Raw genomic sequence first — 44,056 nt, forward strand, 5'->3', positions numbered from 1 at the left:
CGCCGCGCGGCCGCGTGGAGGCTGCGGGGCGGCGGGCGCGACGACTATTTCTTATTTGTTATCCACTACTTCTTGAGCAGCCCCCGGGTGCTGCCACGCCTCACTTCCGTCCCCATAGCTCTCGCGCTTCCAGATCGGCACGCGCTCCTTGAGGGCGTCGATGATCCAGCGGCAGGCATCGAAGGCCGGGCCGCGGTGGGCGGCGATCACGCCGACCCAGACGGCGGGGTCGCCGATCGCCAGGTCGCCGGTGCGGTGCACCGCACGGGCGTCGAGGATGTCGAAGCGGCTGAGGGCTTCGGCGAGGATCGCCTCGCCCTCGGAGTCGGCGAGCGCCGGATAGGCCTGGTAGTGCAGCGCGCGCACGGTGCGGCCGGCATGGTGGTCGCGCACGCGGCCCTCGAAGCTGGCGAAGGCGCCTGCGGCCGGGGACTGCAGCGCCGCCTGCAGGGCGACGGTGTCCAGCGCGGTGTCGGTGAGGGCGAAGCGCTTCATCCGCCGGAGACCGGCGGAATGAAGGCGACCTCGGCGCCGTCGGCGAGCGGCGTGTCCCAGGCGACGAAAGCGCCGTCGACCGCGACACGCAGGCGTTCCGCCGGCAAGGCGAAGCCATGCCGCGCGCGGAGTCCAGCGTAGAGCGCGCGCAGGGACGCCGGCTGCGGCAGCGTTTCACTGTCGCGGCCGGCAGCGTCGCGCAGACTCGCGAAATACAGCACGGTGACCGCCATCAGCCGGCCTCGCCGAAATCGCGGCGGCCGCCGCGCTTGCCGAGCAGCTTCGCCGGGCCGATCACGATCGCGTGGCTCAGCGCCTTGCACATGTCGTAAACCGTCAGCGCGGCGACGGTGGCGCCGGTCAGCGCTTCCATTTCGACGCCTGTGCGATGCGTCGTGCGCACGCCGCATTCGATGCGCAGCGTGCGCTCGTCGTGCCAGCCGACATCGAAGCGGCAGCCGTCGATCGGCAGCGGATGGCAGAACGGGATCAACTCGTGGGTGCGTTTGACCGCCATCGTGCCGGCGACGATCGCGGTGTCGATCACCGCGCCCTTCTTCGTCGCCATCCCGCCGGCGCGCAGGCTCGCGGCCACGGCCGCCGGGAAGCGGAGCCGGCATTCGGCGGCCGCGGCGCGGGCGGTGACCGCCTTGTCGCCGACGTCGACCATCGAAGGCCGGCCACGGGCGTCGACATGGGTGAGTTTCTTCGCGGACATGCGGCCCTCAGCCACCGATGAAGTACATCTCGATGCGCCGGCCCTGCCCTGCCCGCCCGCGCGCCTCGCTGTAGCGGTCGGCGCGTGCCTGCCACAGCGCGGCGATGCGATCGGCCAGAGCTTCCTCGCCGGCGGCGATGAAGGGCCGCAGCGGCGCGCCGTCGGCGGCGAACAGGCAGGTGACCAGGCGGCCGTCGGCGGCCAGTCGCGCGCGATGGCAGTCACCGCAGAACGGCGCGGTGACCGAGCTGACGAAGCCCACCTCGCCGGCACCGTCGCACCAGGCGTGGCGCTCGGCGACCTCGCCGCGATAGGCCGGTTCCAGCGGCCGCAGGGGCCAGCGCGCGTGCAGGCGCTCGCGCAGTTCGGCGGAGGGAACGACACGCTCGCGCCGCCAGCCGTTGCAGTTGCCGACGTCCATGAACTCGATGAAGCGCACCACGTGGCCGCTGCCACGGAAGCGTTCGGCGATCGCCTCGACCTGGTGGTCGTTGATGCCACGCTGGACGACGCAGTTGAGCTTGATGCGGCGGAAACCGGCCGCCTCGGCGGCGGCGATGCCGGCGAGCACGTCGGCGATCTCGCCGCGCCCGCCCGAAAGCTGCCGGAACAGGTCCGCATCGACCGCGTCGAGGCTGACGGTCAGCCGGCGCAATCCGGCCTCGCGCAGCGCCCGCGCGTGGCCGGCGAGCAGGGAACCGTTCGTCGTCAGCGCCAGGTCTTCAATACCGGGAACCGCCGCCAGCCGCGCGACGAGCTCCGGAAGTCCGCGGCGCAGCAGCGGTTCGCCGCCGGTCAGCCGGACCTTGCGAACGCCGAGCCGGACGAAGGCGCGCACGGCGGTTTCGATCTCGGCGAACGACAGCCGGCCGGTGCTGCCCAGGCCGGCCTCGTCGGCGGCTTCCGCCGGCATGCAGTACGGGCAGCGGAAGTTGCAGGTCTCGATGACCGACACGCGCAGGTCGTGCAGGGGGCGGCCGAGGCGGTCGTGCGCCGGACCGATGGCCGGCGCCGCGGCGAAGCCTGCAGGTACGGCGTTCATGCCGATCCCGGCAGCGGCGCCGCCAGCGTGAGCCGCTCGCCGGCCCGCGCGACGCGGTGGCCGCGCGCGCGCAGCGCCTCGCCGTCGGCGTCGCTGGCGTAGTGGTAGAGCACGCAGCGCGCGAGCAGCTCCGCCGGGTACTCGCGCTCGAGATCGTCGACGCCGCTGTGCGAGGGATTGCCGTGCAGCGCGCAGTCGTGCGCGACCACTTCGCCGGCGCCGGCGTGGTGCGCGAGCATTTCCGGGATCGGCCGGGTGTCGCCGGTCCAGACGACGCTGCCGCGCAGGCGCAGTCCGAAGGCGGTGTCCGGCAGGTGGTGGCGCACCGGGAACACGTCGTACCACTGGCCGCGATGCCAGAAGCCGCGGCTCACCGGCACCAGCTGCCAGGCGTCCCACCAGTTCGCGTCGCCCTCGGCGACGACGCCGGGATAGTCGGCCAGCCGCGCCTGCAGGTGCGGCAGAACGGTGACCGGCACGTACAGGCGCACCTTGCCGCGTCGCGCCGGATCGAAATACGTCGCGAAGAACAGCCGCTCGAGGCCGGCGACGTGGTCCATGTGCACATGGGTCACGAACACCGCATCCGGCAACCTTCCGTAGGCGCGTTCGAAGCTGGTCAGCGCTTCCTGGCCGCAGTCGATCATCAGCTCGGGGGCGCCGTCGCGCTCGATCACCGCCGCTGCCGAGCCGAGCGTCATCGCCGCCTGCGCGTTGCCGACGCCGAGGAAATGCAGCGACCAGTTCATCGCGCCGGGCTCCGCAGGGCGCCGGCGTAGGCGGCATGCAGCAGCCGCCAGCCGTCGCGCCAGCCGCCGTCGTCACCGGCGATCTTGGCCAGCGAACGCTGCAGGCGCGCGAGATTGGCTTCGCGCCAGCCGCCGTCGCCACCGTCGCGACGAACGCCGCGGTCGAGGTCGATCAGCCAGACCTCGCCGCCGCCGTCGACCAGGATGTTGTGGGCATTGAGATCGGCGTGGTCGAGGCCGCGGCGCTGGAAGCGCGCCAGCGTGCGCCCGACCGCGGCCCAGGGCGCTGCGGCGACGCGGTCGGGCAACCATGCGGCGAGTGCCCGCGCGCCGTGGATGCGTTCGACCAGGATCGCCTGCCGGTAGAAGGCCCCGCGCCGCCACCAGCCCGCGACCAGCGGCGCCGGCACCGGCAGTCCCTCGGCCTTCAGGCTCGCGAGCAGGCGGAATTCGGCGACGCTGCGCACGCGCTCGCGGCCCAGCCAGACGTAGCGGTCGCGGCTCAGGTGGGCGGCGGCGCCACCACGGCGATAGCGGCGAAGCACGGCATCGCCGAAGCTGCCTCGCACGAACCACGCCGAACCGCGGCCGCCTTCACGCACCGGCTCGGCGGCATCCAGCCAGTACGCGGGATCGAGCCATTCCGGCGTCGCTTGCCGCAGTCGCGCGGCGTCGAACACAATCCCGCCGGTTCCGCGGGTGTCGCGGAACGGCTGTACGCGCTCGAGAGTGGCGGCGGTCGTTTCCATCCTCGGCAGTCTAACAATGCCCAGCAGTCCCGCGCCGCGTTCACTCTGCCTGTTGCGCCTGTCGGCGCTCGGCGATGCCACCCATGTCGTGCCGCTCGTGCGCGCGCTGCAGCGAGCGTTGCCGTCGGCCGCGCTCACGTGGGTGATCGGCCGCGGTGAGGCGAAACTGCTGGAAGGCCTCGACGGCGTCGAGTTCGTCGTCTACGACAAGAAGGCCGGCTTCGCCGGCTGGCAGGCGCTGCGGCGCGAGCTCGCAGGACGCCGCTTCGATGCCCTGCTGAACCTGCAACTGGCCCTGCGCGCCGGCCTGGTGTCCACCGCGGTGCAGGCAGACCGCCGGATCGGCTACGACCGCGGGCGCAGCCGCGAAGCTCACGGACTTTTCGTGAACGAGCGCATTCCCGCCGGCGGCCACCACGTCGTCGATGCTTTCCAGCAGTTCCTGATTCCGCTCGGCCTGCAACCGGGGGCGATCGAATGGCGGCTGCCGGTGCCGGAAGAAGCGCATGCCTGGGCCGCCGAAGCGATGCCCGGGGAACAGCCGACGCTGCTGGTGTCGCCCTGTTCCAGCCATCCGTTGCGCAACTGGCGCCCCGAACGTTACGCGGCGGTCGCCGACCACGCGGCTGCGGCCGGCTGGCGGGTGGTGATCGTCGGCGGCCGCAGCGCGCTGGAACGCGACACCGCCGATGCGATCCTCGCGGCGATGCGGGCGCCGGCAAGGGACCTCGTGGGCAAGGACACGCTGAAGCAGCTGCTGGCGCTGCTCGCCCGCGCCACGCTGGTGCTGACCCCGGACTCCGGACCGACCCACATGGCGAATGCGATGGGGACCGCGGTGCTCGGCCTGCACGCCTGTACCGATGCCGAGCGTTCCGGCCCCTATTCCGACCGGCGCTGGACGGTGAACCGTTTCGCCGAGGCCGCCGAGCGCTTCATGCACAAGCCGGCGTCGGCGCTGCGCTGGGGCCAGCGGATCGAGTTCCCGGGCGTGATGGATCTGGTGACCGTGGACGACGCGATCGCCCGCTTCGAGGCGTTCCGCGCCCACCGAGGGCTCTGAAACCGCCGGCGGCGCTCAGGGCGCGCGATAGTCCTGGTAGCTCTTCTCCTCGACGTAGGCCGAGCCCAGCGCGAGGTTGATCTCCTTCTTCACCCGCGCGCGCTCGTCGTTCTCGAAGTAGACCGAGCGGGCGAGGCGGATGAATTCGTCGTCGAAGGCCTGCGCCTTCTCCTTCAGGCGGATCTCGTCCTCGATCACCCACAGGCGTTCGTTGACCGCCTTCAGTTCGGCACGCAGGCGGCCGATGTCGGTGGCGGCGACCGGATGCGCCATCCAGGTGTTCTCCAGCGCCGCGAGTTCCCTGCGGACGTTGGCGAGTTTGGCCTCGTCGGTCATGCGCTCCGACTTGATCTGCAGGATCGCGATCTTGTCGAGCAGTTCGCCGAAGGAGACGGGGACGAGGATTTCGGACATGGCGGCCATCCAGGCGGGAAGGTGGCCATTCTAGCCGGCGCCCGGCGGCGGCCGAAAAAGAAAGCCCCCGAGGTCGTCGGGGGCTTTCGGGTCTGGCGGAGAGGGAGGGATTCGAACCCTCGGTGCGCTATAAACGCACGCCTGATTTCGAGTCAGGTACATTCAACCACTCTGCCACCTCTCCGGACCCCGGCGCGGTGGTCGCGCACCGGGGCCGCGAAGTATAGGGGGCCGCGAACGAGTTCGCCAGCCTCAGGGCGCCCCCGCCGTGCCGCCGGCGCCGCGCGGCATGAAGAAGAATTCGCCGCTTTCGTGGCCCGCATAGCGGATCGGCGCGTATTCGGGCACCTGCGGCACCGGCGAGTTCAGCGCGCTCAGCGCCAGCGAACTGGACACCTCGCGGAACAGCCGCTGCCCCTCGAGCAGGCGGTTGTTGTCCTGCAGGGTGTTCAGGAACGCCCGGGCGAAATAGCTGTGGCGGCCGCTGCCGGTGTCCGGCACCGGCATCACGCCGCCCGAGGTCAGCGCGGTGCGCGAGCGGCCGTCGACCATCGTCTTCACCCAGCCCGCCCACTTGTCCGCCGGCTGCGAGGCGTCGAAGACCGGCACCGCCGAACGCGTCATCGTGCCGGAGTAGCAGGAGTCGGCGACCACCATCACGTGTTTCGCCGCGATCGTGTTGAGGATGTCGCTGATCGCCGCGTTCGAGATCCAGCTGCGCTCGTTGCCGGCGACGCCATCGCTCGGCACCCAGTAGCCCTGCCCCTGCGCGTCGATCTCGCCGTGGCCCGCGTAATAGATCAGCAGGTTGTCCTCGGGCTTGAGCTTCTCGCGCATCGCATTGAGGGCCGTGAGGATCTCGAGCCGGCTGCCGTTGAGCACGAGGCTGGTCTCGTAGCCGTAGCGCGAACGCAGCAGTTGGGCGACCGCGTTGGCGTCGTTCGACGCGCTCGTCAGGGTCGCGTAGTTCGTATCGCGATAGGTGTTGTTGCCGATCACCACCGCGTAGTAACGGCCCAGGTTCACGCCGCGCGGCAGCGTGCCGTCCGACGCCGGCGCGCCGTTCGGGGTGGCGGGGCCGCTGCCGGCCTGCGGCAGCAGGGTGAAATCGAGGGCCGCCTCGCTGCCGTCCTTGCCGACCGCCGCGACTTGCACCTGGGCGCCGGCCGCCGGCACCTCGACCTCGGCGCTGAAACCGCCGCCGGAACTGAGCTCGGCCGGCTTGCCGTTCACGGTCACCGCCTGGATCAGCGACGGATTGGTGATGCGGCCGACGATCCGGCGCGTGCCCGGGCCGCCCCGGTAGACCGCGGTGTTGCGGCCGCGGGTGGCGACGAACACCGGATCGAGGATCTCCAGCGTCGGCACGCCGGCGTACATCGTTGCCGCGCCGGCGCTGCCGCCGGTCTGCCGTTCCAGCGCTGCCAGCTGCGCGCGCTGAGCGCCGATCTGTTCTTCCTGCGCGACCAGCTGGCTCTCCAGCAGTCGGGTCAGGCTGTCGTCCTGGGCGGCGCGCGCTTCGGCCAGCCGCTCGCGGGTCGCGGCGAGTTCGGCATTGGCGGCGTTGAGCGCGTTGCGTCGCTGCGCGAGTTCGCGCTGCAGCTGCTCGATGCGCTGCTGCAGGGCGGCGCGTTCCGCCTCGCCCTCGGCGACCTGGCCCTCGAGGGCGGTGATGGTGTCGTCCTTCGCCTTCAGCTGCACGGCGACGACCGAGGCGTACATCAGCTCGTCCTGGATACCGGCAGCCTCGCGGTAGAGGTTCAGCGCCATCGCCCCGTCCTGCTGCACGCCGAGGCCCTGCTCGTACAGGAAGCCGAGGTTGATCTTGGCGCGGCCATAGCCCTGGTCGGCCGCCTTGCGGAACCACTGGAAGGCCATCGCGTAGTCGGGCGCGGTGCCGAGCCCCTTCGCGTAGATCTCGCCGACGTTGTTCTGCGCTTCCGGATCCCCGGCCATCGCGCCCTCGAGCCAGACGCGCAGCGCGGTCTGGTAGTTGGCGCGGTCGTAGGCGACGTATTCACCGCCGCGGATCTCGCAGTCGGCCTGGGTCGTGCGGATCGGCCGACGCGCGGTCATGTAGGTCGCCTGGCGTCCGAGCCGGCGCAGCTGACCGGGCAGCAGGCAGTCGACGATCAGCAGATCCTCGGCATTCCTGACCGCCGCGTAGCTGGGCTGCACCGGCAGGCCGGCGACCAGCACGGTCAGGGCGGCGACGAGGGTGATGAAGGTTCGCGAAACGAGGTTCTTGGGGCGGACCGGACAAGCTTTTCGCACGCTCATGGGCATGGCTCCGTTGGAAGCGATGCGACCGCGCGCGGTGCTTGCAGCGGCGCGTCAGCCGCTAAATACTCGCGGCGGATTTATAGCCGCAATCCTGGGGAAAAGCGATGACGTTCATGAGCAGCGCGGCATTCGGCCGACGGGCGGCGATGGGTCGTGCGGCCACCTGGCGGTGGCTCGCGACTTTGATGCTCGCGTGCATCGCAGTCTTCTGGAGCGCGCCGGGTTCGGCGCAGTCCTGCAACCTGCAGAACACGGGTGTGTCCTGGGCCTCCGGCGCACCGGGCTCAACGGTGACCCTGAGCTTCGCCGTCGAGAACAGCCCCGCCTGCCCGGCCGGAGGCGTCGGCGGCAACATCTCGATCCCGATCGACACCACCGGCGGTGCCGTACTGACGTCCACCGGGATCATTTCCGGAACATTCGCCGGAGCCACCGCCGGTTCGACCGTCACCGTCCAGGTGAACCTGGGCACGAACTACAACGGCGCTGGCCAGGTCGTGGTCCAGTGTCTTTCGACCGCCTGTACCAACCAGGTCGTCCTGGACTTCGAAACCTATGCCGATTGGGTGCTGACCGCGATCGATCCGACGCGAGTGATCCATGAGGGCATGGCCACCACCCTCGAGGCAACGTTCCTGAAAAACGGCTTGCCGGCGGGCGACACCGTCGAATTCCACGATTCCGCCGGTACCCTCGTCGGCACGTCGACCGCGGGCCCCAGCGGCACCGTCGATGCCTTCGTCCAGCCGCTCGGTGCGACCACGCACGTCTATACGGGCGAGACGCTGTGCAACCTGGGCACTGCCGACGGTTGCGGTGCCTTGTTGCCGGTGCAGTGGTACGTCACCGTCGAGGCGACCGGTGTTGAACCGGCCTCGCCGCTGACCTTCGATGTCGAGACCGGGGAAACGGTGTCGATGGAGGTGTTCTACGGCAGCGCCTCGTTCCCCGGCGACGACGGCACCGACATCCGGTGGACCGATCCGGTCACTTCGGTGATCGTCGAGACGGACACCGGTCTGTCTGCCTACGACTACATCCCGGCCACTCCCGGCGTTCACCAGGTCACGGCCGAGGTGGTCACCGGCTTCGGCTGTACGAACACCAATTGCACCCTCGGCACGCAGGAAACGTTCACGATCACGGCCGTCGAGCGCGCGATCGCGGTCTTCTCCGGCCAGAACCAGGCGAGTACGCCCAACACGCCGTTCCCGCTCGAACTCGAAGTGGGCGTCTCGGACGACGACGGCACCGGCGCGACCCCGGCGGCCAATGTCCAGGTCGAATGGATCGTCGTGAACGGCACCGCCTCGCCGGCCATTTCGGTCTCGGACGGCGGCGGTGTGGCGCGCACCGTCGTCACTCCGACGGCAGTCGGTCCCGTGCAGGTCACGGCGCGCCGTCTTGACAGTGCCAAGCCCGGCGTCGCCTTCGCCAACCTGCAGGCCGATCCCATCCCGGCCGTGGTGACCTTCGTTTCCGGGCCGCTGACGCTCCAGCAGGGCACGCAGGGTCAGTACGTCGTCGAAGTCGCCGACGCCACCGGCGTGCCGATGACGTCCTTCCCGGTGACCTGGGCCGTCTCGCCTGCCACCGGCCTGAACCTGCTCAATCCGACCGGCACCGATACCGACGGCACCGGCCGCAGCACCGCGATCTTCGACGGCGTCGATGTCGACCAGTACCTGGTCGAAGCCAGCGTCGACCCCGACGGCATCCCGAACAACGGTGACGAGGGCACCGCCAGCTTCACCGTCGACGTCGTCCCGGTGCCGCTGTTCGACCACGAGCAAGGCGACGGTCAGACCACGATCGTCGGCGTCCCCTTCGCCGACGACCTGATGGTCTATGCCTACGACAGTGCAGGCGACCCGACCGCGAACCTGCAGATCGACTGGGAACTGGTGACGGGCAACGCCACCTTCCCGGCGAGTTCCCAGACCAGTGTGGATGGCTTCGCCAGCATCGCGGTCACCCCGACCCAGACCGGAACGCTGCAGATCCTCGCGCGGCGCAGCGACGAACCGAACCTGACGGTGCTGTTCACCCTGCAGGTGGATCCGCGGCCGGTGACGATGACGGCGGTGTCGCCGAACCCGAACCCGGGCTTCGTCGGGGTGCAGCAGCTCTATCGCGTCTACGTCGAGGAGGGCGGCGTCGCACGCCCGGCCACCACCGTTACCTGGACCGCGGCGACGCCCGACATCACCGTCCTGAGCCCGACCAGCCAGACCAATGGCGCGGGCGAAGCCGAAGTCGCCGTCGTGCCGAACACGCCCGGCCTCCTCGCCGGCGTGCTGACTGCCAGCGTCGACCCCGACGGCGTCCCGGCCAGCGGCGACGAAGCCTCGTACATCTTCGATGCCAATATCCTGGGCGCCCCGGTGCTGACCAAGGAGGCCGGCGACAACGGCCAGGCCCTGCCCGGCGATGACTTCCCGGAACTGCAGGTCAGGACCCAGACCGGCACCTCGAACTTCTCCGCCAACATCACCTGGACCGTCCTCAGCGGCGACGCGACCCTGTCCACGCCCGCGGTGGTCACCAGCAACCCGACCGACGGCCTCGCCCGCGCGACCATCACGGCCGGCACCAACGCCGGCCCGGTGCAGGTGGCCGCGACCTGGACCGACGTCGGCCTGCAGGTGGTCTTCGACCTCGAGGTGCGCGCCAACGCGACCACGATGAACGCGGTCAGCGACGACCCCGCCAACCTGCTGGTCGGCGTGCCGCGGATGTTCACGATCCACCTCGAGCAGAAGGGCCTGCCGGCGGCGCTGGTGCCGGTGACCTGGACGGCGGTGCCCGGCATCACGGTGACGGGCGGCGCGAGCGTCACCCTCGCGAGCGGCAATGCCAGCATGCAGATCCGCGGTGACATCGCCGGCGATTACCCGGACGGCGTCATCGCCAGCGTCGACCCCGACGGCAGGCCGGGCAGCGGCGACGAATCCGAGCACCGCTTCCACGTGATCGTCGACGTGCAGCGCGAACTCACCGTCGTTTCCGGCCAGAACCAGACCGGCATCGTCGGCGTCGCACTGGCATCGCCGCTGGTCGTGAATGCGGACGACAGCGGCACGCCGGCGGTGGGTCTCGCGATCGACTGGCAGGTTTCGCCGGCCGGTGCCGCCACGGTCAATCCGGGCGGCCCCACGGACGGCCTGGGCAATGCCCAGGCGAGCGTGGTACCGGGGGCGCCCGGCACGCTGACGATCGTCGCCAGCCGCAGCGATGACCCGTCGGTGCAGGTGGTCTTCACCGCCGACATCGTCGCGGCCGGCACCAGCCTGAGCGCGGTCACGCCGAATCCGGTGACGATCGGCGACGGCGTGGCCACCGTGTTCACGGTCGAGGCCACGCAGGGCGGCGCCCCGCTGGCCGGCGTGGTCGTCGACTGGAGTTCGGTGGCCGGGCTGACGATCGGCGGCGGCACCAGCCTCACCGGCGCCGATGGCCGCGCCAGCGCCACGGTCGCCGGCACGGCCCCCGGCAGCTATCCCGGCGGCGTGACCGCGGCGATCGACCCGGACGGCATCCCGGCTTCCGGCGACGAGTCCAGCGTGGCCTTCACCGTCGACGTCAGTTCGGCGCCGACGCTGCGCATCAACGGCGGCCAGGGCCAGACCGGCACGGTGGGCCAGACGCTGGCGCAGGTGCTTTCGGTGGTTGCCGAGGACAGCGGCGTGCCGGCCGCCAGCGAGCCGATCTCCTGGCAGGTGGTCACCGGCACCGCGACCCTCAATGCCAGCGGCGACACCGACGGCAACGGTGAGGCGCACGTCAGCGTGATCCCCACCTCGCCCGGCCCGCTGGTGATCACCGCCGAGCGTCTCCTGCATCCCGGGGTCATGGTCACCTTCAACCTCAATGCGACCGCGGAGGCGACCATCACCCGAGCATTGACACCGAACCCGGCGCAGCTCGAGGTCGGCGTGCCGACGACCTTCTCGGTCCAGGTCGAACAGGGTGGCGCCCCGCTGCCGGGCGTGACGGTCACCTGGAACGCCGCACCCGGCATCCTGATCCAGAAGCTCGATACCACGACCGATACCGACGGCGAGTCCTCGGTGACGGTCACCGCGACGACGGTCGGAAACATCGCCAATGCCCTGCAGGTCGAGGTCGATCCCGACGGCATTCCCGCGAGCGGCGACGAGTCGTCGCTGACCTTCTCGGTCACCGCGGCGACGGTGCCGACCCTGGCGATCGCCGGCGGCGACAACCAGGCGACGGTGGTGGGCAGCGCGTTCGCGGCGCCGCTCGAGGTGCTGGCCAGTGACAGCGGCACGCCGACGGCCGGCCTGGTGATCGACTGGACCTCCACCGGCAACGTCATCGTGACCGCCGGCGGCCCGACCGGGAGCGACGGCAAGGCGAGCGCCACGGTGGTCGCCGGTTCGACGCCGGGCACCGCGACGGTCACCGCGTCCCGCAGCGACGACCCGTCGGTATCGGTGACCTTCCAGCTGACGGTTTCGCAGTTCGGCACGCTGACCGTGACCGGCGGCGACGAACAGGTGCTGCAGCCGAACGAGCCGTCGGCCCCGCTCGAGGTCACCCTGCACGACGGCGGTGGCCTGCCGGTCGCGGGTGCGGTGATCCAGTGGTCGGCTTCGTCCGGCACGCTCGCGAGCGCGACCTCGACGACCAATGCCGCCGGCGTCGCCACCAACACGGTGACGGTGTCGGTCGCGGGTGCGATCGAGGTCACCGCGACCTCGCCGATCGCCGCCGCGCCGGCGGTGTTCTCGCTGAACGGCGCGCTGGCCGGGCTGCCGGGCCTCGACCCGATCCAGCAGCAGGTCGCCATCGCCATCGACAACGCCTGCCCCGCGCTGGCGGCACTCGCCGCACCGAGCGCGGAACAGGCCGACCTGCTGGCACGCTGCCGGGAGCTGCTCGACTCCGCCGGTGTCGATCCCGACGCGGTCGTCGGCGCGCTCGACGAGCTGATGACTCCGCTCGCCCTGGCCCAGGGTCAGGCGTCGCTGGCCGCGGTGCAGGCGCAGTTCCAGAACCTGAAGGCGCGCATCGCCGCGCTGCGCAGCGGCACGATGGGCACAAGCTTCGGTGGCCTGGCGCTCAACACGCGTTCCGGCCCGCTGTCGCTGGAGGCCCTGTCCAGCGCGTTCAGCCAGGCCGAGGATCCGGCCGCGGGCGGTGAGATCGGCAGCGATTTCAGCCGCTGGGGCTTCTTCGCCTCGGGCAACATCGGCCGCGGCGAGTTCGACGAGGGCAGCCTCGATCCGGCGTTCGACTTCGACATCGAGGGGCTGACCTTCGGCCTCGACTACCGCTACAGCGATTCGTGGATCTTCGGCGCCGCCCTCGGATACACGCGGCAGGACACCGAACTCGCCGACAACCGCGGCAGCGTCGACACCACGGGCTGGTCGGTCTCGGCCTACACCACCTACTACAAGTCCGACTCCTGGTATGTGGACGGCGTGCTCACCTTCGGCCAGAACGATTTCGGCCTGGTGCGCAGGATCGACTACTCGCTGCCGCTGCCCGGTGGCGGCATGAGTTCGATCTCGCAGGTGGCGAAGTCGGATTCCAGCGGCGACCTGCTCTCGGCCGCGTTCACCTTCGGCCGTGACTTCAATCGCGGCGCGTTCGGCATCGGTCCCTACGGCCGTCTGCTCTATACGCGCCTGGACTTCGACGCGATCGACGAACAGCTCGCGCCGGGCGCCGGCAGTGGCCTCGGCCTGCACATCGACGAGCGCACGATCACGTCGCTGGCCTCGACCGTCGGCGCCAAGCTGACCTATACCCACAGCGCCGAGTGGGGCGTGCTGATTCCGCACTTCCAGCTCGAATGGGAGCACGAGTTCCGCGACGACCCGCAGGCGCTGCAGGCGCGCTTCCTGCACGACCCGACCGCGACCCCGATCATCGTGAGCGGCGATGCGAGGGACAGCGACTACTTCCGGATCGGCGTCGGCCTGTCGCTGGTGCTCACCAAGGGCCGCTCGGGCTTCCTCTACTACGAACAGCTGCTCGGCCGGAACGGCGAGTCGCAGTACAACGTCGCACTCGGTCTGCGGATGGAGTTCTGACCGGTGCCAGTGCCGCGGCCGGCCCATGCCGGTCGCGGCTTGCGGCCCGAACCAGCACGGTCCCATGATGGGAAACCCATGAGTCGCACGACCTCCGCCCTGCAGGCCACGCAATGATCGAATTCGGGCACCTCAGCCATGTCGGCCTGCGCCGCGAGCTGAACGAGGACACCTACTTCGGCGATGCCGAACTCGGCCTGTGGCTCGTCGCCGACGGCATGGGCGGTCACGAGTTCGGCGAAGTCGCCAGCGCGCTGGCCCGCGACGCGGTCGTGCGCGAGGTGCGCGCCGGCCGGTCGCTGACCGATGCGATCCGCCGCGCCGACGAGGACATCATCCGGCACAGCCGGCAGCGCGCGGAAAGCCTGCCGATGGGCACGACCGTCGTCGCGCTGCGCATCCAGGACCACCGCTTCGAACTGGCCTGGGTCGGCGACAGCCGCGCCTACCTGTGGAACGGCCAGCTGCGCCAGCTGTCGTCGGACCACAGCTATGTGCAGGAACTGATCGACCAGGGCGCGATCACCGCCGAACAGGCGCGCGCACATCCGCACCGCAATGTCGTCACCCAGGCGCTCGGCGTCACCGATCCGCAGAACCTCAAGGTCGAGGCGCTGTCCGGCGAGCTGAAGCCGGGCCAGCAGCTGCTGCTGTGCAGCGACGGCCTCACCGAAGAAGTCGACGATGCCGGCATCGCCGCCCTGCTCGCCCGCACCGAACTGACCGCGCAGGAATGCGTCGACCACCTCGTGTCGGCCGCACTGGACGGCGGCGGCTCCGACAACGTCACGGTGCTGTTGCTGCGCCGCGTCTGAGCGGCGCCTGGGTCGACCGGATCGCTCAGGTGGCCGGCGGCGCCGGCGGCAGCGCCGGTGCTTCGCCACGATCACCCCGACCGGCGATGTCGACCAGCTGCAGCAGGTATTCGTCGGCAGCATCGATGTCCAGGCCCTTGCGCGCGAGCTGGCCACAGGCCGACCACAGGGTGCGCTCGCAGGCCTCGTAGGCGTTGCGGCGATAGAAGGCGACCAGGGCGGCGATGCCGGCGCGGGCACGCGCGTTCTCCGGATCGAGCACCAGCGCCTGGCGGAAATAGCCGAGCGCGCTGTCGTCCGGCGGCCAGTCGAGCTTGCGGCCGTAGTCGTTGTTGCTCTTGTCGGTGCCGTAGGCGAGCAGGGCTTCGCCGGCATTCAGCGCCTGGTCGATCTGCGCCTGCTTGTCGGCATCGACCGGCACCGGCATCTCGAAGCCTTCCGGCAGCCGGCCGTCGACCGGCGGCGGGGTCGGGTTCGTGACGACCGGGCGCGGCGGTTCGGGCGTCGGCACCGGTTGCGGCGAGGGGGACAGCAGCCACCAGGCGCCCAGGGCGATCACCAGCAGGCCGGCGGCGCCGGCCGCCGGAATCACCCAGCCCGGACGCTGCGTCTGACCGCCGCGGGCGCTGATGCGGGTGCGCTGCTGGGTCGCGGCGCCACCGGCGATGCGGTTGCCGCTGCCCGGCTTGCGCTGGGTGGTTTCCTGCAGCACGGCGCCCTGCGGCGCGGCGTCGACGAGCTTGTGCAGCGCGTCGATGAAGGCCTTGCCGTTGTTGTAGCGCTGCCCGGCTTCCTTGGCCATCAGGCCGTCGACCAGCGGCTGCAGCCAGGCGTAGCGGTCCGACAGTTTCGGCACCGGATGGGTCACGTGCATCAGCGCGACCGTGAACGGATCGCCCGACTGGTAGGGCGGATGGCCCTCGAGCATCTCGTAGAGCACGGTGCCGAGGCTGTAGAGGTCGGAGCGGCCATCGACCGGCTCGCCGCGCGCCTGCTCCGGACTCATGTAGTCAGGCGTGCCGATCGAGGCGCCGGCGACGGTGGAACTGTTGCTGCCGTCCATCGCCTTGGCGATGCCGAAGTCGGCGAGCACGACCCGGCCGTCGTTGCGGAACAGCACGTTGCCCGGCTTGACGTCGCGGTGCACGAAGCCCTTCTCGTGCGCGAAGTCGAGGCCATTGGCGATGTCGGAAACGATGTCGAGGATGTGCGCGACGCTGAGCCCGCCCTCGGTGATGCGGTCCTTCAGCGTGCCGCCGGGGATGTACTCGGCCGCGAGGTAGTAGACGCCGGCGTGGCTGCCGATGTCGTAGACCGTGACCAGGTTCGGGTGCTGCAGCTTCGCGGTGATCTTGCCTTCGATCAGGAAGCGGCTGGCGAACTCGGAATTGGCCGCGAGCGCCGGCGACATCACCTTCAGCGCGACCTCGCGCTCGAGCGATTCCTGCACCGCGAGGAAAACCGAGGCCATGCCGCCCTCGCCGATCGGGCGAAGGATCTTGTAGCCGGGGATGTTGATGTCGACCGAAGTCAGCAGGACGGTGGCGTTCAACGTGGCCTCGCCGGTCGGAACTCGCCCCGATTATCCACGATGGCCGCCACCTGCGCGCGCCTTCAGGCGGGCTCGGGCACGTCGGCCGCGACGGCCTCGGGCCAGAGCCGGCGGCCGGACTTCGCGGCGATCTTCGCGATCCGCGCCTCGTGTGCGGCGAGTTCCGCGGCGTTGGCGTGCAGCACCCGCGCCCGGGCCTGCACCGTCGGGTCGAAGTCGATCCGCACGCCGACCGCGGCGGGCTCGACCACCGCGAAGCCGAGGTCGCCCTGCCCCGAGGTCATGCCGAGGTAGACCTCGGCCAGCAGTTCGGCGTCGAGCAGGGCGCCGTGCAGCTTGCGGTGGCCGTTGTCGATGCCCAGGCGGCGGCACAGCGCGTCCAGGGAGTTGCGCTGGCCCGGCCAGCGCTCGCGCGCCATCGCCAGGGTGTCGAGCACGCTGGCGTGGTCGACGATGCGGCCGTAGTGCGGACCCGCCAGCGACAATTCGTAGTCGAGGAAGCCGACGTCGAAGCCGGCGTTGTGGATGACCAGCTCGGCGCCTTCGATGAACGCGAGGAACTCGTCGATCGCGCTCGCGAACGGCGGTTTGTCCTGCAGGAATTCCAGGGTCAGCCCGGTCACTTCCTGGGCGCCGGCTTCCATCTCGCGACCGGGATTGAAGTAGCGATGGAAGTGGCGGCCTGTCGGGCGCCGCTCGATCATTTCGATGCAGCCGATCTCGACGATGCGGTTGCCCTTCTCCCAGGCCAGGCCGGTGGTCTCGGTGTCGAGGACGATCTGCCGCATCTCAGTTCCTCAGCTTCTCGGCTTCGGCCCGGGCCAGACGGTCGACGCGCTCGTTCTCCGGGTGGCCGGCGTGGCCCTTCACCCAGTGCCAGCGGACCCGGTGCGGGGCGCAGGCGGCCTGTAGCCGCAGCCACAGGTCCTGGTTCTTCACGGCGCCGCCGCCGGCGGTCTTCCAGCCCCGGCGGATCCAGTTCGGCAGCCACTCGCCGATGCCCTTCTGCACGTACTGCGAGTCGGTCGAAAGATCGACATCGCAGGGCGTCTTCAGCGCCTCGAGTGCCATGATCGCCGCCAGCAGTTCCATCCGGTTGTTCGTGGTGTTGGCCTCGCCACCGGTGAGCTCGCGCTCGTGGCCGGAGTGGCGCAGCAGCGCCGCCCAGCCGCCGGGGCCGGGATTGCCGAGGCAGGCGCCGTCGGTATGGATCTCCACCTGTTTCCTGTTCGCTTCCATGCGTTGCCTTCAACCTGGGGAAATGCCCGGCCGCAGGGCGACCGCGGGGGCGCCGACACGCAGCGGGGTGATGCCGGGGTCGCGCTTGCGGGCGATCAGCAGATGCGCCATCCGGAACCCGGCGAACGGGCCGTCCGAGCCGGCCGGGGGGGCGGGATCGTAACGCGACGGCGGCGCCCAGTGGGGACCGACGTGACGCACGCGCTCGAGATCGAGCCCGGCCGCGGCCAGCAGCGCTGCCAGCCGGTGCCGCCCCGGCGGCGCCAGGCCACGGAAGGCCCAGCGCAGGCGCAGTGGCGCCAGCGGATTCAGGGTGACGAGCATCGCCACCCCGTCCGGCTTCAGCACGCGCGCGAGCTCAGCGACGAGTGCGGCCGGATCCGGCGAGGTCTCGCAGACGAACAGGGCGTAGGCGAGGGCCAGGCTGCCGCCGGCGATCGGCAGCGCGGTGTCGCGGCAGGCCAGGTCGCCGGCGAACCGGTCCTCGTGGCGGTGCAGGCTGACGACCTCGGCGAGCATGTTGCCCGACAGCGACGGCGGCACCGCATCGGACGGCCGCAGGTACAGGCCACTGTGACCGAAGACGCGGGTGAGTTCAGGCAGCACCTGCCGCTGCACCTCGTGCACCAGCGGCAGGTGGGAGGGGTTGCGGAACCAGGCGACGGCGGGGGAATCGGGTTGACGACGGGCGGGAGCCGCGGGCATGGTCGGGATTCTGCGTCATCCGCGTGCCCCAGGTCATCCTGTGCGGCGTCGCCGACACCTCGCCGCCGCTGATGAACTTCCGACGTCTCCGCCTGTCCGCCGCCGCCTGCCTGTCCGTCCTCATGGCGGCCTGCGCCGTGCCCGTGCGGCCGGTCGCCGACGAGGTGCCGGAGCCGGTCACCCCCGTCGTGGTGCGGCCGGAACCGCCGGTGCTTCCGCCGCCGCCACCGCCGCCGGAAGAACCGGCGCCTCCCGATCCGATCGACACCGGCGCCGAAGTCTTCGACCGCATGGTCGCGCGCTTCTCGCCGCCGGTCTGCGTGCGCGGCGAACACAACCGGGCCTGGCGGCGGCGCTATGCCGGCTACCCCGCCGGCTTCGCCCGCCACGTCGAGGAAATCCTGCCGCTGATGGCCTACGTGCTCGAGGAGGTCGAGCGCCGCGACCTGCCTGGCGAATACGTGCTGATCCCGATCATCGAAAGCTGGTATCGCCCGAATGCCGTCGGTCCCGGTGGGCCGGCCGGGATGTGGCAGATGATCGCCAGCACCGCCCGCCTGCACGGGATCAAGGTGCAGAACGGTTACGACGGCCGGCTGTCGCCGGTGGAAGGCACCCACGCCGCGCTCGACCACCTGCAGCGGCTCGGCGGGATGTTCGAGCACGAGTGGCGGGCGACGGCGATGGGTTACAACGCCGGCGAGTACCGCATCCTGCGCGCCTTCGCCGGCGGCGAGCAGCGGGTGTCGGGCGAGCGCCGGCTACCGCGCGGGCTTTCCGGCACGACCTACGACTACGTCGCGAAGATGCACGCCCTCGCCTGCCTGTTCGCGAAGCCGGAGCGGCACCGGCTCGAGCTGCCGCGCGACGCGACCTTCCTGCCGCTGACCGAGCTCGAACTGCCCCCGGGCATCCAGAGTCTGGATGTCGCCGCACGCACGCTCGGCATCGAACCAGCGACGCTGCGCAACCTGAATCCGGCCTACCGGCAGGGCCGCGTGGTGCCGGGCGTGCCGCGGGTGGTGCTGGCGCCGATGACGTCGCAGGTCGCGCTCGCGCGGTCGAATCCGGAGGCGGTGTGGTCCGCCGCCGACGCCAGCCCGTCGCGCGCCGAGGCCGCGCCGACCGGCAGTGGCGACGGCGCAGGTCGCGTGCACCGCATCGCCCGCGGCGACACGCTGTCGCGGATCGCCCAGCACTACGCCGTGCCCCTGCGCCAGCTGCTGGAACTCAATTCGCTCGAATTGCGCTCGGTCCTGCGCGTGGGCCAGCAACTGCGCATCGACCCCTGAGTCCCCATGCTTGGCCGTATGGCCACGCACGCGCCAAACTAACGGCTTCGCCGCCGCGTGGCGGCAAGCGGAGAACACCATGGGATTCCTCAGCGGCAAGCGCGCCCTCATCGTCGGCATCGCCAGCCAGCGCTCGATCGCCTCCGGCATCGCCGAGGCGATGCATCGCGAAGGCGCGGAACTGGCCTTCACCTACCAGAACGACAAACTGAAGTCGCGCGTGGAAGCGGCGGCCGCGGAGTGCGGCTCCGACATCGTGCTGCCGCTCGACGTCGCCGAGGATGCGCAGATCGACGCGCTGTTCGCAGCGCTCGGCGAGCGTTGGGGCGACGGCTTCGACGTGCTCGTGCACTCCGTCGGCTATGCGCCGCGCGAGGCGATCGAAGGCGAATTCCTCGACGGCCTGACCCGCGAGAACTTCCGCATCGCCCACGACATCTCCAGCTACAGCCTGGCGGCGCTGGCGAAGGCCGCGCGGCCGCTGATGCGGGGCCGCAACGGCAGCATCCTGACGCTGAGCTACCTCGGCGCCGAGCGGGCACTGGCGAACTACAACGTGATGGGACTGGCCAAGGCCAGCCTCGAAGCGAACGTGCGCTACCTGGCGATGAACCTCGGCCCGGAGGGCACGCGGGTTAACGCGATCTCGGCCGGTCCGATCAAGACGCTCGCCGCCGCCGGCATCGCCAACTTCCGGCGCATGCTCAACCACGTCGAGGAGACGGCGCCGCTGCGCCGCAGTGTGACCATCGAGGACGTCGGCAACGTCGCCGCGTTCCTGTGTTCCGACCTCGCCGCCGGTGTCACCGGCGAAGTCACCTACGTCGACGCCGGCTACAACATCCTCGGCATGACGGGCATCGGCGGCGAGTGATCGCCGCCGCACCGCGGGACCGGCCTTACAGCCGGTCTTCGGCGATCTTCACGGTGTAATAGCTGCGCAGCGCCCGCAGGTACTGGCGGTACTCGACATCGCCGCGGGCCTGCGCGAACTGCTCGACGAGCATGTCGAGCATCGGCGCGATCTCCTCGCTCACCTCGCCCGGCGTCACCTTGGTCACCGCGAACAGGATGTACTGGTCCGGCGAGGTGGCGGCGATGCCGTAGCTGCGGCCGTCCGCGGCCGGTACCGGCAGCGAGAACACCGCCTGCGCGATCGCCGGCGGCAGCATGCCGCGGCGCGTCACCCCGGTCTGGGCGATCGGCGTCTTGTTCAGCTCCTCGGCGACCGCTTCCAGGGTTTCGCCGGCCTGCAGACGGGCGAGCAGCGATTCGGCCTGGGCCTTCGCACCCTTGGCCAGGCGGTCGGCGTTGTAGTCGGCGAGCACGCGATCGCGCACATCGGCGAACGGGATCGGCGCCTCCGGTACGTGTTCGATCACGTGCAGCGCGACGACGGTGCCGGGGCCGACCTCGATCGTGTCGCTGACCTGGCGATCGAGACGCTGTTCGTCGCGGAAGGCCACGCGGCGCACGTCGTCGATCGCGGCGATGCCGTCGCCCTGCGCGCGGGTGAACAGCCCGGTGCGCTGCACCGGCAGGTTCACCGCTTCGGCGGCCGGGGCCAGCGCGGTCGGGGTCTTGTAGATCTGTTCGAGCAGGCGGTTGGCGAGTTCGGAGAACACGCGCTCCTGCTCGGTGGTCAGGTACTCGGCCTCGAGCTCGGCGCGCACTTCCTCGAACGGCTTGCTCTGGCCCGGCGTGTACTGGGTCAGCTTGAGCACGTGCCAGCCGGCCGAGGTCCGCACCGGATCGCTGATCTGGCCCACCTCGGTCAGCGCCTCGAGGGCTTCCGACGGGAACAGGCCGTCGCCGACGACACCGAGTTCGCCGCCGCTCGCCCTGGAACCGGCATCGTCCGAGCTCGCCGCGACCAGGGCCGCGAAATCGGCGCCCGGCGCACGCGCCTGCTCGGCCAGCGTCGCGGCCTTCTCGCGCGCGGCCGCATCGGCCGCGGCGTCGGCACCGGCCGGCACCTCGATCAGGAGATGGGCGACGCCGCGCACGGGTTCGCTGCCGAAGCGGGCCTTCTGCTCGGCGTAGCGCTGGCGCAGCGTTTCCTCGTCGGGCGCCGCCGGCGGCGGCAGCTTGCTGCTGTCGATTTCGACGTATTCGATCGCCACCTGTTCCGGCGTGCGGTAGAAGTCGGCGTGCGCCTCGTACCAGGCGAGAAGTTCGGCCTCCGCAGGTGCTTCCTCCGGCAACGACGGCGTCGACAGGTCGACGATCAGCAGGTCACGGCTCTGCTGGCCGAGTTCGATGACCTGCTCGACTTCCGCACGGCTGACGAAGGCCGTCTCGACGATCTGCGACGGCAGCACGGCCGACGACCACTGCGCGCGCATCGCCGCCATGTACTGGGCATGCGTGCGGCCGGTGGCGGCCAGTTCCAGACGGTACTGTTCCGGGCTGTAGACGCCATTGACCTGGAAGCGCGGGTCCTGCTTCAGGATCTCGGCGATCTGCTCGTCGACCAGCACCAGGCCGTCGCGCTCGGCCGCCATCGCGGCGATCTGCTCGTCGATCATCTCGTCGAGCACGCGGCGCTTGTTCTCGAGGTTGTCGAAGCCGGCACTGTCGAAGGACTCGCCCTCGGCCTGGCGGCGCTGCGCTCGATAGGCCTCGAAGCGCTGGCGGAAGGCGTCGACCTGGATCTCGCGGGCCTGGCCACCCCAGCCGAGGAACTTCGCCGGCCCCTCGATACGCGCGGCATAGGTGTCGATTTTCGGCGTGAAGTAGTCGCCGATACCGAAGAACGCCATCGTGATGATGACCAGCCCGAGGATGACGCCGGCAACCCAGCCGGACGACTTTTCGCGGATTTTCTGCAGCATTGGCTTCGCCGATCAGTGCGTGGCACCGCACAGGCGGTGCCGGAAAAAACGAAGGCGCCCTTGCGGGGCGCCCTCGGGAACGTGGCGGAGTGGACGGGACTCGAACCCGCGACCTCCGGCGTGACAGGCCAGCATTCTAACCAACTGAACTACCACTCCGCGTATCACTTACCTGGTGGGTGCTGAGGGTTTCGAACCCCCGACCCTCGCCTTGTAAGGGCGACGCTCTACCGCTGAGCTAAGCACCCTTCCCAAGGAAGACGCTTAGTTTACGGCATCCTTGAGCGCTTTACCAGCCTTGAAGGCAGGATTTTTCGAAGCCTTGATCTTGATGGTGTCACCGGTCTGCGGATTGCGGCCCTGACGGGCGGCGCGCTTGCGCACGGAGAACGTACCGAAGCCGACCAGCGTCACGGTGTCGCCCTTCTTCAGCGCCTTCTTGATGACTTCGATCATCGCGTCGACGGCGCGGCCGGCATCGGCCTTGGACAGCTCGGCCTCGTCGGCGACGGCACTCGTAAATTCGGCTTTGTTCATTCTTGACTCCCTGGGCGGGTCGCTGCCCGCGTGCTGAAAAACGGATCGACCCGGCGGCGTTCGCCCGGGCCTCGAATCCGATCCACCTGTACCGCGTGCGCGAGAATGACGAAGGGCGCATCGGCTGCCGGATTTATACCAGTGGCCCCGCACCCGCGCAATAAGAAAACCCGCGCGGAGCGCGGGTTTCCGAGGTTTTCCGACGCGCGAATCAGTGCCTGACCGAAGCGCCGCCGACCGTCTTCCCCGACTTCTCGCCGGTGTTCTCCGTGCCCTGCCCCGCCTCCGGCTCCGGCGCCAGTGCACGCACCAGGGCGACGTCCAGAACCTCGTCGATCCACTTCACCGGGATGATCTCCAGGCCCTGGGTGACGTTCTTCGGAATGTCGGCGAGATCCTTGCGGTTCTCCTCCGGGATGAGCACGGTGCGGATGCCACCACGCAGCGCCGCGAGCAGCTTCTCCTTCAGTCCGCCGATCGGCAGCACGCGCCCACGCAGCGTGATCTCGCCGGTCATCGCGACGTCGGCGCGCACCGGCACGCCCGACAGCACGGACACCAGCGCGGTCACCATCGCGATGCCCGCACTCGGACCGTCCTTCGGCGTGGCACCCTCGGGAACGTGCACGTGGGTGTCGAACTTCTGGTGGAACTCCGCGTCCAGACCCAGGCGCTCGGTGCGCGAGCGCACGACGCTGTAGGCGGCCTTGACCGACTCCTGCATCACCTCGCCGAGCTGGCCGGTGAGGATCAGCTGGCCCTTGCCCGGCAGCAGCGAGGCCTCGACCTGCAGCAGGTCGCCGCCCACCTCCGTCCAGGCGAGGCCGGTGACCAGGCCGACTTCCGGCTGCTGTTCGGCACGACCGAAGTCGTAGCGCTGCACGCCCAGGTACTTGTCGAGGTTCTTGGCCGACACGGTGATCGTCCGCGGCTTGCCCTTGCGCGGGCCCGCGAGCGCGATCTCGCGCACCACCTTGCGGCAGATCTTCGAGATCTCGCGCTCGAGGTTGCGCACGCCGGACTCGCGCGTGTAGTAGCGGACGATGTCGCGGATCGCCGATTCGGCGATCTTCAGTTCCTCCGGCTTCAGCCCGTTCGCCTTCAGCTGCTTCGGCACCAGGTAGTTCTGGGCGATGTGCAGCTTCTCGTCCTCGGTGTAGCCGGGGATGCGGATGACCTCCATGCGGTCGAGCAGCGGCCGCGGGATGTTCAGCGAGTTCGAGGTCGCGACGAACATCACCTCGGACAGGTCGAGATCGACCTCGAGGTAGTGGTCGTTGAAGGCGTGGTTCTGCTCCGGATCCAGCACCTCGAGCAGGGCCGACGACGGGTCGCCGCGGAAGTCCATGCTCATCTTGTCGATCTCGTCGAGCATGAACAGCGGGTTGCGGCTGCCGACCTTGTTGAGGTTCTGGACGACGCGGCCGGGCATCGAACCGATGTAGGTGCGGCGGTGCCCGCGGATCTCGGCTTCGTCGCGCACGCCGCCGAGCGACATGCGGACGAACTTGCGGTTGGTCGCCTTCGCGATCGACTGGCCGAGCGAGGTCTTGCCGACGCCGGGCGGGCCGACGAGGCAGAGGATCGCACCCTTCATGTTCTTCACCCGCGCCTGCACCGCGAGGTATTCGAGAATGCGCTCCTTGACCTTCTCCAGACCGTAGTGGTCGGCGTCGAGCACGTCCTGCGCCGCCTTGAGGTCCTTGCGGATCTTCGTGCGCTTCTTCCACGGCACGCCGACCAGCCAGTCGATGTAATTGCGCACGACGGTGGCCTCGGCCGACATCGGCGACATCTGCTTGAGCTTGTTGAGCTCGGCGCGGGCCTTCGCCTCGACCGCCTTCGGCATCCCGGCCGCGGCGACCTTCTTGGTCAGCTCCTCGAGTTCGTTCGGCGCATCGTCCAGCTCGCCGAGCTCCTTCTGGATCGCCTTCATCTGCTCGTTGAGGTAGTACTCGCGCTGGCTCTTCTCCATCTGCGACTTGACCCGGCCGCGGATGCGCTTCTCGATCTGCTGGACGTCGATCTCGCCGTCGACCAGGCCGATCAGCATCTCCATGCGCTTGCCGACCTCGAGCATCTCGAGCAGCTGCTGCTTGTCGGCCAGGCGCGCGCCGAGGTGGGCGGCGATGGTGTCGGCCAGGCGGCTCGGATCGTCGATGCCGGAAAGCGTCGTGAGCAGTTCCGGCGGCAGCTTGCGGTTGGTCTTGACGTACTGCTCGAACAGCGTCATCAGCGAGCGCAGCGTGACCTCGATCTCGCGTTCGTCGCGCTCGTATTCGGATTCGACTTCGCGGCCGCGCGCGGTCAGCGCGCCTTCGCGTTCGCCGTAACCCTCGACGACGACGCGCGCCGAGCCTTCGACCAGCACCTTGATCGTGCCGTCGGGAAGCTTCAGCAGTTGCAGAACCTGCGCCAGCGTGCCGACCGAATGCAGGTCGTCGGCACCCGGATCGTCGGTGTCGGGGCTCTTCTGGGCGATCAGCAGGATCTGCTTGTCGGCGGCCATCGCCAGGTCGAGCGCCTTGATCGAGCGGTCACGGCCGACGAACAGCGGGATGACCATGTGCGGGTACACGACGACGTCGCGCAGCGGCAGTACCGGCAGGTCGTGCACGGTCGCGGTGGAAGTGGATTCGGACATGGAGGACTCCGTCCGGGGCCGGTGCGGCCCCGCAGGCTCAGGTTATGGGGTTGCCGGGGGAGGCTTGCAAGCGGCTTTCGCCCGCAAAAGGAAAGGGCCGGCGAGGCCGGCCCTTCCGCTTCCGTCGCGCGGCCGGTGGCCGCGTGAAGATCAGTCGCCCGAGGCGGCCTTCGCCGGCGACTGCGCGTTGCTGTAGATCAGGTAGGGCTCGGTCTGGTGGTTGATCACCGCCTCGTCGACGACGACCTTGCTGACGTTCTCGAGCGACGGCAGGTCGTACATCGTGTCGAGCAGCACCGACTCCATGATCGTGCGCAGGCCGCGGGCACCGGTCTTGCGCTTCAGCGCGCGACGGGCGATCGCCAGCAGCGCGTCGTGGCGCACCTCGAGTTCCACGCCTTCCATATCGAAGAGGCGCTTGAACTGCTTGGTGATCGCGTTCTTCGGCTCGGTGAGGATCTTCACCAGCGCGGCCTCGTCCAGCTCCTCGAGCGTGGCGACCACCGGCAGACGGCCGACGAACTCGGGGATCAGGCCGAACTTGATCAGGTCCTCGGGCTCGACTTCGGCGAGGATCTTGCCGACTTCGACCTTGCGCTCGGCGCTCTTCACCTTCGCACCGAAACCGATGCCGCCGGCCTCGGTGCTGCGCGCCTGGATGATCTTGTCCAGGCCGGCGAAGGCGCCGCCGACGATGAACAGGATGTTCTTGGTGTCGACCTGCAGGAACTCCTGCTGCGGATGCTTGCGGCCGCCCTGCGGCGGCACCGAGGCGACGGTGCCCTCGATCAGCTTCAGCAGCGCCTGCTGCACGCCCTCGCCCGAGACGTCACGGGTGATCGACGGGTTCTCGGACTTGCGCGAGATCTTGTCGATCTCGTCGATGTAGACGATGCCCTGCTGCGCCTTCTCGACGTCGTAGTCGCACTTCTGCAGCAGCTTCTGGATGATGTTCTCGACGTCCTCGCCGACGTAGCCGGCTTCGGTGAGCGTCGTCGCGTCGGCGATCGTGAACGGCACGTTGAGCAGGCGCGCAAGCGTCTCCGCGAGCAGCGTCTTGCCCGAACCGGTCGGGCCGATCAGCAGGATGTTCGACTTCGACAGTTCGATGTCGTCGTTCTTGATCCGGCTCTCGATGCGCTTGTAGTGGTTGTACACCGCCACCGACAGCGTCTTCTTCGCGCGGTGCTGGCCGATCACGTACTGATCGAGCACCTCGAGGATCTCGCGCGGCTTCGGCAGGTGCGAACGCGCGGCGTGCGCCTTCTCCTCGAGCTCCTCGCGGATGATGTCGTTGCACAGCTCGACGCATTCATCGCAGATGAACACGCTCGGGCCCGCGATCAGCTTGCGCACCTCGTGCTGGCTCTTTCCGCAGAAGGAGCAGTAGAGGATCTTGCTACTGTCGCCGGAACGGCCCTGGCGGTCTTCGGTCATTCTTCAAGGCCCTGGTGGACGGGGTCGGAATCGAGAATATCACAGCGCGGACAGCGCCAATCGCCGGCCAGGGAGTACCGGCCGGACCGTGAAATCCGTCGCGGAATCAGGCGCGTAACGCCGTTCAGGACGCCTGGATCGACTCTTCCGGACGGCGGTCGAGCACCGCGTCGACCATGCCGTAGGCCTTGGCGACTTCGGCGTCCATGAAGTTGTCGCGGTCGGTGTCCTTGGCGATGCGCTCGACCGGCTGGCCGGTGTGCTTCGACAGGATGCCGTTGAGGCGGTCACGCAGGGTCAGGATCTCGCGGGTGTGGATCTCGATGTCCGTGGCCTGGCCCTGGAAACCACCGAGGGGCTGGTGGATCATCACCCGCGAGCTCGGCAGGCAGTAGCGTTTGCCCTTCGCACCGGCGGCCAGCAGCAGCGAGCCCATGCTCGCCGCCTGGCCGATGCAGATCGTGCTGACGTCGGGCCGGATGAACTGCATGGTGTCGTAGATCGCCATGCCGGAAGTGACCACGCCGCCCGGCGAATTGATGTACAGGCTGATGTCCTTCTCGGGGTTCTCCGCCTCGAGGAACAGCATCTGCGCGACGATCACGTTCGCCATGTAGTCGTCGATGGGGCCGACGCAGAAGATCACCCGCTCCTTGAGCAGGCGCGAGTAGATGTCGTAGGCGCGCTCGCCGCGGCTGGTCTGCTCGACCACCATCGGCACCAGGTTCAGACCCTTCGTTTCCATGCCCACGCTCCTCGTTGTCGGCCGCATCAGGCGGTCGGACGCATCAGTTCGGTGAAGGACATCGCCTTCTCGGTGGCGTCGGCGCGCTCGGCGATCCAGTCGATCACCTGCTCCTCCATCACCCGGTTGCGAAGCCCGGACATCAGGTTGGGATCGTTGCGGTAGAGTTCAATGACCTGCGCCGGATCCTCGTAGGTCGAGGCGATCAGCTGCAGGGTCTCGTTCAGGCGCTTGTTGTCCAGGCGCAGGTCGTTCTGGCGCGCGACCTCGCCGACCAGCAGTCCGGCGGCGACGCGGTTGCGAGCCGGCGCCATGAACTGCGTGGAATCGAACTTCGCGTTCGCCTGGCCCTGCTGGCGCGCCTGCTGCTCGGCGGCGGCGGCCATGTTGCGGGCCTCGGCCTCGATCAGGCGCGGCGGCAGCTCGACGTGGGCGTAGGCGGCGACCAGCTTGCCGGCGACTTCGGCGCGCAGTCGCTGCATCAGCGCGCCCTTCAGCTCGCGCTCGAGGTTGGCACGCACTTCGTTGCGGAACTGCTCGATCTTGCCGCTGCGGATGCCGAAGCTCTTGATGAAGGCCTCGTCGACTTCCGGCATGCGCGGCGCGGACACGCGCACCACCTTCAGCGCGACCTTGGCTTCCATGCCCGCCAGCTCGGCGATGCGCCAGTTGGCCGGGAACGTGACCTCGACTTCCTGCTCGTCGCCGGCCTTCATGCCGGCCAGCTTCGCCTCGAGTTCCGGCAGCATCACGTTGGAGCCGAGCACGGTGGCGCCGCGGTCGGCGCCTTCCGCCGGCAGGCGGCCATTGGCGGTCGTCGCGATGGTCTCGACGTTCACCAGGTCACCGGTCTCGGCGCCGCGCTCGACCGGCTCCCAGGTGCGGCGCTGCTGGCGCAGCGTGTCGATCATCGTGTCGATGTCGGCGTCCTCGACGCTCGCGGTGACGCGCTCGATCTTCAGCGCCGCCGGGTCGACGGCGCCGAACTCCGGCACGACCTCGAAGGTGGCGGTGTAGCGGATCTCGCCGCCCTCGCCGGCCGGCTCGGCCTTGATGTCCGGCGAACCGGCGACCTGCAGGTTCTCCTGGCGGATCGCCTCGCCGAAGCTGTCGCGGATCAGCTCGCCGTAGGCCTCGTTGCGCACCTGCGCGCCGAAGCGCTGCTCGATCACGCGGGTCGGCACCTTGCCGCGGCGGAAGCCCTTGATGTTCGCGGTGCGCGCGATCTCCTTCAGGCGCGCGCCGACCACGCCGTCGAGGCGTTCGGCCGGCAGGCTGACCGTGAGGCGGCGTTCCAGGCCGGCGGTGTTCTCGAGCGAGACTTGCATGTCAACTCCTGCGATCGCGCCCATCTCCGGACGCTGAAAATGAAAAAACCCGCGGAGCTCCGGTCAGATCCTCCGCGTCCGTTGCCGGATGGTGCGAAAGGAGAGACTCGAACTCTCACGGGTTGCCCCACTGGAACCTAAATCCAGCGCGTCTACCAGTTCCGCCACTCTCGCAACGCCGCGCGGATCGATTCTTCGGGAAGATTGGTGGGCCGTGTAGGATTCGAACCTACGACCTATTGATTAAGAGTCAACTGCTCTACCAACTGAGCTAACGGCCCTTGATCTTCCCGCCGAAGCGGTTGCGACGCGGCATTATGCCGTGCCTTGAACTGGGGTGGAAGACGGGATTCGAACCCGCGACCCTCGGAATCACAATCCGATGCTCTAACCAGCTGAGCTACATCCACCAAACTGCAGTACTCGCCACGAACCTCATGGCGCGCCCGGCAGGAATCGAACCTGCAACCGCCGGCTTAGAAGGCCGGTGCTCTATCCGATTGAGCTACGGGCGCCTGCAGCGATGATAGCGCGGCGCCTTTGGCCCGGATCCGACGGAGCGGGTATCGCTCGACCTGGTCGGGGCAGAGGGATTCGAACCCACGACATCCAGCTCCCAAAGCTGGCGCTCTACCAGGCTGAGCTATACCCCGGCGGTCAAGCCCGGCAGCCATGCAAGCCTGCCGACGGGTTCTTGGAAAAGTGGCGCGCCCGGAGAGATTCGAACTCCCGACCACCAAGTTCGTAGCCTGGTGCTCTATCCAGCTGAGCTACGGGCGCGCAGCAGAAGCGAAATTATGAGGGGCGTCTTCGAATCCGTCAACAACCCGCACGAATTTCTTTTCCGTTTCCAGCTTCGTTCCTCACCGAAAAATCGCCGCCCTGCGGCGGCGATCGGAACTGGCGGAGTGAGAGGGATTCGAACCCTCGATGGAGCTTTTGACCCCATACTCCCTTAGCAGGGGAGCCCCTTCGGCCTCTCGGGCATCACTCCGGAAACTGGCCCGGTCGCACCACGACAGCGCGCGACCGGCCGCATAGGATAGCGGTCACTCCCGCTCGGGTAAACCCGCCGGCGCATCGTGTGCATCCGGCGCGGCACCATCGTCCTTCTGGATGCGCTGGAAGATCTCTTCGCGATGCACCGCGACATCCTTCGGCGCGGTGATGCCGATGCGCACCTGATTGCCCTTGACGCCGAGCACGGTGACGGTGACCGCGTCGCCGATCATCAGGGTTTCTCCCACCCTTCGCGTCAGTATCAGCATTGGCCCCACCTCCGGATACGTCCCTGCACCGGCCCGCGGCGGCGTGCGCTGCGGTTCCAGGGCCGCAATTGCGGCCTTGCCCGATGGTAGATCGCCCCCGGTCACCGCGCAAACGCGGCACCGGAGGCCTTCGCGCCGCTCGGCGGCGCGCGTTCGTGCTCAGCCGAGGCGCTCGCCGACCCAGCCTGGCACAGCCTCGAGCGCGGCCTTCAGCGCCGGGCCATCGTTGCCGCCGCCCTGGGCCATGTCCGGACGGCCGCCGCCCTTGCCGCCGATCTGCGCGGCGACGTGGCCGACCAGCTCGCCGGCCTTGACCTTGCCCAGCGGCGCGCCCTGCACGCCGGCGACCAGCGAGGCCTTGCCGTCGACCGCCGAGGCCAGAACGATCACCGCATCGGAAAGGCGCGACTTGAGCTGGTCGACGGCCTCACGCAGGGCCTTCGCGTCGAGGCCTTCCAGGCGCGCGGCGACGACGCGTGCACCGCCGACTTCCGGCGCGTTCGCGGCGAGATCGGCGGTGGCGCCGGCGGCGGCCTTCGCCTTCAGCGATTCCAGTTCGCGCTCGAGCTTCTTCTGACGCTCGAGCAGTTGCCGCACCTTTTCGGCGACGTCGGCCTCGCTGCCGCCGACCAGGCCGGCGATCCGCGCGAGCCGCTCCTCGGCCGCGGCCACTTCCGCCAGCGCGGTGGCGCCGGTCACCGCCTCGATGCGGCGCACGCCGGCCTGCAGGCCGCCTTCGGACACGATCTTGAACAGGCCGATGTCGCCGGTGCGGTGCACGTGGCAGCCGCCGCAGAGCTCGGTGGAGAACTCGCCCATGCGCAGCACGCGTACGCGTTCGCCGTACTTCTCGCCGAACAGCGCCATCGCGCCGAAGTCGATCGCTTCCTGCATGCCCATGTGGTGCACTTCCGCCTCGGCATTGCGGCGGATCTCGTCGTTGACGATCGTCTCGACGCGGGCCAGTTGCTCCGGCGTGAGCGGCTGGAAATGCGCGAAGTCGAAGCGCAGGCGGTCCGGCGCCACCAGCGAGCCCTTTTGGGTGACGTGCTCGCCGAGCACGCGACGCAGCGCCGCATGCAGCAGATGGGTCGCCGAATGGTTGAGCACCGTCGCCTGGCGGCGCTCGGCGTCGATGCGCGCGGACAGGTGGTCGCCGAGCGCGAGCGTGCCCGCCTCGAGGCGGCCGAAGTGGCCGTGGAAGGCGCCGGACAGCTTGCGCGTGTCGGTGACCGCGAAGCGATTACCGGCAGCATCGAGCAGCTCGCCGATGTCGCCGACCTGGCCGCCGGATTCGGCGTAGAACGGCGTGCGGTCGAGCACGATCACGGCCTCGTCGCCGGCGGCGATCGTCTCCACCGGCTTGCCGTCGCGGAGCAGCGCGACGATGCGGCAGTCGTCGGCCTCGCGCTCTTCGTAGCCGACGAACTCGGTCGGGCGCAGACGCGCGATCAGTTCGGCCGGCAGCGCCACGCCGCCGCCGAACTGGCCGGCGCTGCGCGCACGCTGCTTCTGCTGGTCCATCAGCGACTCGTATTCGGCCAGCGCGCCCTCTGCGAGTTGCCAGCCCTTGTCGGTGTTCTCGCGCACGAGGTCGGCGATGAGGTCCGGCGGGCAGCCGTAGGTGTCGTGCAGCTGGAAGAGCTGATCGCCGCCGATGCGGTTGCCGGACTCGGCGAGGTAGCCCTGCAGACGGTTCATGCCCGCCTCCAGCGTCGTCGCGAACGCGGCTTCCTCCGACCGCAGCGCCTGCTCGACCAGCGCGTGCTTCGCGCCGAGTTCCGGGTAGGCGTCACCCATCACGTCGATCAGCGGCTTGACCATGCGCCAGAAGCGACCGTCGGCGTGCAGGCCGTCGAGCTTCCAGAAATGGCGGATCGCGCGGCGGATGATGCGGCGAAGCACGTAGCCCCTGCCCTCGTTCGACGGCAGCACGCCGTCGACGATCAGGAAGCTGCAGGCGCGGATGTGGTCGGCGATCACGCGCAGCGACTTGTGCTCCAGGTCCTGCGTCCCGGTCAGCTCCGCCGCTGCCTTGATCAGGTGCTGGAACAGGTCGATCTCGTAGTTGCTGTGCACGTGCTGCAGCACCGCCGAGATCCGCTCCAGGCCCATGCCGGTGTCGACGCATGGCGCCGGCAGCGGCACCAGGCTGCCGTCGGGCTGGCGGTCGTATTGCATGAAGACGTTGTTCCAGATCTCGATGAAACGGTCGCCGTCTTCGTCCGGCGAGCCCGGCGGGCCACCCGGGATGTGCGCGCCGTGGTCGTAGAAGATCTCGGTGCAGGGGCCGCAGGGACCGGTGTCGGCCATCTGCCAGAAGTTGTCGCTGGCGTAAGGCGCACCCTTGTTGTCGCCGATGCGGATGATGCGATCGGTCGGCAGCCCGACCTCCCTGTGCCAGATGTCGAAGGCTTCGTCGTCGGTGTGGTAGACGGTGACGAGCAGGCGTTCCTTCGGCAGCTGCCAGACCCCGGTCAGCAGTTCCCAGGCCCAGACGATCGCGTCCCGCTTGAAGTAGTCGCCGAAGCTGAAATTGCCCAGCATCTCGAAGAAGGTGTGGTGGCGGGCGGTGTAGCCGACCTGGTCGAGATCGTTGTGCTTGCCGCCGGCGCGCACGCAGCGCTGGCTCGATACCGCGCGCCGGTAGCTGCGCTTCTCGGCGCCGAGGAAGACGTCCTTGAACTGCACCATGCCGGCATTGGTGAACAGCAGCGTCGGGTCGTTGCCGGGAACGAGCGGGCTCGAAGCCACCACCTCGTGGCCGCGGGAACGGAAGAATTCGAGGAAATCGCTTCGGATCTGGTTGCTGGTCTTGAGGGTCATGGCGGCGGCTGGCAGGGGGACGGCGACGACGCGCCCGCGGCCTCATCCGTCACGAAGGACGGGCCGGGCGAACGCGCGATCGCGGGGACGCAAGATTAGCAGGCCCGCGGCATCGGGCCGGCATCGGGCCCGCGGCTGCACGAACGCTGCGGATCCCGTCGTCAATCCCCGTCACCGCCCTGCCCGTGCAGCGCCGCCAGCGCCGCCGCGGCCTGGCCGCCGTCGAAACCCCGGCGCAGCAGGAAGGCCTGGGCCTTGCGCCGCCGGGCGGGGTCGACCAGGTCGGCGGCGCGGAACCGCCGCTGCGCCAGCTGCACGGCACGTTCAGCCCAGTCGGCCTCGCAGGCGGCCAGCGCGGCGGCCACCTGCCCCGCATCCATCCCGTGCGCCGCCAGTTCCGCACGGATACGCACCGGTCCATAGCCCGAGGCGGCCCGGTCACGGGCGAACGAGGCGGCGAATCGCGCATCGTCCTGCCAGCCAGCGGCGGCCAGGCGGTCGACCGCCGCCGCCGCCAACGCCGGGTCCACGCCGCGCTCGCCGAGCTTGCGCTCGAGACCACGGCGGGACTGCTCGCGCCGCACCAGCAGGCCGAGACCGCGCCGCCAGGCTTCGGCGGCTGCCTCGGCCTCGTCACGGCCGGCGCGGGAGTCTTCCTCGTCGATCATCGCCGGAGGACGCCGGGGCGAGCGCTTACTCGACCACCTCGGCGTTCTCGTCGCCGATCACCAGGCCGGGCACGAACTTCTCGCGCAGCTTGGCCTCGAGATCCTTCGCGACCGCCGGGTTCTCCTTCAGCCAGGCGCGGACGTTCTCCTTGCCCTGGCCGATGCGCTCGCCGTTGTAGCTGTACCAGGCGCCGGCCTTCTCGATCAGCTTGGCGTCGACACCCATGTCGATCAGCTCGCCTTCGCGGCTGATGCCCTGGCCGTAGAGGATCTCGGTGACGATGACCTTGAACGGCGGCGCCATCTTGTTCTTCACGACCTTGATCTTGGTCTGGTTGCCGATGACCTCGTCGCCCTTCTTGACCGAACCGATGCGGCGGATGTCCAGGCGCACCGAGGCATAGAACTTCAGCGCGTTGCCGCCGGTCGTGGTCTCCGGGCTCTGGCCCGGCATCATGATGCCGATCTTCATGCGCAGCTGGTTGATGAAGATCACCATGCAGTTGCTGCGCTTGATGTTGCCGGTGAGCTTGCGCAGGGCCTGGCTCATCAGGCGCGCCTGCAGGCCCGGCAGCTGGTCGCCCATCTCGCCCTCGATCTCGGCGCGCGGGGTCAGCGCGGCGACCGAGTCGACGACGACCATGTCGACCGAGTTCGAGCGCACCAGCATGTCGGCGATCTCCAGCGCCTGCTCGCCGGTATCCGGCTGGCTGACCAGCAGGTTGTCGATGTCCACACCCAGCTTGACCGCGTAGGTCGGGTCGAGCGCGTGTTCGGCGTCGATGAACGCGGCGGTGCCGCCGGCCTTCTGGCATTCGGCGATCGCCTGCAGGGTCAGCGTGGTCTTGCCCGAGGACTCCGGACCGTAGATCTCGATCACGCGCCCCTTCGGCAGGCCACCGATGCCGAGCGCGATGTCGAGCATCAGCGAACCGGTACCGATGACCTCGGCCGGCTCGGCGGACTTGTCGCCCATGCGCATCACCGCGCCCTTGCCGAACTGCTTCTCGATCTGGCTCAGCGCGGCGGTCAGGGCCCGCTTCTTGTTCTCGTCCATCGTGCTCATCGTCGTCGTCCTGGAAGTCGTGGAGGGATTGCGGGCGATTGTGGCGGCGGAGAATCTCACGGACCGAGATGCTCCCGGCGATTCCGACTCTGCCTGTGCGGCCGGGGCCGCAGCAGCGGCGCCGGCGGTGGTTTCGGGTAGGGAAACAGCGCGTTCGGCCTGCGCCTTCTTCCTCGACCGGGTCATCGGTTCGGCCTGACGAGACCGCAGTACAGACCCTCGACCGCGAAGTCCTGGTCCGGACGCACGACGATCGGCGCGTAGTCGGGATTGCGCGGCAGCAGGCGCACGCCGTCCTTGCCGATCTTCAGCAGCTTCACGGTGATCTCGTCGTCGATGCGGGCGACGACGATCTGGCCACTACGTGCGTCACGGGTGCGGTGCACGCCGATCAGGTCGCCGTCGAGGATGCCCTCGTCGCGCATCGAATCGCCCTTGACCCGCAGCAGGTAGTCCGGCGCCGGCGAGAAGAACACGCGGTCGAGCAGGACCATGCCGTGCAGGTCGGGATCGGCGCCGATCGGCAGGCCGGCCGCGACCTGGCCGAGCACCGACAGCCGGAGCGGCTCGTCCCCGGCCGCCGGGACGAGGTCGGCGGCCGGGGACGGAACCGGAGGCTGCACCAGCCGGATCCCGCGCGCCTGGCCGGCGACGCGACGGATCAGGCCGGCCTGTTCGAGCGCCTCGAGGTGGTACTGCGCGGCACGCACGCCCTTGAAGCCGAAGGCGTGCGCGATCTCCACCTGGGAGGGAGGAACGCCGTCGTCGGCGATCCGTTGACGGATCAGCGCGAGGATCGCGTGCTGGGTTTCGGTGATGTCCATTAGTAGTAATACTACTAACCGACCCGCCGGGGCTGTCAAGCCCCGCGTGCGACGAAGCTCAGGAAGCCAGAGCCAGCAGGCCTTCCAGCGCCGCGGCCACCGTCTGCCGGCGCACCGCGTCGCGGTCGCCGTCGAAATGGAAGACGTCGGCGCGCGGATAGTCACCCCGCCGCTTCCAGCCGATCCAGACCGTGCCGACCGGCTTGCCCGGCAGGCCGCCGGTCGGCCCGGCGATGCCGGTGACGGCGACGGCGATCGACGCGCCGGACTTCACCAGCGCGCCGCTGACCATCTCCAGTACCGTCTCGCGGCTGACCGCGCCGTGCTCGGTCAGTGTTTCCGGGCGCACGCCCAGCAGCGCCTGCTTCGCCTCGTAGCTGTACGCCGCCATGCCGCAGTCGAACCAGGCCGAGCAACCGGGAATGTCGGTGATCATCTTGGCGATCCAGCCGCCGCTGCAGCTCTCGGCGGTGGCCAGCATCAGGTGGCGGGCCTGCAGGGACGCGCCGACCTGGCGGGCCAGGTCGTGCAGGGCTTCGTCGTCGTAGGCGGGGGGCATGGCGCGAGGGTAGCCGCGCCACCACGCGCTGACCATCGGGGGGGCTTGACGGACTCGTCTACGCGTGTAGTCTGCGCCCATGTTTACGGACGTAGACGAGAACCCGATGCAGATCAGCGATGCCGAGAGCGTGGTCATGGAAGTCCTGTGGCGGACCAGTCCGCGCGGTTCCGACGAAATCATCGCCGAGCTCGCCCGCGAGCCCGGCTGGCATGCCTCGACGGTGAAGACGCTGCTCAACCGGCTGGTGCGCAAGGGCGCGCTGGCGGTGGAGCGGGACGGGCGGCGCTTCCTGTACACGCCGGTACTGCGGCGTGCCGCCTGGGTCGCGGGCCAGAGCCGCGGCCTGCTCGACCGGTTGTTCGACGGCCGCCTGGCGCCGCTGGTCGCCCACCTCGCCGACGCCCGCGCCCTCAGCGCCGACGACATCGCCGAACTCAAGCGTCTCGTGGAGAACCTCGATGACGAGCACTGAGCTGCTGTGCGAACTGCTCGAAGCCACCCTCGCCTCGTCGCTGGCCGCGCTGGCGGTGCTGGCGCTGCGCCGGCCGCTGCGCGACTTCGCCGGTCCCGGCGCCGCCGCCCTCGCCTGGGCCGCGGTGCCGCTGGCGGTGCTGGCGGTGTGGCTGCCGGCGCGGGCGGCCGGCCCCGGCGCCGCCGGGACCGCCGGTGCGATCACCGACGCCGTGTTCGCGCCGGTGATTCAAGGCGCCGGCGCGACGTCCGCGGGGCCCTGGCTGCTGGCGCTGTGGGCGAGCGGCGCCGCGGCGGGGGCCCTCGTTTTCGCGCTGCGGCAGCGCCGGTTCCTGCGTGGGCTGCGCCCGATCGAGGGCACGCCCTGGCTGGCCAGCCCGGCCGGCGGTCCGGCGGTGGTCGGCCTGCTGCGTCCGCGCATCGTGCTGCCGGCGGATTTCCGCCTGCGCTACGACGCCGGCGAACTGACGCTCGTGCTCGCCCACGAGTGCATGCACCTGCGCCGCGGCGACCTGCCGGCGCAGGCGCTCGCGACGGTCCTGCGCTGCCTGTTCTGGTTCAACCCGCTGCTCGTCCGGGCCGAACGCCGCTTCCGCGAGGACATCGAACTGGCCTGCGACGCCGCGGTGCTGCGGCAGAACCCACGCTCGCGCCGCCGCTACGGCAGCGCGATGTTGAAGACCCATCTGGCCGATGTCGGCCTCCCGCTCGCCTGCCACTGGCAGTCGGGCCATTCCCTCAAGGAGAGAATCCAGATGCTCGAACGTCCCCTCGCTTCCTCCCGGCGCCGGCGAACCGCCGCCGTCGCGGTTTCCGTCGCGCTGATCGCGTCCGCCGGCCTGGCCTGGGCCGCGCAACCGGCAGCGCCAGCCGCCGACGCAACCGCAGGTCCCGCGCAGATCGCGGCCGATGAAGATGTGCTCACCGCGCCGGCCTATCCCGCGGCGGCCGTACGCGACCACATCAGCGGCCAGGTGCTGCTGGAGATCCTGGTCGGCGAAGACGGCGTACCGCGCGAGGTGAAGGTCGTGAGTTCCTCACCGGAAGGCGTATTCGACGCCGCGGCGGTCGAGGCGGCGCGGAACTGGCGCTTCAATGCCGGCCGCAACGGTGCCGGCGGCGAGAAGGTCGAGGGCTGGATCCGCGTGCCGGTGCGCTTCGAGGCCGAGGACCAGAATGCCGGGAGCCCCGGCACCACCTGAGCCCTGACCCGGTCGTCGCCGCGGACGCGACGGCCGAAGCGGCGGACGCTTCCGGCACAATGCCGGGGCGTCCGCCAGTTCCGAGCCCATGTCCGTCCAGTCCCCGCCGTCCGCGCCCGCCCACACGCCGTTGATGAAGCAGTTCTTCGCCGCCAAGGCGGAGCACCCCGACATCCTGCTGTTCTTCCGGATGGGCGACTTCTACGAGCTGTTCTACGACGACGCCCGCAAGGCCGCGCGCCTGCTCGACATCACCCTGACCCAGCGCGGCAGTTCCGGCGGCGCACCGATCCCGATGGCCGGGGTGCCGGTGCATGCGTACGAAGGCTATCTCGCGCGCCTGGTGGCGCTCGGCGAGTCGGTGGCGATCTGCGAGCAGATCGGCGATCCCGCGCTCGCGAAGGGCCTGGTCGAACGCAAGGTGGTGCGCATCGTCACGCCGGGCACGGTCACCGACGAGGCGCTGCTGCAGGAACGCCGCGACACCCTGCTGCTGGCGGTCGCGCGCGGGCGCGCCGGCTGGGGCTTGGCCTGGGCCGATCTCGCCGGCGGTCGCTTCCTGGTATCGGAAGTGACGACCGATGAGCAGCTCGCCAGCGAACTCGCGCGGCTCGAGCCCGCCGAGCTGCTGGTGCCCGACGAGGATGGCCTGCCCGCCTGCCTGCTCGAGCGCGGCGGCCTGCGCCGGCGTCCGCCCTGGGGTTTCGATGCCGACAGCTGCCGGCGCCAGCTGCTGCGCTTCTTCGGCCTGCACGACCTCAGCGGCTTCGGACTCGAAGAACGGCCGCTGGCGACCGCCGCCGCCGGCGCCCTGCTCGCCTACGTCGAGGAAACCCAGAAGCAGCGGCTGCCGCACCTGACCGCGATCGCGTTCGAGTCCGCCGACGACGGCATCGCCCTCAACGCGGCGACCCGCCGCCACCTCGAGCTCGACAGCCGCGTCGACGGCCGCAACGAACACACCCTGCTCGGCGTGCTCGATGCCAGCATCACCCCGATGGGCGGCCGCCTGCTGCGGCGCTGGCTGCACCGGCCACTGCGCGACCGCCACGTGCTCGCGGAACGCCACCAGGCGGTGGCGACCTTCGTGCACAGCGGTGCCCACGATGCCCTGCGCGAGCGCCTGCGCGGCGTCGGCGACCTCGAACGCATCCTGTCGCGGGTCGCGCTGCGCTCGGCGCGCCCACGTGATCTCTCCACGCTGCGCGACGGCCTGGCGATGCTCCCCGACCTGCGTGCCCTGCTCGCGCCGCTGGACGCGCCGCGGCTCGGCGCCCTCGCCGGCGAACTCGGCGAACACGCGGACGCCGCCGACCTGCTGGCGCGGGCGCTGGTCGTCCAGCCGCCGGTGCTGCTGCGCGACGGTGGCGTCATCGGCGCCGGTTTCGACGCCGAACTCGACGAACTGCGCGTGCTGTCGACCAATGCCGACCGGTTCCTGATCGACCTGGAGGGGCGCGAACGCGCGGCCACCGGCATCGCCACGCTGAAGGTCGGCTACAACCGCGTGCACGGCTATTACATCGAGATCAGCAAGGGCCAGAGCGAGCGCGCGCCGGCGCATTACACCCGCCGGCAGACGCTGACCGGCGCCGAGCGCTACATCACCGAGGAACTGAAGGCCTTCGAGGACAAGGTGCTCGGCGCCCGCGACCGTGCGCTGACCCGCGAGAAATTCCTCTACGAGCAGTTGCTCGACCGCCTCAACGAAGGCCTGGAACCGCTGCGCCGCTGCGCCGCCGCCTTGGCCGAACTCGACGTGCTGGCCGCCTTCGCCGAACGCGCGCTGGCGCTGGACTGGACCGCGCCGGAACTGGTCGACGCGCCCTGCCTGCAGATCGAACGCGGCCGGCATCCGGTGGTCGAAGCCGTACGCGCCGAGCCCTTCGAGCCGAACGAGCTGCTGCTCGACGAACAGCGGCGGATGCTGGTGATCACCGGTCCGAACATGGGCGGCAAGTCGACCTACATGCGGCAGAACGCACTGATCGTGCTGCTCGCGCACATCGGCAGCTTCGTGCCGGCGGCGAAGGCGGTGATCGGGCCGATCGACCGCATCCTGACCCGCATCGGCGCCGGCGACGACCTCGCCCGCGGGCAGTCGACCTTCATGGTCGAGATGGCGGAAACCAGCTACATCCTCCACCACGCGACCGCGCAGTCGCTGGTGCTCATGGACGAGATCGGCCGCGGCACCTCGACCTACGACGGCCTCGCGCTGGCCGAGGCCTGCGCCCGGCATCTGGCGCAGAAGAACCGCGCCTGGACCCTGTTCGCGACCCACTACTTCGAGCTGACCGCGCTGGCCGAACCCGGCAGCGGCATCGCCAACGTGCATCTGGATGCGGTCGAACACGGCGACCGCCTGGTGTTCATGCACGCGGTCAAGGACGGCCCGGCGAACCGCAGCTTCGGCCTGCAGGTCGCGGCGCTGGCCGGGCTGCCCCGCGAGGTCGTCGCGCAGGCGCGGCGCACCCTGGCCGAGCTGGAAAGCCGCGGCGGCCCGCATGCGGCCGCGGCGACCGCGCCGGCGGCGCTCGACGCACCGCTGCAGTTCGGTCTGTTCGCGCCGCAGACCTCGCCGGCGCTGGAGGAACTCGCCGCGATCGAGCCCGACGAACTCAGCCCGAAACAGGCCCTCGAAGCCCTCTACCGCCTGAAAGCGAAGCTGTAGGAGCGCCTTCAGGCTGAACGCGAAGCTGTAGGAGCGCCTTCAGGCGCGATCAGAGCGCGTCGAGGTCGCCGAGGGCCTGGATCAGCCGGCGCGCGCGCTTGTCGGGTTTGCCGGCCGGCGGCCGGTAACCGGTGGCGGTGGCGCGGCGCTGCGCCGCCGCGGCCTCGCGCGCCGCCTTCGATTCGGCAGTCTCCGCATACAGCCCCTGCGCGACCGGTGCCGGGCCGCGCTGGTCGCTGAGCCCGAGGACGTCGATCTCGAAGACGTCATCGCCGCGACGGACCCGCAGACGGTCGCCGACGCGCACGGCGCGCGAGGGTTTGCCCGCCTGGCCGCCGATCTCCACCCGGTGCGTCTCGATCGCCTGCTTCGCCAGCCCGCGCGTCCTGAAGAAGCGCGCCGCCCACAGCCAGAGGTCGAGGCGGACGCCAGGGTTCGGTTCGGGGTGCTCGGTCATCGGCGGAATTCTGCGCGCACGGGCGTTGCGGCGGGTGAACGTTTCACTCGGCCGGCGCCGTGTCCTGCGCACGCAGCGCCGGCAGCATGCGCCGCGCCAGTTCGACCGAGCGTGGCGCGGCCAGCCCGCCCCAGCGGTCGTCGATCGCGACCAGCGCGGTGCGCGCTGCCGCCACGTCGCCGGCGGCGAAGCGCGCCTCGGCCGCGTCGAGCGCCGCCGCGATTTCCGCGTCCAGTCGCGCCGCGCAGTCCGGATCGGGCCGTACCGGCGCGGCCAGCGCATCGAGCGCTTTCGCGAGTTCGCGCGCGTTCGGCACCCAGTGGTCGAGCCGCGCCGGCGAACGCACGATCACGTCGGCGAAACACAAGGCCTGCATGGAAGCCCGTGCGCGGCCGTCGTTGCCGCGGTTGCGGGGGTCCTGCTGGCCGCTGACGAAGACGAACCGGGTCCGCTGCTGCAGCTGGCGCGCGAGTTCCGGCGGCGGCGGCGCCAGTCGCGCGCTGCCGACGATCACGCTGCCTGCGAACTGCAGGGTGCCGGTGAATTCGTCCGGCCACGCCATCGCGACCCGCTGGGCGACGCGGGCGCCGCCGGAGAAACCGCCGATCCACGTTCGCGCCGGGTCGATGCGCCAGCGCGCCTTCGCGTACGAATAGGCGTCGAGGATGCGCGGAATGCGTCGCGGGAACAGCTCGACGTGATTTCCGGCGCCGCGCACGACGAGCAGCAGGATGCCGCGTTCGGCGAGCGGCCGCTTCCATTCCGGTGGCAGCGCGACCGAATCGTCCGGCAGCACGAACAGCAGCAGCCCGAAGCCGGCGTCCGGCTCCGCCGGCGGGATCCAGGCGTCGACCTCGCCGCCGGCGAACTCCTCCGCGGCGAGCCGGCGGCCGCTGGCTTCGACGAACCGGCGCAGGTCGTCGGCGGCGATCGGCGACTGCAGGCGGCGGTTGTATTCGTCGCCGTCGAGCAGCGGCGACGGCGCGTCGACCGGCAGCCGGGCGACCGTCGTGGCGGCGGACACGGTGAGCAGCATCAGCGCGGCGGCGAGTGGACTCATGGCCGAAGCCTACGCTGGCCGGAAAGGGGGAACGAGAAGCCCGTTATGGCGGCGTGCACCCCGGGGCGCTCGCGAGGCGTGGGGATCGCGGCTGAAGCCGCTCCTACGGGTGTGGCGTGCTGCGGAAATGCGAACGGCCGCCCGAGGGCGGCCGTCGCGGGGAAGCGGGAAGCGCGGCTCAGTCGGCCGAACGCGCCGCCAGGTCTTCCTTGATGCGCGCCTTCTTGCCTTCCAGCGCACGCAGGTAATACAGCTTGCTCTGGCGGACCTTGCCGCGGCGCTTGACCGTGACCGAGTCGATGATCGGGCTGTGGGTCTGGAACACGCGCTCGACGCCGAAGCCGTGCGAGATCTTGCGCACGGTGAAGGCCGAGTTCAGGCCGGCGTTCTTGATCGCGATGACCACGCCTTCGTAGGCCTGGACGCGCTCGCGGTTGCCTTCCTTGACCTTGACGTTGACGACGACGGTGTCGCCCTGGCCGAACTTCGGCAGCTCGCGCTTGACCTGCTCGGCTTCGAACTGCTGCAGCAGCTTGTGGATGCTCATGATGGGACGCCTCTGATGGTTGTTGTCGTGCGTGCCAGAGGCCCGGGAATCCGTGCGTGGCTCATGGGAAGCGCGGCAGTATAGCCGGGCAAGTGCTTGAAAGGGAAGCCGATCAGTCGCGGTCGCCGGCGATCCACGCGGCCAGCAGGGCGCGGTCGGCCTTCGTCAGCGCCATCCGCGCCAGCAGATCCGGACGCCGCTGCCAGGTGCGGCCCAGGCTCTGCTTGCGCCGCCAGCGGGCGATCGCCGCGTGGTCGCCGGACAGCAGCACCGGCGGCACGCCCTCGGTGCCACAGGCCCCCGAGCGGGTGTAGTGCGGGCAGTCGAGCAGGCCGTCCTCGAAGCTGTCCTGGCGGGCCGACTCGGCGTGGTTCAGGGCGCCGTCCTGCAAGCGCCCGACCGCGTCGATGACCACCGCCGCGGCGAGTTCGCCGCCACTGAGCACGTAGTCGCCGATCGACAGTTCCTCGTCGACGTGGCGGGCGACGAAACGCTCGTCGAGCCCTTCATAGCGGCCGCAGAGCAGGATCAGCCTCGGTAGCGCCGCGAGGTCGCGCACCTTCGCCTGGGTCAGCCGGCGGCCCTGCGGGCTCATCAGCAGCACCGGCGCCGGCGCCGGATCGGCGGCGCGCACCGCCGCCAGGCAGGCCTCGAGCGGCTCCGCCAGCATCACCATCCCGGGGCCGCCGCCGAACGGGCGGTCGTCGACACGACGGTAGTTTCCGGTGGCGTGATCGCGCGGATTCCAGCCGTGGACGGTCAGCAGCGCGCGTTCCTGCGCCCGTCCGACGACGCCGAGGCCGGCGCTGTCGCGGATGAAGTCCGGGAACAGGGTGACGACGTCGATGCGCATCGGCGCGCTCAGAAATCGGGGTCCCAGTCGACGGTCACCCGGCCGGCGTCGAGGTCGACGGCGGTGACGTACTGGCCGATCACGAACGGGATCAGGCGCTGGCGCTCGCCGTCGACCACCATCACCGCATTGGCGCCGGTGTCGAACAGGTGCGAGACGGTGCCCAGGGCGAGGCCGTCGATGGTCTGCACCGCCAGCCCCTCGAGGTCGACCCAGTAGTACTCGCCCTCGGCGGGCGGCGGCAGCCGGTCGCGCGGCACCCAGATCTCGGCGCCGTGCAGCGCCTCGGCCTGCTCGCGCGTGGCGACGTCGGGGAAGCTGGCGATGACCGTCTTGCCGGTGTCGCGACCGCGCACGCCGGAGACCTCGCGCTCGCCGTCGGCGGTGCGCAGGATCCAGGGCTGGTAGCCGAACAGAGCGGCGCGGGGATCGGTCCAGGACAGCAGCTTGAGCTCGCCCCGGACGCCGAACGCGCCGGCAACCCTGCCCAGCAGGACGCGGCGCGTCGTCGTGGTCATCGCGAAAGGTCCCGCGGCGCGGGACCGGAGGCTCAGGCCGAAGCCTGGGCCGAGGCTTCCTTGACCAGCATGCGGACCTTGTCGGTCAGCTGCGCGCCATGGAAAACCCAGTGCTGAACGCGGGCGGTGTCGACCTCGACGCGCTTCTCGGCGCCGACGGCGATCGGGTTGTAGAAACCGACGCGCTCGATCGAACGGCCGTCGCGCTTGCTGCGCGAGTCGGTGACGACGATGTGGTAGAAGGGGCGCTTCTTGGCGCCGCCGCGGGTCAGACGGATCTTGACCATGTGGTTTGCTCTGCGTTTGCGTGACAGGAACCGGCCGGGACCGGCTCGGGGAAGCCGCGCATTCTAG

At 69.9% G+C, this 44,056-nt stretch carries 39 protein-coding genes and 10 tRNA genes; 8 read left to right on the top strand and 41 right to left on the bottom strand.

From position 1 onward, the window contains the following. Positions 1-51: 51 nt before the first annotated feature. Genes K311_RS0113385 through K311_RS17060 form a run of 6 tightly spaced genes read right to left on the bottom strand, consistent with a single transcriptional unit; the run spans position 52 to position 3,753 of the window. The gene (locus tag K311_RS0113385; protein WP_026817720.1) at positions 52-495 is read right to left on the bottom strand and encodes a molybdenum cofactor biosynthesis protein MoaE; all 444 of its coding nucleotides are present in this window, start codon (positions 493-495) and stop codon (positions 52-54) included. Further along, entirely contained in the window at positions 492-728 is a 237-nt protein-coding gene (locus tag K311_RS0113390) for a MoaD/ThiS family protein (RefSeq protein WP_026817721.1), read from the bottom strand. Before K311_RS0113390 ends, K311_RS0113385 begins: the two co-directional genes overlap by 4 nt. Beyond that, positions 728-1,213, bottom strand: a complete 486-nt coding sequence (moaC, locus tag K311_RS0113395) for a cyclic pyranopterin monophosphate synthase MoaC (protein WP_026817722.1) — start codon at positions 1,211-1,213, stop codon at positions 728-730. Before moaC ends, K311_RS0113390 begins: the two co-directional genes overlap by 1 nt. Before the next feature lie 7 nt (positions 1,214-1,220). Then, positions 1,221-2,255: a GTP 3',8-cyclase MoaA gene (moaA, locus tag K311_RS0113400; RefSeq protein ID WP_051240164.1), complete on the bottom strand. Its 1,035-nt coding sequence runs from the start codon at positions 2,253-2,255 to the stop codon at positions 1,221-1,223. Further along, entirely contained in the window at positions 2,252-3,004 is a 753-nt protein-coding gene (locus tag K311_RS0113405) for an MBL fold metallo-hydrolase (protein WP_026817724.1), read from the bottom strand. Before K311_RS0113405 ends, moaA begins: the two co-directional genes overlap by 4 nt. Continuing rightward, positions 3,001-3,753 carry a 3-deoxy-D-manno-octulosonic acid kinase gene (locus K311_RS17060; RefSeq protein ID WP_051240166.1) on the bottom strand — a complete coding sequence of 251 codons (753 nt, stop codon included), beginning with the start codon at positions 3,751-3,753 and terminating at the stop codon, positions 3,001-3,003. The genes K311_RS0113405 and K311_RS17060 overlap by 4 nt, the downstream gene beginning before the upstream one ends. Before the next feature lie 16 nt (positions 3,754-3,769). Here K311_RS17060 and K311_RS0113415 point away from each other — a divergent pair, with 16 nt between their 5' ends. Further along, on the top strand, positions 3,770-4,816 hold the full coding sequence (locus tag K311_RS0113415; RefSeq protein WP_026817725.1) for a glycosyltransferase family 9 protein: 1,047 nt from the start codon (positions 3,770-3,772) through the stop codon (positions 4,814-4,816). Positions 4,817-4,831: 15 nt separating this feature from the next. On the opposite strand, the gene K311_RS0113420 is transcribed toward K311_RS0113415, so the two are convergent. The 4 genes from K311_RS0113420 to K311_RS0113435 form a co-directional block, all read right to left on the bottom strand. Next, entirely contained in the window at positions 4,832-5,230 is a 399-nt protein-coding gene (locus tag K311_RS0113420) for a DUF6165 family protein (RefSeq protein WP_026817726.1), read from the bottom strand. A gap of 93 nt (positions 5,231-5,323) precedes the next feature. Beyond that, positions 5,324-5,414 (bottom strand) — tRNA-Ser (locus tag K311_RS0113425). Positions 5,415-5,482: 68 nt separating this feature from the next. After that, positions 5,483-7,510 carry a caspase family protein gene (locus tag K311_RS17065; protein WP_051240168.1) on the bottom strand — a complete coding sequence of 676 codons (2,028 nt, stop codon included), beginning with the start codon at positions 7,508-7,510 and terminating at the stop codon, positions 5,483-5,485. A 61-nt stretch (positions 7,511-7,571) separates the two neighbouring features. Continuing rightward, positions 7,572-7,964, bottom strand: coding sequence for a hypothetical protein (locus K311_RS0113435; protein ID WP_154659585.1), 393 nt, complete (start codon positions 7,962-7,964; stop codon positions 7,572-7,574). Positions 7,965-7,971: 7 nt separating this feature from the next. Here K311_RS0113435 and K311_RS0113440 point away from each other — a divergent pair, with 7 nt between their 5' ends. Beyond that, entirely contained in the window at positions 7,972-13,578 is a 5,607-nt protein-coding gene (locus tag K311_RS0113440) for an autotransporter outer membrane beta-barrel domain-containing protein (protein WP_154659586.1), read from the top strand. A 113-nt stretch (positions 13,579-13,691) separates the two neighbouring features. Beyond that, complete coding sequence (locus K311_RS0113445; protein WP_026817729.1) at positions 13,692-14,393, top strand: PP2C family protein-serine/threonine phosphatase; 702 nt, start codon at positions 13,692-13,694, stop codon at positions 14,391-14,393. Between the two features lie 25 nt (positions 14,394-14,418). On the opposite strand, the gene K311_RS17070 is transcribed toward K311_RS0113445, so the two are convergent. The 4 genes from K311_RS17070 to K311_RS17885 form a co-directional block, all read right to left on the bottom strand. Continuing rightward, the gene (locus K311_RS17070; protein ID WP_026817730.1) at positions 14,419-15,945 is read right to left on the bottom strand and encodes a serine/threonine-protein kinase; all 1,527 of its coding nucleotides are present in this window, start codon (positions 15,943-15,945) and stop codon (positions 14,419-14,421) included. A gap of 62 nt (positions 15,946-16,007) precedes the next feature. Then, positions 16,008-16,733: a DNA polymerase III subunit epsilon gene (gene dnaQ, locus K311_RS0113455; RefSeq protein WP_026817731.1), complete on the bottom strand. Its 726-nt coding sequence runs from the start codon at positions 16,731-16,733 to the stop codon at positions 16,008-16,010. 1 nt (position 16,734) lies between these two features. Beyond that, positions 16,735-17,184 carry a ribonuclease HI gene (rnhA, locus tag K311_RS0113460; RefSeq protein WP_026817732.1) on the bottom strand — a complete coding sequence of 150 codons (450 nt, stop codon included), beginning with the start codon at positions 17,182-17,184 and terminating at the stop codon, positions 16,735-16,737. A gap of 9 nt (positions 17,185-17,193) precedes the next feature. Further along, entirely contained in the window at positions 17,194-17,889 is a 696-nt protein-coding gene (locus tag K311_RS17885) for a class I SAM-dependent methyltransferase (RefSeq protein WP_051240170.1), read from the bottom strand. A gap of 23 nt (positions 17,890-17,912) precedes the next feature. Here K311_RS17885 and K311_RS17080 point away from each other — a divergent pair, with 23 nt between their 5' ends. Continuing rightward, positions 17,913-19,181, top strand: coding sequence for a transglycosylase SLT domain-containing protein (locus K311_RS17080; protein WP_051240172.1), 1,269 nt, complete (start codon positions 17,913-17,915; stop codon positions 19,179-19,181). Positions 19,182-19,260: 79 nt separating this feature from the next. Continuing rightward, entirely contained in the window at positions 19,261-20,055 is a 795-nt protein-coding gene (locus K311_RS0113475) for an enoyl-ACP reductase FabI (protein ID WP_026817733.1), read from the top strand. A 25-nt stretch (positions 20,056-20,080) separates the two neighbouring features. Here the strand turns inward: K311_RS0113475 and K311_RS0113480 are convergent, their stop codons facing one another. The 21 genes from K311_RS0113480 to K311_RS0113580 form a co-directional block, all read right to left on the bottom strand. Further along, positions 20,081-22,015, bottom strand: coding sequence for a SurA N-terminal domain-containing protein (locus K311_RS0113480; protein ID WP_026817734.1), 1,935 nt, complete (start codon positions 22,013-22,015; stop codon positions 20,081-20,083). A gap of 82 nt (positions 22,016-22,097) precedes the next feature. After that, positions 22,098-22,174: transfer RNA gene (locus K311_RS0113485), tRNA-Asp, on the bottom strand. A gap of 14 nt (positions 22,175-22,188) precedes the next feature. Beyond that, a tRNA-Val gene (locus tag K311_RS0113490) sits at positions 22,189-22,263 on the bottom strand. A 16-nt stretch (positions 22,264-22,279) separates the two neighbouring features. Then, the gene (locus K311_RS0113495) at positions 22,280-22,552 is read right to left on the bottom strand and encodes an HU family DNA-binding protein (RefSeq protein ID WP_026817735.1); all 273 of its coding nucleotides are present in this window, start codon (positions 22,550-22,552) and stop codon (positions 22,280-22,282) included. A 211-nt stretch (positions 22,553-22,763) separates the two neighbouring features. After that, positions 22,764-25,196 (bottom strand): endopeptidase La, encoded by a 2,433-nt coding sequence (gene lon / locus K311_RS17085; RefSeq protein ID WP_051240174.1) that lies wholly within the window; start codon positions 25,194-25,196, stop codon positions 22,764-22,766. A 150-nt stretch (positions 25,197-25,346) separates the two neighbouring features. Then, positions 25,347-26,633: an ATP-dependent Clp protease ATP-binding subunit ClpX gene (clpX, locus tag K311_RS0113505; protein ID WP_026817736.1), complete on the bottom strand. Its 1,287-nt coding sequence runs from the start codon at positions 26,631-26,633 to the stop codon at positions 25,347-25,349. 124 nt (positions 26,634-26,757) lie between these two features. Beyond that, the gene (clpP, locus tag K311_RS0113510) at positions 26,758-27,378 is read right to left on the bottom strand and encodes an ATP-dependent Clp endopeptidase proteolytic subunit ClpP (RefSeq protein WP_043797339.1); all 621 of its coding nucleotides are present in this window, start codon (positions 27,376-27,378) and stop codon (positions 26,758-26,760) included. A 26-nt stretch (positions 27,379-27,404) separates the two neighbouring features. Beyond that, positions 27,405-28,706: a trigger factor gene (gene tig, locus K311_RS0113515; RefSeq protein ID WP_026817738.1), complete on the bottom strand. Its 1,302-nt coding sequence runs from the start codon at positions 28,704-28,706 to the stop codon at positions 27,405-27,407. 89 nt (positions 28,707-28,795) lie between these two features. Then, positions 28,796-28,880, bottom strand: a tRNA-Leu gene (locus tag K311_RS0113520). 31 nt (positions 28,881-28,911) lie between these two features. Next, a tRNA-Lys gene (locus K311_RS0113525) sits at positions 28,912-28,987 on the bottom strand. A gap of 52 nt (positions 28,988-29,039) precedes the next feature. Then, positions 29,040-29,116, bottom strand: a tRNA-His gene (locus K311_RS0113530). 28 nt (positions 29,117-29,144) lie between these two features. Next, positions 29,145-29,221: transfer RNA gene (locus K311_RS0113535), tRNA-Arg, on the bottom strand. A gap of 61 nt (positions 29,222-29,282) precedes the next feature. Beyond that, a tRNA-Pro gene (locus tag K311_RS0113540) sits at positions 29,283-29,359 on the bottom strand. A 50-nt stretch (positions 29,360-29,409) separates the two neighbouring features. Further along, positions 29,410-29,486: transfer RNA gene (locus K311_RS0113545), tRNA-Arg, on the bottom strand. A 121-nt stretch (positions 29,487-29,607) separates the two neighbouring features. Continuing rightward, positions 29,608-29,700: transfer RNA gene (locus K311_RS0113550), tRNA-Ser, on the bottom strand. Positions 29,701-29,755: 55 nt separating this feature from the next. Next, on the bottom strand, positions 29,756-29,974 hold the full coding sequence (gene csrA, locus K311_RS0113555) for a carbon storage regulator CsrA (protein WP_026817739.1): 219 nt from the start codon (positions 29,972-29,974) through the stop codon (positions 29,756-29,758). A gap of 159 nt (positions 29,975-30,133) precedes the next feature. Continuing rightward, positions 30,134-32,800: an alanine--tRNA ligase gene (alaS, locus tag K311_RS0113560; protein WP_026817740.1), complete on the bottom strand. Its 2,667-nt coding sequence runs from the start codon at positions 32,798-32,800 to the stop codon at positions 30,134-30,136. A gap of 161 nt (positions 32,801-32,961) precedes the next feature. Then, positions 32,962-33,468 (bottom strand): regulatory protein RecX, encoded by a 507-nt coding sequence (locus tag K311_RS17090; RefSeq protein ID WP_081683468.1) that lies wholly within the window; start codon positions 33,466-33,468, stop codon positions 32,962-32,964. 25 nt (positions 33,469-33,493) lie between these two features. Beyond that, positions 33,494-34,525 carry a recombinase RecA gene (gene recA / locus K311_RS0113570; RefSeq protein WP_026817741.1) on the bottom strand — a complete coding sequence of 344 codons (1,032 nt, stop codon included), beginning with the start codon at positions 34,523-34,525 and terminating at the stop codon, positions 33,494-33,496. 191 nt (positions 34,526-34,716) lie between these two features. Further along, positions 34,717-35,358, bottom strand: a complete 642-nt coding sequence (lexA, locus tag K311_RS0113575; RefSeq protein ID WP_026817742.1) for a transcriptional repressor LexA — start codon at positions 35,356-35,358, stop codon at positions 34,717-34,719. Positions 35,359-35,416: 58 nt separating this feature from the next. After that, entirely contained in the window at positions 35,417-35,917 is a 501-nt protein-coding gene (locus K311_RS0113580; RefSeq protein ID WP_026817743.1) for a CinA family protein, read from the bottom strand. Positions 35,918-36,023: 106 nt separating this feature from the next. Between K311_RS0113580 and K311_RS0113585 the strand changes: the two genes are divergently transcribed. From K311_RS0113585 to mutS, 3 genes are all read left to right on the top strand, one after another. Beyond that, positions 36,024-36,392 carry a BlaI/MecI/CopY family transcriptional regulator gene (locus K311_RS0113585; RefSeq protein ID WP_026817744.1) on the top strand — a complete coding sequence of 123 codons (369 nt, stop codon included), beginning with the start codon at positions 36,024-36,026 and terminating at the stop codon, positions 36,390-36,392. Then, positions 36,379-37,593: a TonB family protein gene (locus tag K311_RS17095; RefSeq protein ID WP_043797338.1), complete on the top strand. Its 1,215-nt coding sequence runs from the start codon at positions 36,379-36,381 to the stop codon at positions 37,591-37,593. Before K311_RS0113585 ends, K311_RS17095 begins: the two co-directional genes overlap by 14 nt. A gap of 88 nt (positions 37,594-37,681) precedes the next feature. Beyond that, entirely contained in the window at positions 37,682-40,267 is a 2,586-nt protein-coding gene (gene mutS, locus K311_RS0113595) for a DNA mismatch repair protein MutS (protein WP_026817745.1), read from the top strand. 49 nt (positions 40,268-40,316) lie between these two features. On the opposite strand, the gene K311_RS0113600 is transcribed toward mutS, so the two are convergent. The 6 genes from K311_RS0113600 to rpsP all read right to left on the bottom strand — a co-directional run bounded on the left by K311_RS0113600 (position 40,317) and on the right by rpsP (position 43,989). Then, positions 40,317-40,724: an RNA-binding S4 domain-containing protein gene (locus K311_RS0113600; RefSeq protein WP_026817746.1), complete on the bottom strand. Its 408-nt coding sequence runs from the start codon at positions 40,722-40,724 to the stop codon at positions 40,317-40,319. A 43-nt stretch (positions 40,725-40,767) separates the two neighbouring features. After that, complete coding sequence (locus K311_RS0113605) at positions 40,768-41,784, bottom strand: alpha/beta hydrolase (protein ID WP_026817747.1); 1,017 nt, start codon at positions 41,782-41,784, stop codon at positions 40,768-40,770. A 178-nt stretch (positions 41,785-41,962) separates the two neighbouring features. Then, a complete protein-coding gene (rplS, locus tag K311_RS0113610) occupies positions 41,963-42,331 on the bottom strand; it encodes a 50S ribosomal protein L19 (RefSeq protein ID WP_043797337.1) in 369 nt (122 codons plus the stop codon). Between the two features lie 112 nt (positions 42,332-42,443). Then, positions 42,444-43,184 carry a tRNA (guanosine(37)-N1)-methyltransferase TrmD gene (gene trmD / locus K311_RS0113615; protein WP_026817749.1) on the bottom strand — a complete coding sequence of 247 codons (741 nt, stop codon included), beginning with the start codon at positions 43,182-43,184 and terminating at the stop codon, positions 42,444-42,446. An 8-nt stretch (positions 43,185-43,192) separates the two neighbouring features. Beyond that, entirely contained in the window at positions 43,193-43,702 is a 510-nt protein-coding gene (gene rimM, locus K311_RS0113620; protein ID WP_026817750.1) for a ribosome maturation factor RimM, read from the bottom strand. 32 nt (positions 43,703-43,734) lie between these two features. Beyond that, positions 43,735-43,989: a 30S ribosomal protein S16 gene (rpsP, locus tag K311_RS0113625; RefSeq protein ID WP_026817751.1), complete on the bottom strand. Its 255-nt coding sequence runs from the start codon at positions 43,987-43,989 to the stop codon at positions 43,735-43,737. Positions 43,990-44,056: the final 67 nt, after the last annotated feature.

This window comes from Arenimonas composti TR7-09 = DSM 18010, assembly GCF_000426365.1.
In the GTDB taxonomy this organism is placed as follows: Bacteria; Pseudomonadota; Gammaproteobacteria; order Xanthomonadales; family Xanthomonadaceae; genus Arenimonas; species Arenimonas composti.

Coding starts and splice junctions, on each gene's coding strand:
- K311_RS0113385 (WP_026817720.1), bottom strand. CDS start 495: ATGAAGCGCTTCGCCCTCACCGACACCGCGCTGGACACCGTCGCCCTG.
- K311_RS0113390 (WP_026817721.1), bottom strand. CDS start 728: ATGGCGGTCACCGTGCTGTATTTCGCGAGTCTGCGCGACGCTGCCGGC.
- moaC (WP_026817722.1), bottom strand. CDS start 1,213: ATGTCCGCGAAGAAACTCACCCATGTCGACGCCCGTGGCCGGCCTTCG.
- moaA (WP_051240164.1), bottom strand. CDS start 2,255: ATGAACGCCGTACCTGCAGGCTTCGCCGCGGCGCCGGCCATCGGTCCG.
- K311_RS0113405 (WP_026817724.1), bottom strand. CDS start 3,004: ATGAACTGGTCGCTGCATTTCCTCGGCGTCGGCAACGCGCAGGCGGCG.
- K311_RS17060 (WP_051240166.1), bottom strand. CDS start 3,753: ATGGAAACGACCGCCGCCACTCTCGAGCGCGTACAGCCGTTCCGCGAC.
- K311_RS0113415 (WP_026817725.1), top strand. CDS start 3,770: ATGCCCAGCAGTCCCGCGCCGCGTTCACTCTGCCTGTTGCGCCTGTCG.
- K311_RS0113420 (WP_026817726.1), bottom strand. CDS start 5,230: ATGTCCGAAATCCTCGTCCCCGTCTCCTTCGGCGAACTGCTCGACAAG.
- K311_RS17065 (WP_051240168.1), bottom strand. CDS start 7,510: ATGAGCGTGCGAAAAGCTTGTCCGGTCCGCCCCAAGAACCTCGTTTCG.
- K311_RS0113445 (WP_026817729.1), top strand. CDS start 13,692: ATGATCGAATTCGGGCACCTCAGCCATGTCGGCCTGCGCCGCGAGCTG.
- dnaQ (WP_026817731.1), bottom strand. CDS start 16,733: ATGCGGCAGATCGTCCTCGACACCGAGACCACCGGCCTGGCCTGGGAG.
- rnhA (WP_026817732.1), bottom strand. CDS start 17,184: ATGGAAGCGAACAGGAAACAGGTGGAGATCCATACCGACGGCGCCTGC.
- K311_RS17885 (WP_051240170.1), bottom strand. CDS start 17,889: ATGCCCGCGGCTCCCGCCCGTCGTCAACCCGATTCCCCCGCCGTCGCC.
- K311_RS0113475 (WP_026817733.1), top strand. CDS start 19,261: ATGGGATTCCTCAGCGGCAAGCGCGCCCTCATCGTCGGCATCGCCAGC.
- K311_RS0113480 (WP_026817734.1), bottom strand. CDS start 22,015: ATGCTGCAGAAAATCCGCGAAAAGTCGTCCGGCTGGGTTGCCGGCGTC.
- K311_RS0113495 (WP_026817735.1), bottom strand. CDS start 22,552: ATGAACAAAGCCGAATTTACGAGTGCCGTCGCCGACGAGGCCGAGCTG.
- lon (WP_051240174.1), bottom strand. CDS start 25,196: ATGTCCGAATCCACTTCCACCGCGACCGTGCACGACCTGCCGGTACTG.
- clpX (WP_026817736.1), bottom strand. CDS start 26,633: ATGACCGAAGACCGCCAGGGCCGTTCCGGCGACAGTAGCAAGATCCTC.
- clpP (WP_043797339.1), bottom strand. CDS start 27,378: ATGGAAACGAAGGGTCTGAACCTGGTGCCGATGGTGGTCGAGCAGACC.
- tig (WP_026817738.1), bottom strand. CDS start 28,706: ATGCAAGTCTCGCTCGAGAACACCGCCGGCCTGGAACGCCGCCTCACG.
- csrA (WP_026817739.1), bottom strand. CDS start 29,974: ATGCTGATACTGACGCGAAGGGTGGGAGAAACCCTGATGATCGGCGAC.
- alaS (WP_026817740.1), bottom strand. CDS start 32,800: ATGACCCTCAAGACCAGCAACCAGATCCGAAGCGATTTCCTCGAATTC.
- K311_RS17090 (WP_081683468.1), bottom strand. CDS start 33,468: ATGATCGACGAGGAAGACTCCCGCGCCGGCCGTGACGAGGCCGAGGCA.
- recA (WP_026817741.1), bottom strand. CDS start 34,525: ATGGACGAGAACAAGAAGCGGGCCCTGACCGCCGCGCTGAGCCAGATC.
- lexA (WP_026817742.1), bottom strand. CDS start 35,358: ATGGACATCACCGAAACCCAGCACGCGATCCTCGCGCTGATCCGTCAA.
- K311_RS0113580 (WP_026817743.1), bottom strand. CDS start 35,917: ATGCCCCCCGCCTACGACGACGAAGCCCTGCACGACCTGGCCCGCCAG.
- K311_RS0113585 (WP_026817744.1), top strand. CDS start 36,024: ATGCAGATCAGCGATGCCGAGAGCGTGGTCATGGAAGTCCTGTGGCGG.
- K311_RS17095 (WP_043797338.1), top strand. CDS start 36,379: ATGACGAGCACTGAGCTGCTGTGCGAACTGCTCGAAGCCACCCTCGCC.
- mutS (WP_026817745.1), top strand. CDS start 37,682: ATGTCCGTCCAGTCCCCGCCGTCCGCGCCCGCCCACACGCCGTTGATG.
- K311_RS0113600 (WP_026817746.1), bottom strand. CDS start 40,724: ATGACCGAGCACCCCGAACCGAACCCTGGCGTCCGCCTCGACCTCTGG.
- K311_RS0113605 (WP_026817747.1), bottom strand. CDS start 41,784: ATGAGTCCACTCGCCGCCGCGCTGATGCTGCTCACCGTGTCCGCCGCC.
- rplS (WP_043797337.1), bottom strand. CDS start 42,331: ATGAGCATCCACAAGCTGCTGCAGCAGTTCGAAGCCGAGCAGGTCAAG.
- trmD (WP_026817749.1), bottom strand. CDS start 43,184: ATGCGCATCGACGTCGTCACCCTGTTCCCGGACTTCATCCGCGACAGC.
- rimM (WP_026817750.1), bottom strand. CDS start 43,702: ATGACCACGACGACGCGCCGCGTCCTGCTGGGCAGGGTTGCCGGCGCG.
- rpsP (WP_026817751.1), bottom strand. CDS start 43,989: ATGGTCAAGATCCGTCTGACCCGCGGCGGCGCCAAGAAGCGCCCCTTC.